43 protein-coding genes and 1 pseudogene are annotated in these 57,671 nt (G+C 72.7%); 27 read left to right on the top strand and 17 right to left on the bottom strand.

Going from position 1 to position 57,671, the window contains the following annotated elements:
* Window positions 1-195: 195 nt before the first annotated feature.
* Both CCO02nite_RS15965 and CCO02nite_RS02800 read right to left on the bottom strand, forming a co-directional pair.
* Window positions 196-684 (bottom strand): annotated as a pseudogene (locus CCO02nite_RS15965) (discoidin domain-containing protein); the annotation flags it as partial.
* 176 nt (window positions 685-860) lie between these two features.
* Window positions 861-3,536 (bottom strand): discoidin domain-containing protein, encoded by a 2,676-nt coding sequence (locus CCO02nite_RS02800; protein WP_222593121.1) that lies wholly within the window; start codon window positions 3,534-3,536, stop codon window positions 861-863.
* 379 nt (window positions 3,537-3,915) lie between these two features.
* On the opposite strand from CCO02nite_RS02800, the gene CCO02nite_RS02795 reads away from it, so the two are divergent.
* Complete coding sequence (locus tag CCO02nite_RS02795; RefSeq protein ID WP_146841534.1) at window positions 3,916-5,046, top strand: LacI family DNA-binding transcriptional regulator; 1,131 nt, start codon at window positions 3,916-3,918, stop codon at window positions 5,044-5,046.
* Between the two features lie 41 nt (window positions 5,047-5,087).
* On the opposite strand, the gene CCO02nite_RS02790 is transcribed toward CCO02nite_RS02795, so the two are convergent.
* Both CCO02nite_RS02790 and CCO02nite_RS02785 read right to left on the bottom strand, forming a co-directional pair.
* Entirely contained in the window at window positions 5,088-6,143 is a 1,056-nt protein-coding gene (locus CCO02nite_RS02790; RefSeq protein WP_146841533.1) for a LacI family DNA-binding transcriptional regulator, read from the bottom strand.
* A gap of 66 nt (window positions 6,144-6,209) precedes the next feature.
* Window positions 6,210-7,415 carry a dolichyl-phosphate-mannose--protein mannosyltransferase gene (locus CCO02nite_RS02785; RefSeq protein ID WP_146841532.1) on the bottom strand — a complete coding sequence of 402 codons (1,206 nt, stop codon included), beginning with the start codon at window positions 7,413-7,415 and terminating at the stop codon, window positions 6,210-6,212.
* A gap of 229 nt (window positions 7,416-7,644) precedes the next feature.
* Between CCO02nite_RS02785 and CCO02nite_RS02780 the strand changes: the two genes are divergently transcribed.
* Both CCO02nite_RS02780 and CCO02nite_RS02775 read left to right on the top strand, forming a co-directional pair.
* Complete coding sequence (locus tag CCO02nite_RS02780; protein ID WP_186812558.1) at window positions 7,645-9,228, top strand: serine hydrolase domain-containing protein; 1,584 nt, start codon at window positions 7,645-7,647, stop codon at window positions 9,226-9,228.
* 126 nt (window positions 9,229-9,354) lie between these two features.
* Complete coding sequence (locus tag CCO02nite_RS02775) at window positions 9,355-9,816, top strand: tRNA (cytidine(34)-2'-O)-methyltransferase (protein ID WP_146841531.1); 462 nt, start codon at window positions 9,355-9,357, stop codon at window positions 9,814-9,816.
* Between the two features lie 253 nt (window positions 9,817-10,069).
* Here the strand turns inward: CCO02nite_RS02775 and CCO02nite_RS02770 are convergent, their stop codons facing one another.
* The 3 genes from CCO02nite_RS02770 to CCO02nite_RS02760 all read right to left on the bottom strand — a co-directional run bounded on the left by CCO02nite_RS02770 (window position 10,070) and on the right by CCO02nite_RS02760 (window position 13,666).
* A complete protein-coding gene (locus CCO02nite_RS02770; protein WP_146841530.1) occupies window positions 10,070-11,536 on the bottom strand; it encodes an HNH endonuclease signature motif containing protein in 1,467 nt (488 codons plus the stop codon).
* Window positions 11,537-11,630: 94 nt separating this feature from the next.
* Complete coding sequence (locus tag CCO02nite_RS02765) at window positions 11,631-13,283, bottom strand: SWIM zinc finger family protein (protein WP_146841529.1); 1,653 nt, start codon at window positions 13,281-13,283, stop codon at window positions 11,631-11,633.
* Between the two features lie 80 nt (window positions 13,284-13,363).
* A complete protein-coding gene (locus CCO02nite_RS02760; protein WP_146841528.1) occupies window positions 13,364-13,666 on the bottom strand; it encodes a helix-turn-helix domain-containing protein in 303 nt (100 codons plus the stop codon).
* 129 nt (window positions 13,667-13,795) lie between these two features.
* Between CCO02nite_RS02760 and CCO02nite_RS02755 the strand changes: the two genes are divergently transcribed.
* The 4 genes from CCO02nite_RS02755 (at window position 13,796) to CCO02nite_RS02740 (ending at window position 22,085) form a co-directional block, all read left to right on the top strand.
* Window positions 13,796-17,854: an Eco57I restriction-modification methylase domain-containing protein gene (locus tag CCO02nite_RS02755; protein WP_146841527.1), complete on the top strand. Its 4,059-nt coding sequence runs from the start codon at window positions 13,796-13,798 to the stop codon at window positions 17,852-17,854.
* 50 nt (window positions 17,855-17,904) lie between these two features.
* Window positions 17,905-21,195: a helicase-related protein gene (locus tag CCO02nite_RS02750; RefSeq protein WP_146841526.1), complete on the top strand. Its 3,291-nt coding sequence runs from the start codon at window positions 17,905-17,907 to the stop codon at window positions 21,193-21,195.
* A gap of 62 nt (window positions 21,196-21,257) precedes the next feature.
* Window positions 21,258-21,548, top strand: a complete 291-nt coding sequence (locus CCO02nite_RS02745) for a helix-turn-helix domain-containing protein (protein ID WP_146841525.1) — start codon at window positions 21,258-21,260, stop codon at window positions 21,546-21,548.
* 183 nt (window positions 21,549-21,731) lie between these two features.
* Window positions 21,732-22,085, top strand: a complete 354-nt coding sequence (locus tag CCO02nite_RS02740; protein ID WP_146841524.1) for a type II toxin-antitoxin system TacA family antitoxin — start codon at window positions 21,732-21,734, stop codon at window positions 22,083-22,085.
* 145 nt (window positions 22,086-22,230) lie between these two features.
* Here the strand turns inward: CCO02nite_RS02740 and CCO02nite_RS02735 are convergent, their stop codons facing one another.
* Both CCO02nite_RS02735 and CCO02nite_RS02730 read right to left on the bottom strand, forming a co-directional pair.
* Window positions 22,231-22,617, bottom strand: coding sequence for a type II toxin-antitoxin system death-on-curing family toxin (locus tag CCO02nite_RS02735; RefSeq protein WP_146841523.1), 387 nt, complete (start codon window positions 22,615-22,617; stop codon window positions 22,231-22,233).
* The gene (locus CCO02nite_RS02730) at window positions 22,614-22,817 is read right to left on the bottom strand and encodes a ribbon-helix-helix protein, CopG family (protein ID WP_146841522.1); all 204 of its coding nucleotides are present in this window, start codon (window positions 22,815-22,817) and stop codon (window positions 22,614-22,616) included. Before CCO02nite_RS02730 ends, CCO02nite_RS02735 begins: the two co-directional genes overlap by 4 nt.
* A gap of 358 nt (window positions 22,818-23,175) precedes the next feature.
* Here CCO02nite_RS02730 and CCO02nite_RS02725 point away from each other — a divergent pair, with 358 nt between their 5' ends.
* The 6 genes from CCO02nite_RS02725 (at window position 23,176) to CCO02nite_RS02700 (ending at window position 29,911) form a co-directional block, all read left to right on the top strand.
* Window positions 23,176-23,667, top strand: a complete 492-nt coding sequence (locus tag CCO02nite_RS02725; RefSeq protein ID WP_146841521.1) for a type III secretion system chaperone family protein — start codon at window positions 23,176-23,178, stop codon at window positions 23,665-23,667.
* Entirely contained in the window at window positions 23,664-25,601 is a 1,938-nt protein-coding gene (locus CCO02nite_RS02720) for an HSP90 family protein (RefSeq protein ID WP_146841781.1), read from the top strand. Before CCO02nite_RS02725 ends, CCO02nite_RS02720 begins: the two co-directional genes overlap by 4 nt.
* Window positions 25,598-27,559, top strand: coding sequence for a hypothetical protein (locus CCO02nite_RS15600; RefSeq protein ID WP_186812557.1), 1,962 nt, complete (start codon window positions 25,598-25,600; stop codon window positions 27,557-27,559). The genes CCO02nite_RS02720 and CCO02nite_RS15600 overlap by 4 nt, the downstream gene beginning before the upstream one ends.
* Window positions 27,560-27,931: 372 nt before the next feature.
* Window positions 27,932-28,342, top strand: a complete 411-nt coding sequence (locus CCO02nite_RS02710; RefSeq protein WP_146841520.1) for a hypothetical protein — start codon at window positions 27,932-27,934, stop codon at window positions 28,340-28,342.
* A gap of 241 nt (window positions 28,343-28,583) precedes the next feature.
* Window positions 28,584-29,075, top strand: a complete 492-nt coding sequence (locus CCO02nite_RS02705) for a DUF6318 family protein (RefSeq protein WP_146841519.1) — start codon at window positions 28,584-28,586, stop codon at window positions 29,073-29,075.
* The gene (locus tag CCO02nite_RS02700) at window positions 29,072-29,911 is read left to right on the top strand and encodes a PKD domain-containing protein (protein WP_146841518.1); all 840 of its coding nucleotides are present in this window, start codon (window positions 29,072-29,074) and stop codon (window positions 29,909-29,911) included. Before CCO02nite_RS02705 ends, CCO02nite_RS02700 begins: the two co-directional genes overlap by 4 nt.
* A 36-nt stretch (window positions 29,912-29,947) precedes the next feature.
* On the opposite strand, the gene recQ is transcribed toward CCO02nite_RS02700, so the two are convergent.
* A complete protein-coding gene (gene recQ / locus CCO02nite_RS02695; protein ID WP_371862469.1) occupies window positions 29,948-32,044 on the bottom strand; it encodes a DNA helicase RecQ in 2,097 nt (698 codons plus the stop codon).
* Window positions 32,045-32,304: 260 nt separating this feature from the next.
* Between recQ and CCO02nite_RS02690 the strand changes: the two genes are divergently transcribed.
* From CCO02nite_RS02690 to CCO02nite_RS02675, 4 genes are all read left to right on the top strand, one after another.
* The gene (locus tag CCO02nite_RS02690; protein ID WP_146841517.1) at window positions 32,305-33,555 is read left to right on the top strand and encodes a right-handed parallel beta-helix repeat-containing protein; all 1,251 of its coding nucleotides are present in this window, start codon (window positions 32,305-32,307) and stop codon (window positions 33,553-33,555) included.
* 190 nt (window positions 33,556-33,745) lie between these two features.
* Complete coding sequence (locus tag CCO02nite_RS02685) at window positions 33,746-34,531, top strand: SDR family NAD(P)-dependent oxidoreductase (RefSeq protein ID WP_146841516.1); 786 nt, start codon at window positions 33,746-33,748, stop codon at window positions 34,529-34,531.
* A gap of 73 nt (window positions 34,532-34,604) precedes the next feature.
* Entirely contained in the window at window positions 34,605-35,213 is a 609-nt protein-coding gene (gene pyrE / locus CCO02nite_RS02680; protein WP_146841515.1) for an orotate phosphoribosyltransferase, read from the top strand.
* A 106-nt stretch (window positions 35,214-35,319) separates the two neighbouring features.
* Window positions 35,320-35,877 carry a LemA family protein gene (locus CCO02nite_RS02675; RefSeq protein ID WP_146841514.1) on the top strand — a complete coding sequence of 186 codons (558 nt, stop codon included), beginning with the start codon at window positions 35,320-35,322 and terminating at the stop codon, window positions 35,875-35,877.
* An 82-nt stretch (window positions 35,878-35,959) separates the two neighbouring features.
* On the opposite strand, the gene CCO02nite_RS02670 is transcribed toward CCO02nite_RS02675, so the two are convergent.
* Both CCO02nite_RS02670 and CCO02nite_RS02665 read right to left on the bottom strand, forming a co-directional pair.
* The gene (locus tag CCO02nite_RS02670; RefSeq protein WP_146841513.1) at window positions 35,960-36,736 is read right to left on the bottom strand and encodes an HAD-IIA family hydrolase; all 777 of its coding nucleotides are present in this window, start codon (window positions 36,734-36,736) and stop codon (window positions 35,960-35,962) included.
* Window positions 36,733-37,488, bottom strand: a complete 756-nt coding sequence (locus CCO02nite_RS02665; protein ID WP_146841512.1) for a VTT domain-containing protein — start codon at window positions 37,486-37,488, stop codon at window positions 36,733-36,735. The genes CCO02nite_RS02670 and CCO02nite_RS02665 overlap by 4 nt, the downstream gene beginning before the upstream one ends.
* A gap of 104 nt (window positions 37,489-37,592) precedes the next feature.
* Here CCO02nite_RS02665 and CCO02nite_RS02660 point away from each other — a divergent pair, with 104 nt between their 5' ends.
* On the top strand, window positions 37,593-38,225 hold the full coding sequence (locus tag CCO02nite_RS02660) for a TrmH family RNA methyltransferase (protein WP_246117301.1): 633 nt from the start codon (window positions 37,593-37,595) through the stop codon (window positions 38,223-38,225).
* Window positions 38,226-38,376: 151 nt separating this feature from the next.
* Window positions 38,377-39,399 (top strand): class II fructose-bisphosphate aldolase, encoded by a 1,023-nt coding sequence (fbaA, locus tag CCO02nite_RS02655; protein WP_146841511.1) that lies wholly within the window; start codon window positions 38,377-38,379, stop codon window positions 39,397-39,399.
* A gap of 172 nt (window positions 39,400-39,571) precedes the next feature.
* Here the strand turns inward: fbaA and CCO02nite_RS02650 are convergent, their stop codons facing one another.
* Window positions 39,572-39,988, bottom strand: coding sequence for an STAS domain-containing protein (locus tag CCO02nite_RS02650; RefSeq protein ID WP_146841510.1), 417 nt, complete (start codon window positions 39,986-39,988; stop codon window positions 39,572-39,574).
* Window positions 39,989-40,064: 76 nt separating this feature from the next.
* Here CCO02nite_RS02650 and CCO02nite_RS02645 point away from each other — a divergent pair, with 76 nt between their 5' ends.
* Entirely contained in the window at window positions 40,065-42,323 is a 2,259-nt protein-coding gene (locus tag CCO02nite_RS02645) for an ATP-binding SpoIIE family protein phosphatase (protein ID WP_307724027.1), read from the top strand.
* 42 nt (window positions 42,324-42,365) lie between these two features.
* Here the strand turns inward: CCO02nite_RS02645 and CCO02nite_RS02640 are convergent, their stop codons facing one another.
* A complete protein-coding gene (locus tag CCO02nite_RS02640) occupies window positions 42,366-42,719 on the bottom strand; it encodes an STAS domain-containing protein (RefSeq protein ID WP_146841509.1) in 354 nt (117 codons plus the stop codon).
* A gap of 199 nt (window positions 42,720-42,918) precedes the next feature.
* On the opposite strand from CCO02nite_RS02640, the gene CCO02nite_RS02635 reads away from it, so the two are divergent.
* Both CCO02nite_RS02635 and CCO02nite_RS02630 read left to right on the top strand, forming a co-directional pair.
* The gene (locus CCO02nite_RS02635) at window positions 42,919-43,347 is read left to right on the top strand and encodes a DUF3151 domain-containing protein (protein WP_146841508.1); all 429 of its coding nucleotides are present in this window, start codon (window positions 42,919-42,921) and stop codon (window positions 43,345-43,347) included.
* Window positions 43,348-43,523: 176 nt separating this feature from the next.
* Window positions 43,524-44,810 carry an adenylosuccinate synthase gene (locus tag CCO02nite_RS02630; protein WP_146841507.1) on the top strand — a complete coding sequence of 429 codons (1,287 nt, stop codon included), beginning with the start codon at window positions 43,524-43,526 and terminating at the stop codon, window positions 44,808-44,810.
* A gap of 727 nt (window positions 44,811-45,537) precedes the next feature.
* Here CCO02nite_RS02630 and CCO02nite_RS02625 read toward each other — a convergent pair.
* Complete coding sequence (locus CCO02nite_RS02625) at window positions 45,538-47,007, bottom strand: MFS transporter (protein ID WP_146841506.1); 1,470 nt, start codon at window positions 47,005-47,007, stop codon at window positions 45,538-45,540.
* Between the two features lie 121 nt (window positions 47,008-47,128).
* Here CCO02nite_RS02625 and CCO02nite_RS02620 point away from each other — a divergent pair, with 121 nt between their 5' ends.
* Entirely contained in the window at window positions 47,129-47,824 is a 696-nt protein-coding gene (locus tag CCO02nite_RS02620) for a helix-turn-helix domain-containing protein (RefSeq protein WP_246117300.1), read from the top strand.
* Window positions 47,825-47,873: 49 nt separating this feature from the next.
* Here the strand turns inward: CCO02nite_RS02620 and CCO02nite_RS02615 are convergent, their stop codons facing one another.
* Both CCO02nite_RS02615 and CCO02nite_RS02610 read right to left on the bottom strand, forming a co-directional pair.
* Window positions 47,874-51,326 (bottom strand): DUF7824 domain-containing protein, encoded by a 3,453-nt coding sequence (locus CCO02nite_RS02615; RefSeq protein WP_146841504.1) that lies wholly within the window; start codon window positions 51,324-51,326, stop codon window positions 47,874-47,876.
* Window positions 51,323-52,657: an SWIM zinc finger family protein gene (locus tag CCO02nite_RS02610; protein WP_146841503.1), complete on the bottom strand. Its 1,335-nt coding sequence runs from the start codon at window positions 52,655-52,657 to the stop codon at window positions 51,323-51,325. The genes CCO02nite_RS02615 and CCO02nite_RS02610 overlap by 4 nt, the downstream gene beginning before the upstream one ends.
* Before the next feature lie 88 nt (window positions 52,658-52,745).
* Between CCO02nite_RS02610 and purD the strand changes: the two genes are divergently transcribed.
* The 4 genes from purD (at window position 52,746) to CCO02nite_RS02590 (ending at window position 57,396) form a co-directional block, all read left to right on the top strand.
* Complete coding sequence (purD, locus tag CCO02nite_RS02605) at window positions 52,746-54,005, top strand: phosphoribosylamine--glycine ligase (RefSeq protein ID WP_146841502.1); 1,260 nt, start codon at window positions 52,746-52,748, stop codon at window positions 54,003-54,005.
* A 109-nt stretch (window positions 54,006-54,114) separates the two neighbouring features.
* Window positions 54,115-54,912: a hypothetical protein gene (locus tag CCO02nite_RS15850; protein ID WP_222593120.1), complete on the top strand. Its 798-nt coding sequence runs from the start codon at window positions 54,115-54,117 to the stop codon at window positions 54,910-54,912.
* 46 nt (window positions 54,913-54,958) lie between these two features.
* A complete protein-coding gene (locus CCO02nite_RS02595) occupies window positions 54,959-55,918 on the top strand; it encodes a phosphoribosylaminoimidazolesuccinocarboxamide synthase (RefSeq protein WP_146841501.1) in 960 nt (319 codons plus the stop codon).
* An 11-nt stretch (window positions 55,919-55,929) separates the two neighbouring features.
* The gene (locus CCO02nite_RS02590; protein WP_146841500.1) at window positions 55,930-57,396 is read left to right on the top strand and encodes an amidohydrolase; all 1,467 of its coding nucleotides are present in this window, start codon (window positions 55,930-55,932) and stop codon (window positions 57,394-57,396) included.
* Window positions 57,397-57,671 lie beyond the last annotated feature (275 nt).

The following is a 57,671-nucleotide window of genomic DNA, read 5'->3' as shown; positions in this document are numbered from 1 at the left end:
GCTGTGCGAGCGGCCCGCCTGGCCCGGGAAGACGATCGGGTCGTCCGGGAGCGTGTGGGTCGGCACGCAGTTCGCCTGGAACTCGTGGTGCGTCACGTAGGTGTCGGCACCGGGGGGCGCCGACGGCAGCGGCTTCGGGTTGTACGGCGGCAGGGTCGTCCCGCCGGCGCCGAGGATCTGCAGCTCCCACAGGGAGAAGCCGTAGCCCGTCGCGCGCGTCTGCAGGTTGATCCGCACGTAGCGGCCGGTGCCGGCCGCGTTGACGGTCTGCGTGCCGCCGGTGCCGTTGGTCACCGAGGCCAGGGTCGCGAAGCCGCTCGTCGGGCTGTTCGAGATCTGCACCTGGAAGGACTTGGCGTACGCCGCCTCCCACTGCAGCACGACCTGCGAGATCGTCGCGCTCGCGCCCAGGTCGACCTGGAGCCACTGGTTGTCCGAGAACGCGCTCGCGAACCGGGTGTTCGTCTTGCCGTCGACGGCCTTGGCGGCGACGAAGTCGGCACCTTCCGAGGACGATGCCGAGGCGGCCTTGCCGAGGGCGATGTTCGTCGGCGCCGCGTCGGCGGCCGTCGAGAGCGCCGCGACGGCGCCGACCGCGACGAGGGTTGCGGCGAGGCCCGCGGCGAGTGCCGCGGACAGCCGGGACGAGGCTCGTCTCCGCCGCTGGAGGGCGAGGATCTGCATGGGGTGACTCCTTCGTTGGAGGGATGGGCCGCGGTCACCTGCGCGGGCTGCGAGGCGGTCCGGGCGGGGCCGCAGCCCACGTCCCCGCCCGGACCGGTCGGTGGCGCACGGTCGCTGCCGTGCGCGGTCAGGCCGGCGCGGGCCCCGTCAGCGACGACCGGGGCCCGCGAGCCTTGTCAGCGGTAGACGCCCAGCTCGTACAGCGAGTAGCCGTACGCGGTGCCGCGGGTCACGCCCTGGATGCGGACGTAGCGCGCGTTGCCGTTGACGGCGTGGGTGTCGACGTTGCCGTCGCCGTCGGTCACCGTCCTGAGCGTCGACCAGGTGTTCCCGTCGTCGGACTGCTGGATCAGGTAGCCCTTGGCGAACGCGGCCTCCCAGACGAGCTGGAGCGACGTGAACGTCTGCTTGCTGCCGAGGTCGACCTGGATCCACTCGGTGTCCGTCCAGTTGGACGACCAGCGGGTGGTGTAGTCGCCGTCGACGGCCTGGGCGGGCGTGTAGTTGCCGTTCCAGGGGTCGAACGACGAGGCCGAGGCCGTCTTGCCCTTGGCGATGTTCGTGCCGTTCACGGCCGGCGGAGCAACCCGGAAGGAGACCGTCTGGACGCCGACGTTGCCCTTGCCGTCCTCGGCGAAGAGGTACGCCTTCCACACGCCGAGCGTCTGCGGCGCCGTGAAGGTGAACACGTTGCCGTTCCTCTGGTGCTCGACCCACTGCAGCCCGCCCGCGTCGTTGATCGGCTGGCTGTTGACGAACGTCACGTAGTTGATCGGGTCGCCCTGCGGGTCGCTGACCGCGGCGCGCAGGGTCACGGTCGAGCCCGCGACGATGCTCGTGCTGTTGTCGATCGACATGGACTGGAACGTCGGCGGCGTGTTGACGCCCGACTGACCGGCCGAGCCGCCGTACATCTTGGCGATCGCGTAGTACGCGAGGCGCTTGTTGCCGCCGGGGATGACGTTGAACCAGATGCCGCCGAAGTCACCCTCGAGGCCGTAGTGGAACATCGTCGCGCCCAGCGCCACGCCGCGGTGCTCACCGAGGCAGTTCCACGACTTCACGTAGCCGTTGGCGTTGTCCTGGTCCGTGCCCTGGTTCGGGATGCCGTTGACGTCCGGGTCGGCCTCCCACGAGCCCACGGGCCCGCCCTCGGTGAGGATGTAGGGCTTGGTGTAGCCGCCGCTGACCCACGTCTGCTTCGTCGAGCACACCGCGCCGTAGCTGTTCAGGCCGTAGAGGTCGAGCGCAGGGGTGTAGGCCTTGAGGTACGGCCAGGCGCCCGTCCACGCGTCCGTCGACGTGACGGGGTGGTTCGGGTCGATCGCCTTGATCTGCACCGCGACGTCGTTGACGAACTTGGCGTACGCGTTGCGGTTCTGCTCGACGCCGCCGCCCGTCGTGCCGCACGAGCCGAGGCCCAGCAGCGACTCGTTGCCGACGTCCCACATCAGGACGCCCGGGTTGTCCTTGTACGCGCGGACCTGCGTGAGGATGTCGTTCATCGAGTTGGCCTTGTAGGTCGCGTCGTTGACGTAGTCCGGGCAGCCGCCCGAGCCGGGGCCGCCGCCGGGGGCCAGCCAGAAGCCGGCGATCACGCGGATGCCGTTGGCCGCGGCCTGGTCGAACAGCGCCTTGCTGCCGGCGTCCGTGCCCCACGTGCGGATGGTGTTGACGCCCATCGCCTTGAGGTTGGCCACGTGGGCCGGGAACTCGGCGACCGACGGGCCCCACGTCATGCCCTTGACGACCCACTGCTTGCCGTTGACCTGCAGCGCCCAGTTGCCCTGGCTGCCCGCGACCTTGACCTTGCCGTCGGCGGGACCGTCGGGGACGTTCGGGTTGGTGAGGTCACCGGTCGGGGTGGTGGGGTCGGTCGGGTTCGTCGGGTCGGTCGGCGTCGTGCCGGTCGTCGAGACCTTGACCTCCCACAGCGAGAAGCCGTAGCCCGTGGCGCGCGTCTGCAGGTTGAGCCGCAGGTAGCGACCCTTGCCCGAGGCCGCGACGACCTGGTTGGCGCCGCCCGTGCCGTTGGTGACGGTCGCGATCGTCGTGAAGCCGCTCGTCGGGCTGTCCGAGACCTGGACCTGGAACGCCTTGCCGTACGCGGCCTCCCAGTTCAGGGCGACCTGGCAGACGTTCGTCGACGAGCCGAGGTCGACCTGCCACCACTGGTTGTCGCTCCACGCGCTCGACCAGCGGGTGCCGGCGTTGCCGTCAGCAGCGAGCTTCGAGGAGTCGCCGCCGCCCTCCGACGAGGAGGCCGAGGTGGTCTTGCCCGACGCGACGTCGTCGTTGTTGCAGGCGGTCGGGTTGGTGGGCGTCGTCGGGTCCGGGGTCGGCGTGGTGCCGGTGGTGCCGAAGACCTGGAGCTCCCACAGCGAGTAGCCGTAGCCGGTCGCCCTCGTCTGCCCCTGCATGCGGACGTACCGGCCGTCGCCCGAGACGGTGAGCGACTCGTTGCCGCCCGTCCCGTTGGTGCGCGTGCTCACGGTCGTCCAGCTCGTGCCGTTGTCCGAGACCTGGATGAGGTAGTTCTTGCCGTACGCGGACTCCCAGCGCAGGTCGACGCGCTCGATGTGCGCCGTCGCGCCGAGGTCGACCTGGAGCCACTCGTTGTCGGTGCGGGCGGAGGCCCAGCGGGTGCCGTTGTCGCCGTCGACCGCGAGCTTGGCGCCCAGGTAGTCGGGGCTCTCGGTGGACGAGGCGGTGACGGTCTTGCCCTGCGAGAGCAGGACCGGTGCCGCCTGGGCGGCGGCGGGCAGGATCAGTCCGGCTGCGGCAAGCGCGCCGGCCGCAGCCAGGGCCAGCAGGCCCCGGGAGCGGGATCGGGGGAGGGCGGTGATGGACACAGGTGTCTCCTCGTCGGCCAGGTCCGTCCGTACGGGAGGCCCGGGGCGCGTCGCCTGCGACGCGGCGGTCCCGTCCGTGTGGGCCGGGGCGTGTCGTGTTGGTGTTGTCGCGCATCGCGTCGGGTCGATCACGACGTCGTGATCGCGTTCCGACGCGTTCTCCAGATGGGCTGAGGTTCTGGGAAAGCGCTCTACCGCCATGGGCTGGTGACGGGCCGTGCATCTTGTGGGGTGGAGTGATGCTGAGCCGGGAAACCGGCCGTAGGTCCCGATTTCACCCGCTCCGAGCCGCCACGTCAAGCGGTAGGCGTGTCCGTATGAGTCCAATCGGGTGACCGGATGCGGGAAAGCGCGATCCCGAAGGGGTTACGATCGCTGCATGGACGAGGACGTGCCGACCGGGACGGTCGAGGAGCTGCGTGAGAGCAGCCGGCTCGACGGCCCTGTGCTCGACCCGGCCCGGCCGGGACTCGACGACAACCCGGCGCCAGGAGCGCCCACGCTCGACGACGTCGCCCGGGTCGCCGGCGTCTCGCGCGCGACGGTCTCGCGCGTCGTCAACGGCAAGCGTCGGGTGGCGCCGCACCTGCAGGACGTCGTGCGGGCCGCCATCAGCAGCGTGGGGTACGTGCCCAACCTCGCCGCGCGATCGCTCGTGACGCGCCGGACCGGCTCGGTCGTCGTCGTCGTCTCCGGTGTGGAGGACCGCGGCTCGGACTCGCTGGCGATCGACTTCGCCGACCCGTTCTTCGGACGCGTCGTCGGCGGGATGCTGCGCGCGCTGCGGCCGCGCGGGGTCGACCCGGTCCTCATGCTCGCCGAGTCGGAGGCCGACCGCTCGCGCGTGCTGTCCGCGCTGCGCAACGGCAACGCGGACGGGGCGATGCTCGTCTCGACGCACGCCGACGACCCGCTGCCGGCCCTCATGGTCGAGGCCGGGATGCCCGCGGTCCGCTTCGCGCGCCCGAGCCAGCCGCTGCCCATCAGCTACGTCGACGTCGCCAACTCCGACGGCGGCCGGCTCGCCGCCGACCACCTCGTGCGACGCGGTGCTCGCGACGTCGTCGCGATCTCGGGGCCGCTCGACGTGCCGGCCGCGCGGGACCGGCTGGCCGGGTTCGAGGACGCGATGGCGCGCCACGGGCTCCCGTACGTCCCGACGCGCGCCGGCAACTTCACCTACGCGAGCGGCGTCGAGGCGATGCACGAGCTGCTCGACGAGCACCCCGACCTCGACGGCGTGTTCGCATCCAACGACCTGATGGCGCTCGGCGCGATCGCCGTGCTGCACGAGCGCGGTCGTCGGATCCCGCAGGACGTCGGCGTCGTCGGGTTCGACGACAGCTCGGTCGGCGCGCTCGCGCGGCCGGGTCTGACGACCGTGCGGCAGCCGATCGAGGAGATGGCGGCCGAGATGGCGCGGATACTGCTCGACGTCCTCGCCGACCCGGGTCGGCGCGAGACCTCCGTGATCTTCGAGCCGACCCTCGTGGTGCGCGGCACCACGTGACCAGCCGTCAGTCGACGCAAACCGTCAGTCGACGCGAGCCGTCAGGCGAGGTCCGGCGGCGGGGCGGTGCTCTCGCGGACGACCAGCTCGATCGCGAGGTCGATGCGCGGGTTGGCGAGCGTGCGGCCGTGCGCCAGGTCGAGCACCATGCGTGCGGCGGTGGCGGCCATCTCCTGCAGCGGCTGGCGCACCGTCGTCAGGCGCGGGGTGATCCACTCGGTCACCGGCACGTCGTCGTACCCGACGATCGAGAGGTCCTGCGGGATGCGCAGGCCGAGGTCCGCGGCGGCCCGCATCACGCCGAGCGCCTGGAAGTCGGAGCCGGCGAAGATCGCGGTCGGCCGGTCGGGCCGGTCCAGCAGGTCCATGCCGTGGGCGTAGCCGCCGTTGACGAAGAAGTCGCCGTAGCGGATGAGGTCCGGGTCGACGGGGTAGCCCGCCTCCTCGAGCGCGGAGCGGTAGCCGTCGATGCGCGCCCGGCTGCACAGCACGTCGCTCGGGCCGCTGACCACCGCGATCCGGGTGTGACCGAGCCCGACGAGGTGGCGCGTGGCGGCCAGGCCGCCCGCCCAGTTGGCGGAGCCGACGACCGGCACGCCCGGCGGCTGGCCGCCCGCCGTGTCGACCACGACGAACGGGATCGCGCGCGCCTCGAGCTGGCCGCGCTGCGCGAGGTCGAGGTCGGTCTGGACCAGGATCACGCCCGCGGGGCGGCGCGAGAGCACGTCGTCGAGCCACTCCTGGCGCGGGCGGTGCGACCCGCCGAGCTCGGTCAGGACGACGCCGAGGCGGGCCGCGCCGGCGACCTCCTCGACGCCCTTCATGATCTGCACGGCCCACGCGTTGTCGAGCTCGTGGAAGACCAGCTCGATCAGGCCCTGGCTGCTGGGCGCGCGACGGCGGCGGTAGCCGTAGCGCTCGATGACCGCTTCGACGCGGGCGCGGGTCGCGGCCGCGACGTCCGGGCGGCCGTTGAGGACCTTCGAGACGGTCGGCACTGACACCTTCGCCTCGGTGGCTATCTGCGCGATCGTCGGGCGGTCCACGCCGTGGGCGCGACCCGTCAGGGCGTCCTCGTCGGGCTCGGTCGTCGTCATTGCGGTGGCCTTTCGCAAGTTTCGAGACGACGGTACACCGCGGATCGGGCGGGACGTGCGGGCGCGTCAGGACAGCTCGAGGACCGTCCACCAGTCGTTGTCGTCGCGCCCCGCGAACCCTGTGACCTCCTGGCGGCCGAACGTGAGCGCCGGGTCCGAGCGCAGGTGGGAGTGCAGCGCGACGCCCGTCGAGACGTGCACGAGCCGCACGCGCGCGCCCGCGGTCCAGCCGATCGCACCGGCCTTGCCGGTCGTTCCGGTCGCACCGTCGACCTCGACGCGCCAGGCCGACCCGAGGGGTGCCGTCTCGCCCGGGACCGCCGACACCTCCTGCTGGCCCGTCAACGGGGACCGAACGTCGCGCGTGCTCGTGAGCCACGATCGCGTCGACGTCGAGCGCAGGTGCACCGCGTCGCCGTGGCGAACCGGCGCTCCCTCGTCGGGACCCGAGACGACCCAGCGCGTCATCGAACCCGCGACGGGGACACCCGTGACCTCACGCCCGCCCGACGAGCCCGCGCCCGCCCAGCGCTGCGTCGAGGAGCGCAGCACGCGTCCCGTGCGCACGTGGGCGAGCGTCACCACGCTGCCCGCGCGGACCGCGGCGGCTGGGTCGGCGGGGCTCGTCGTGCGGATCACCGGCTTGCGGCGGCGGTAGGACTGCACGAAGAAGCCGCGCCAGAGCGGGCCGTTCGACGCCTGCCAGGCGCCGTCGGCGGTCGGGGTGAGCGTGACCTCGGCGCCCGGCGAGTTGCTGTCGCAGATGAGCAGCGTGGTCCCCGCCGCGGTGCGTTCGTAGCCGTACGCGACGACCTGGTGGTTGGTGCCGACGGCGCGCACGTCGTGCGCCACGACGAGGCCGAGCGGGACGGGCGTGCCCGCATCGATCGCGCGCAGGATCTTCGGGAGCTCGTCCTGGTGGGTCTGCTTGTGCACGCCGTCGACGACGAGCACGTCGCCGTCGGGCAGCGCGGACCAGGTGAAGAACTGCAGCGCCGAGAGGACCTTGAACGAGTCGAAGAGCCTGGTGCGCACCGCGTCGGCGACGAGGTGGCCGTCGGGCGGCACGCGCTCCGGCGCGAAGTGCGCGCGCGGGAGGTAGGGCGCCGGGACACCCGCGAAGAAGTGGTCGAGCGACAGGTAGGCCATGCCGCCGCAACGGCCGCGGGTCGTGATCGGCTTGCCGCCGGGCAGGATCGTCGTCTCGTCGACGAACGCGTTCGGGAAGGCGAACCCGTGCACCGCGGGGTCGAAGCCGGTCGATCGGATCATCGCGCGCCTCCCTCGTCGGGCGGGATCGTCGTGCCCACTTGTCAGGAGACACCCGCGGGCGGTCCGGATACCAGCCCTTGCGGACGGCTGGTGTCGCTGGGCTGGTTCGTCGGCAGGCCCCCCGCCCATCTGCCAGGAGACACCCGCCGGCCGTCCGGATACCAGACCCTGTGGATGACGGTCCGAACGGCCCGCGCCCGTGTCGGTGCGCGGTGGCAGCATCTGCGCCATGGCCCTCGACCTGGACGACCGCACACCCGACCTCTCCCGCGCATCCGATGTCGGCGCACGACGGCTGCCGCGCAGCACGCCGGAGCAGCAGGGCGTCGATCCCGGCGGTGTCGCGCGGCTCGTGCGGGCGCTCGCCTCCGAGGCGCCCGAGCTGCACTCGCTGATGCTCGTCCGCCACGGGTTCGTCGTGGCCGAGGCGTGGGCGGCGCCGTTCTCGTCGGACCGGACGCACCTGCTGTACTCGCTGAGCAAGACGTTCACGGCGAGCGCCGTGGGGTTCGCACGCGCGGAAGGGCTGCTCGACCTCGACGACCTGCTCGTGGAGCTGCTCGCGCGACTCACGCCGGGGCACGTCTCCGACGAGGCCCTCGGCGGGCTCGACGCAGGCGCGCGGGCCCTGCTCGGGCGTCTGCGCGTGCGGGACCTGCTCACGATGACGTCCGGGCACGACGCGGACCCGTCCGAGGCCGTGTTCGCGGGCGAGGACTGGCTCGCCGGGTTCCTCGCGCAGCCGCTCGCGCACGAGCCGGGCACGCACTTCGTCTACAACACGGCCGCGACGTACGTGCTGGCCGAGCTCGTGCAGCGGGCCGCGGGCGTGGGGCTCGTCGAGTACCTGCGGCTGCGGCTGTACGAGCCGCTGGGCATCGTCGGGGTGACGTGGGAGCTGTCGCCGACGGGGTACGAGGTCGGTGGGTTCGGCATGTCCGCGACGACCGAGGACCTCGCCGTGCTCGGTGAGCTGTTCCTGCGCGACGGGGTCTGGGCCGGCCGGCAGGTGCTGCCCGAGGGGTGGGCCGCGCTCGCGTCGGCCGCACAGGTGCCGAGCGGGTGGGGCGGACCGGCCGAGGACGACAGCGACAGCGACTGGTCGCAGGGCTACGGCTTCCAGATGTGGCGGTCCCGGCACGGCGGGTACCGCGGCGACGGGGCGTTCGGGCAGTACTGCCTGGTGCTGCCGGAGCAGGACGCGGTCGTCGCGATCACCGCGTCCGTGCCGGACATGGGCGCCCAGCTCGCGATCGTCTGGGAGCACCTGCTGCCGGCGTTCGCGCCGGACGAGCTGCCCGACGACCCCGCGGGCCGCGCCGCGCTCGCGGCCGCCGTCGACGGGCTGCGACTCGACCCGCCGCAGGGACCCGCCTCCTCGGCGGTGGGCGACGCGGCAGCCGGACGACGTGTGGCGTTCGCCGCCAACCCGGCCGGGCTCCGGTCGGTCGTGCTGCGGCCGGGCGTCACCGACGAGCTGGAGCTCACGTTCGACGAGGGCGTCGTCGCGCTGGTCGCGGGCCACGGCGAGGCCGTGAACCAGCCCGTCCCGATGCCCGCGCACGGGAACGCGCCGGTGCTGCAGGCCGACCCCGTGCACGGGCGTACCGGGATCGGTTGGCAGGACGCCGCCGTGAGTGCCATCTGGCCGGAGCCCGACCTCTACCGGATCACCGTTCGCCTGCTCGGCATGCCGCACACCCTGACGATCGACGCGCGCTGGTCCGGCTCGTCGGTGACCGTGACCGGCGGGTTCGACCTGTGGATGGGCGACGGTCGGCTTCCGACTCTCATCGGGACGATCGAAGGCTGAGCCCCGTCGCCGGCACCTCGCTGGGCTGAACCTCGCCGGCTGGGCCTCGCCGGTTTGACGCCGCCGGCTGGAGGTCGTCGGTGGGCGCTCGTGGGCGACGCTCGGGGCGGCTGGGAGGATGGGCGGGTGCTGCACGTCGTCTTCTTCGAGCCCCGGATCCCCGGCAACACCGGCAACGCGATCCGGATGGTCTCCGGTACCGGAGCGACGCTGCACCTCGTCGAGCCGCTGGGCTTCGACCTGACCGAGGCGAAGCTCCGGCGGGCCGGGCTCGACTACCACGACCTCGCCCACGTCGTCGTGCACGCGTCGATCGACGCATTGCTGACCGCGCTGCCCGGCCGCGTGCACGCCTTCACCACCCAGGCGACGCGACGCTACGACGACGTCGCCTGGTCCGACGAGGATGTGCTGCTGTTCGGCCCCGAGCCCACCGGCCTGCCCGCCGAGGTGCTGGCGAATCCGCGCATCGTCGAGCAGGTGCGCATCCCGATGCTCCCGGGCCGGCGTTCGATGAACCTGTCCAACGCCGCCGCCGTCGCGACCTACGAAGCCTGGCGCCAGCTCGGCTTCCCCGGCGGGGTGTGAACCGGCGCAGGTGAGCCGGCGGGTGTGACTCGGCGGCGTGACCGGCGGGCGTGACTCGACGGTGTGAGCGGCGGCGTGAGCGGGCGAGGGTGAGTCGGCGGGCGTGAGTCGGCGGGCGTGACTCGGCGGCGTGAGCGGCGGCGTGAGCGGGCGAGGGTGAGTCGGTGGGCGTGAGTCGGAGAGGGTGAGTCGGCGGGCGCGAGCGGGCGCGACTCGTCCTCCTCCCGCGTGCGCCGCGGCGGCGCGGCGCGCGTCATGACCCGCGGTCGAGCGGTTGGCCGGTCGCGGTGGTGAAGCGCCATCCGCCCGATCTTCGGCTCTCGATGCGCAGGCGCAGTCGATGGACGACGTCGTGGTGGTGGTAGCAGAGCAGGATCCCGGCGTTGGCGTCGGTGCGGCCGCCCTCGCTCCAGGGCGTGACGTGGTGGAGCTCGCCGAGAGCCGCGGGCGCGCCGCAGTCCGGGTACCGGCAGGACTGGTCCCGTGCGACGATCGCGCGTCGCCGCGCGGCCGTGAACCGACGCTCGGCCCGGCCGACATCGATCAGCTCGGACGCCGGCCCGAAGATGAGCCGACCCACAGCGCCGTCGCAGGCGAGGCGCCTCAGGACGTGCCCGGGGACCGGTCCGCCGCCGACGACCTCCGCGACGGCGAAGCGTTCCTCGTCGGACACCGCCCGCAGGCGCCAGGGCGCGGCGCCCGGGTCCGTCTCGCTCTCGTCGCGTGGGTCGCCCCGCAGGTCGTCGCGAAGGTCGCTGCGCCGCAGGTCAGGCCCGTCGGCGGCCATGTCGTCGAGTGCGCCGTCGTCGTCGACGAGGCGTCTGAACGTGTCGTGGTCGACGACGCAGGACAGGTGCGGGCGCACCCGCCCGCCGGCGCCGGTGCCGGCCAGGCCGTGGTCGAGCGCGAGGCGCGACAGGTCGGCCAACGCCTGCGCCCGACGCTGCGTCGTCGTCCGGCGCTCCCCGGGCGCAGGCGTTCCCATGAGCGAGTCGAGCGCCGTGCGCAGGCTCGCGCCGTGCTCGGTGGTCAGGAACCCGCGCAGCTGCACGCCGTGCGTGGTCGGCGACAGCGTGAGGCACTCGCGGTCGACGGCGCTGCGGTAGCCGCGTTCGTCGGACTCGGGGTCTGCGGCGGCCGCCCAGCGGCGCACGAGACGCGTGAACGTCTCGGGTGCGAGCTCGCGCGCGTGCTTCACGAGGAACCCCTCGCCGCAGGCCTCCGCCGGCTGGGCCAGCGCCTCTCGTCGGGCCTTCGTGGTGGGGCCGAGCCGGGCGAGCGTGAGCGCGTTGTCCAGGGGCACCTCGCCGCCCACCGCACCCGCGCCCGTCTCGGGCAGGTCGGTCGCGATGGCACGTCCCAGTCGCACGATCCCCTGCGCGCGGGCCCAGGGCACGCGGGCGGCGACCGCGAGCCAGGTGGTGATGGACCGCGCACCGCGCAGCGCCCACCAGCCCTCGGCCTCGACGACGGGCAGCAGGCTCGCGGCGATCGCGATGAGCCGCCCCGCCGCGGCGACCAGCGCGACCACCGCGTCGGTCGCCGCGCGCCCGTCGACGCGCGTGCCTGCGTCCGGCACCAGGCCCGCGAGCGCGTCGATCGCCGTCTCCAGCGCCAGCACCTGGGGCAGCGGCGCGCCGGCCGCCTCGTCGTGCACCGCGGACAGCGACGGGCGCGGCTCCCCGCCCTCGGGTGTCACCCCGTCCGCCATCGCGCTCATGCCCGCCCCCTCGTCGACGTGTTCGAACAAGTGTACGAACAACCACTGACATGACGGAGCGGGCCTGTGGACGGGCGGGGACGATCGACGCGCGTCAGCCCCTGCGCACGGACCGGTCCCGCGCGATCAGGCCGTCGCTCACGAACCGGTCGATGCACGTCGGACGACGACGGTTCGCCTCGACGACCTCCGTCATGAACGCGACGAACTCGTCGGACCGCCCGGCAGCCCCCGCGGCGGACCGCATCGCGACCAGCAGCCGGGAGGCGATCGCGTACGAATGCGCGCCGGTCGTCCGGAGCGTGTCGGTGACCATCGTCCGGTAGTACGGCAGCGTCTGCTCCGGATGCGTCCGCGCGCGGCGCTCGCACAGCTCGGGCCACCGGTACCGCGCGGCGTCGGCGTCCGCGACGGCGAGCTCCCACGCCTCGTCGTCGCGCCCGTCACCCAGCAGCACCGACAGCAGACCGGCGGGGTCGTGCTCGGCGAGCACCTGCTCGGAGGCCTCGCGGAGCCCGTCCCACGTGCCGGCGTCGCGGGCCTGCGCACGCAGCGCCTCGAACGTGATCGCGCTCGGCATGCGGCGCAGGTGCGCGGCGCGGAGGTTGACGGCCTCGCCGGGGTCACCGGCCGCGACCGCCCCCGCGACGACTCGGTCGACGAGCCGGCCGTGGTGCGGCCCCGGATCGAGCGCGAGGCCGCGGCGCGCATGCGCGAGCGCTTCGTCCGCGAAGCCCGCCTCGTCGAGACCCTGGCTCACCCGCAGCGCCGCGTACTGCCCCGGCAGGTCGCGACCGAACGCGCGCACGATCTCGTCGGCGTCGCGATCGAGCACGGCGAGCCGCTCGCGCGCGTGCTGCACCGCGTACTCGTGTCGGCCGTGGGCCGCCTCCGTCCCGACGAGCGCGCGGTACTCGGCCACGCCCTCGGCGCCGAGCGCGGCCGCGTACCGGTCGACGTCCGGGTCGAAGAAGTCCTGAGTCCCGTCGAACCGGAAGCGGAACAGCCACGTCGCCAGCCGTCGCCGGTCCTTCGCCGTGGCCGCCACGCCGCCGCCGTTCGCCACCGTCTCGTGGACGGTGAGCAGTCGCTCGATGAGCATGCCGTGGCCGCCCGCGGAGTCGTCGCTGCGCAAGGTCGCCCGCACGACGAGCGTGAGCGCCCGCTCCACCGCCTTGAGCAGCTCGGGCGTCCGGGAGCGCTCCGCCAGCTCCTCGATCGTGCCGACGATCCCGTCCGCCTCGTCGGCGTATCGGTTGGCCGCGCCGTACTCGTAGAACGTGCGGCGCGGCGTGAGCACCGCGTTGATCTCCGCCGTCAGCCGCCCGACGTCCGCACTGCTCGACACGTACTCGCGTGCCAGCAGGTCGGCGACCTGCGGGAACTCGTCGCGCGCCAGGTGCAGCAACGCGCGCGTGGCGGCCGGGTCCAGCGCGTCGAGCCATCGGGTGACCTCGTCGGCACCCGTCGCGGCGTCGTCGTCCGGGAACGTCGTCTCCTGCTCGAGCACGACGAGCACGGCGGCGACGTGCTTGCACAGCGCACCCGTCGCCCCGACCGGGCAGTCGCACGCGTAGTCGTCGAGCTCGGGCTGGACGCGGACCCGGTACAGGTCGCTGCCCTGGACGTCGGCGTCCGTCACGCCGCGGCGGGTGCGCAGGATCGTGACCCGCCCGCTGCGCGCGTAGGCCCGCCCGCGCGAGGCGGTCGTGGCGTCCCAGGCGGCGATGTCGTCGATCGTCAGCACGCGCCCATCCTGCCGCCCGACCGGGCCAGGTTGCTGCCAGGAGAGTGGGATCACCAGCAGGGGCGAACGCCCGCTCCAGGTCAGTGAGTCGTCTGGTCGTACTCGACCGGAGTGCCTCCGTCACGGAACACGTCGACCACGAGGTCGGGCACTGTCGTCGCGTAGACGTCGGCGAGGGCGACCAGCGTGGACAACCGAGGGTTCGCGGGCGTGTTCTTCGCCCGGTCCGAGAGGCCCGACTCGAGCAGCTGGTAGTGGTTGCGGTTGATGCCCGCCGCATGAGCCACCTGCTCCTGCGTGAGGCCCGAAACGGCACGTAACCGACGAAGCTCCTCAGCGAGTGCCCGCGCGAGGGCTCGCTCGAGCTGCGGTTCGCCGGACACACCGCAACCCTCGCCGTGCAGACACGGCACGTCAGCCTTGTATGCACGGGATGAGCAGGCATAACGTGCGGAGCGCACGCCGTGTATGCACGGGTGCCCGCGAAGTGCTCACCAAGGGGGATGGCTCCGGTGTCGTCGAGCGACTCGTTCCTGGCGGACTTTCGACGAAGGACCTGGGACCTGACGGACGTCGTGGTGCCCGACGGGCTGACACCGCTCGGCTACTACGGCACGGCGAGCTCGACGAAACTTGAGGTCGCCGTCGCGCGAGCCGACCACAAGCCGAACCAGCCTGAGGCCCGCGCGTTGTGGCGCGCTCGTCAGCGCGGCCGGGCGACTGGTGTCCTGCTCGTGATCCTCTACCCGGCCACCGATGGCTGGCACGCGACGGTCGTCGGGCTGCGCGACGACGCCGTCGGACCCGACGCCGAGCTCAGTGTCGTGGAGCGCCGGGTCGCTCAGGCCCTCGATGCCGAGGCCGAGCGCGAGGCGACCGAGCTGCTCGAGTCGTTGTTCACGACGCGCGACGAGGCGGTCCCCGGCCTCGTGAACAAGGGTCTGTTCGCCTCGCACGCACTCGAGGTCAACGTTCCGCAGCGTGCGGACTGGGCGCAGGCGGCTGCGGCGGGTGCGGGCGTCGGATCCGCACGCGGCGAGGACATGCTCAAAGCTCTCGGCTGGTCGATCCAGGTTGCCGGGGCCGACCTGCTCCTGCGCCCGGCGGGCCGTGACCGCGAGCGCGCGGTAGCCGTCCTCCTCGAGGGCGAGGAGGTCTTCGACCGGCCCACGCTGCGCTACGGCCTCGGGACGTCGCCCGTCGAACATGGAATCGAGGTAGCCCGCGCGCGTGAGGTTCCGTGGGTGCTCGTCGTGCGCGGGTCCGTCGTTCGGCTGTACGCGTCCGATCCGGACAAGGGTGTGACGCGCACCGGCGCCGCCTCGTACACCCAGCTCGATCTGGGTGCGCTCAGCGGCGAGCACCTCGCATACGCGGGGCTGCTCCTCACGCCGTCCGCACTCGAGGCCGACGGGACCGCGGACCAGATCCTCAAGGACTCCCGCGAGCACGCGACCAGCCTCGGAGAGCGGCTGCGGGACCGTGTATACAAGGACGTCGTCCCGAAGCTGGCCGAGACGATCGCGAGCAGGCTCGGTTCGCTCACCGAGCAGGGCCTGAACGACGCGTACCACCACACGCTCGTCGTGCTGTTCCGCCTGCTGTTCGTCGCATACGCGGAGGACCGCACCCTCCTGCCGTACGGCACCAACACCGTGTATACCCGTGACGCGCTCAAGACCCGGGCCAGGACCTGGGCCGACGACGTGCGCGACAACCCCAAGCCGCACTTCGACGAGCACGCCACCGACATCTGGGACGACCTGCAGGCGATCTGGAAGGCCGTCTACGGCGGCCACACCGAGTGGGGCGTGCCGGAGTACGGCGGGTCGCTGTTCCGCGACGACTCCCCGTCCGGTCAGGCGATCGCCCGCTTGCGGCTCACGAACGCCGAGATCGGCCCGGCGCTCGTGGCGATGCTCGTCGACACCGGGCGCGACGGCACCTATGGGCCGGTCGACTTCCAGGCGCTGTCGGTGCGCGAGTTCGGCACCATCTACGAGGGTCTGCTCGAGTCGTCGCTCTCGCTCGCGCCGGTCGACCTCGCGGTGGACCCCAAGACCCTCGCCTACGTCCCGGCTAAGCCCGGCGACGACGTGGTCGCGCACGCCGGGTCCGTCTACTTCCACAATGCCTCGGGCGCCCGCAAGGCCACCGGGTCGTACTTCACCAAGGAGTTCGCGGTCGAGCACCTGCTCGAGACCGCGCTCGATCCCACCGTCGCCGAACACCTTGCACGGGTCGCCGAGCTCGTCGCGTCTGGCCGCGAGTCCGACGCCGCCGAGGCTCTGTTCGACTTCCGCGTCGCGGACATCGCGATGGGTTCGGGGCACTTCCTCGTCGCTGCCGTCGACCACGTGGCCCGCGCCATGAACGGCTTCCTCGACAGCAACCCGATGCCCGCAGTGACGGACGAGCTGGACCGGCTGCGGTCCGCCGCGATCGCGAAGCTCGCCGACGTGGGTGTCACCGGCGCCGCTGCGCCGGAGATCACGCACGAGGCGCTGCTACGGCGCCAGGTCGCGCGCCGGTGCATCTACGGCGTCGACGTCAACGAGATCGCCGTGGAGCTGGCGCGGCTCGCGCTGTGGATTCAGACATTCGTCCCCGGCCTCCCGATGTCGTCACTCGACCACGGCCTGGTGCACGGCAACTCCCTGACGGGCATCGGCACGATCGAGGAGGCGCTCGACGAGCTCGAGCCCGACCGACGCACGGGTTCGGGAATCCAGAGTCTGTTCGCGGACGAGGTGCTGACCGCTATCGCTGCGACCGACGAGCCACTCAAGCGCGCGGCCCGCATCTCGGAGGTCTCGGTCGCCGAGACCCTGCAGGCCGAAGCGCTCCAGCAGGAGGCCCGCGAGAAGGTGGCGCCTGTCGCCTCGGTGTTCGACGCGATCGTGGGTGCACGACTCGGCCTCCTCGACCTGCGCCTGCTCTCCGCGACGGGTTGGTCAGCGCTGGAGGCGGCGGGCGCGCGCCCGGCGATCCGGCTCGAGATCGACCGGCTCCGGCCGGTCCACTTCCCGATCGCCTTCCCGGAGGCGTTCCGCCCTGGCCGCGAGCGCCCCGGGTTCGATGTGATCCTTGGCAACCCGCCGTGGGAGAAGGTCAAGGTCGAGGAACACGGTTGGTGGGGGCTGAGGTTCCCGGGCCTCCGATCCATGTCGCAGAAGGACAAGAACGCCGCGATCCCCAGGTATCGACGCGAGCGTCCAGACCTCCTCGTCGAGTACGAGGCGGACGTCGCGGCGGCCGAGGCGCTGCGGGATCTCCTCAAGGCTGGACCGTACGACCTGGGATCCGGTGACACCGACCTCTACAAGGTGTTCTGCTGGCGTGACTGGGCCTTGCTTCGCGAGTTCGGGCGTGCGGGAGTTGTCTTTCCACGAGGGGCGCTGTCAGGGTCTGGGACGGCGTCGTGGCGATCGGACGTCCTGCGAAGGGGAGCATTCGACGACGTCTGCTTCGTGACGAACTCCCGCCAGTGGGTGTTCGACGAGGTGCACCCCCAATACACCGTCGGCCTGACGACCCTCCGCCGGGGCGGGTCGAATGAGGTCAGGTTCAACGGGCCGTTCCACTCGCTCGCCGAGTTCGAGGCCGGCCACCGTGACTCGCTGACGGTCGCCGGGGACGAGTTCGCGGGTTGGTCCGCCGGTGCGGCGTTCCCGCTCCTCCCGACGAACGCCGCAGCTGGCGTGTTCCGCACCATGCGGTCCCACCCTCGCTTCGATGCACGCGACGGCTTCGAGTTCCGCCCGGTCCGTGAGCTGGACGCCACCGGTGACAAGTCGCGGCTCGACTTCGATCTAGCCCGCACCGACGGGCGGACGCCCGTGCTTGCTGGAGCGTCGTTCAACTTGTGGGATCCGGACTTCGGTGAGCCATATGCCACAGCGGACGCCGGCGAGCTTGAGCGACACCTTCTGAAGAAGCGCGAACGCCAATTTCGCACATCGTCCTCCGCCTTCTACGGCCTCGACCCGACGGACGAGCTTCCGCTCCACCGCGCACGCATCGCGTTCCGCGACGTGGCTCGCTCCACTGACAGTCGCACGGTCCTCGTCGCGCTCCTGCCGCCCGAGGTGTCGTTCACTCACAAGGCGCCTTACTTGCTGCGTCGTGTTGGCGAGAGCCGGCATGAAGCGCTCGTCCTGGGCGTGCTGAGCAGTCTGGTGCTCGACTGGTATGCCCGTCGATACGTAGAGATCACGCTCTCGTTCGAGATCCTCAACACCTTCCCGGTGCCTCGCCCGGGGAGCGATGACCCGCGTGCTCGCCGCGTGATCGAACTCGCCGGACGGCTCGCTGCTGTTGACGGGCGGTTCGAGTCCTGGGCGGCCGAGGTGGGTGTGCCGATCGGTTCGGCGAACGAGCCGAGCTTGAAGGATGACCTGGTCGCGGAGCTGGATGCCGTGGTCGCGCATCTGTACGGGCTGTCGCGCGAGGATCTGACGCTGATCTTCGAGACGTTCCACCGGGGCTGGGACTATGCGCCTCGGTTGGCGGCCGTACTCGTCCACTTCGACCGCTGGACCGAACGGCTCGCAGTCGAGGGCGCCCGGTGACCGCGTACCCCGAGTTCGCGACCAACCGGCCAGCCCCGGCGGGGACGGGGGTGAGTGGGGAGACGGTCGCCGACGCGATCGGCGTGCTCCTGCACGGTCACGCAGACAAGCTCAAGGAACCACCGCCGCTTGACATCGCGACGGCGTACTTCAATCTTGGCGGGTTCGGGCTGCTCGCCGAGGCGCTCGATCGGGTGGGACCGGTGCGGCTGCTGCTGGGCAGTGAGCCGTCTGACTTCGACGTGCGGGCCACGATCACGCCGCGCTCGGTGCGGGAGGCGCACAAGGGCGACCCTCGGGTCGCCGACGCAGTCCAGCAGCACGCGCAGGCGCTGGCCGAGGACCGCGACCTCGTCGGATTCGGGCGTGAGGCAGACACAGCGTCCGAGCACCTGATCAGCTGGCTGCGCCGCGGCGACGTGCGCGTTCGTCGTCTGACGCGAGGTTTCCTGCATGGCAAGGCGTTCATCCTGCGCGACGCGGGGCCGGCGGCGCTCGCGGGCTCGTCGAACCTGACCTACGCGGGCCTAGCGCGCAACGCGGAGCTGAACCTCGGGGTGTACCAGCCCAGCACCGTCGAGCGGGTCCACGAGTGGTTCGAGGAGCAGTGGGACGCCGCTGACGACTTCGACCTCGCAGCGCTCTACGAGGCTCGCCGCGTCCCACACGACCCGTGGCATGTGTTCCTGCGGATGCTGCACGCGCTCTACGGCGACGGCGTCGAGACGGAGCTGTTGACCGCGAACGAGCTGGGGCTCGCCGACTTCCAGGTCGACGGCGTGTGGCGCGCGGAGCGCATCCTGGAGAAGCGGCGCGGCGTGATCGTCGCGGACGAGGTCGGGCTCGGCAAGACGTTCATCGCCGGTGAGCTCATCCGCAAGGCGGCGATCGAGCGCCGGCAGAAGGTGCTCGTCGTCTGCCCCGCGACACTGCGCGACGCCACGTGGGTGGGCTTCCTCAAGGCGCACACCGTCCCCGCGGACGTCGTCAGCTACGAGGAGCTGGTCCGCGACCTGCCGCGTGCCGGCGAGCAAGGCGTCCGGGTTCAGCGCCTCGACCAGTACGCGATGGTCGTCGTCGACGAGGCGCACAACCTGCGCAACGCGGTCACCCTTCGCGGCGAGGCGATGCGCGAGCTGCTCGGCGGGGCCGTGCCCAAGGACCTCCTCCTCCTGACCGCGACCCCGGTCAACAACAGCCTGCGCGACCTGCAGACGCTCGTCGGCTACATCAACCCCAGCGACACCGCGTTCGCCGACGCAGGCGTGCGGTCGGTGAAGGACTACTTCGACGTCGCGATGGCGCTCGACCCCGACGAGCTCTCCGGCCAGCACCTGTTCGAGCTGCTCGACGCGATCGCGGTGCGCCGCACCCGGCGGTTCATCAAGACCCAGTACCCGCACGCGACCGTCAACGGCAAGCAGATCGTGTTCCCGCAGGCCCGTGTGCTGCGCGTGGACTACGACCTCGAAGGTGTGCTGCCCGGGTTCTTCGACGACTTCGCGCACGCGCTCGGCGCGGACCGGGACGAGATCGGCGTCAGCCGCGGGCTGGACCCGGACGTCCTGACCATGGCGCGCTATGTCCCGTCGCGCTTCCAGGGCGAGGGCGAGGAGCAGTACCAGGTGCAGAACGCCGGGCTGCTGCAGTCCACGCTGCTCAAGCGGTTCGAGTCTTCCGCGGTCGCCTTCACCAGCACGCTTCGCGCCATGATCGCCTCGCACGACAGCTTCCTGGCGGCGCTCGACGACGGCTGGGTGCTGCGCGGCGACGCCCTGCGCGCCTGGGCGGCGAGCGACACCGACGACGTCGACGACGTGGTTCGCGGCCTCGACGACGAGGCGCGTGCCCAGTCCGAGCCCGCGACCAGTTACGACGCTGTGGCGCTGCGCGCCGCTGTCTCGTCGGACCGCGACCTGCTGGCACGACTCGCGGACCGGACGGACGCGGTCGACGCCGCAGACGACCCCAAGATCGACGCCTTGGTCGAGGAGCTCGCGGCGATCGCCGCGGCAGCCCGCGAGGAGGGGCTGTCCGTCGAGCAGGTACGCGATCGCCGCAAGGTGCTCGTGTTCACCTACTTCGCCGACACCGCGGAGCACGTTTTCGCATGCCTGAACGCACGGATCAAGTCCGACGAGCGGCTCGCGGACTACCGCGGCCGGATCGTCCAGGCAACCGGGCGGGACAAGAAGGAGCGGCAGAAGGCGATCGTCGGGTTCGCCCCCAAGACCGCGGGCGCCGGCACCGAGGACGACCTGTTCGACATCGCCGTGGCGACGGACGTGCTCGCCGAGGGTGTCAACCTCCAGCAGGCCGGGCACATCATCAACTACGACCTGCCGTGGAACCCGATGCGCCTCGTGCAGCGGCACGGACGCGTGGACCGCATCGGCTCGGAGCACCGCCACATCCACCTGCGGTGCTTCTTCCCGGACGCCCAGCTCGAGGCGTTGCTCGAGCTCGAGGCGCGACTCCAGCGCAAGATCGCGCAGGCCAACGCCGCGTTCGGTACGTCGGCCGTGCTGCCGGGCGCCGAGGAGGTCGACCGGGTCATCTCCGAGACGCTCGACGAGATCCGGCGGCTGCGCGCCGAAGAGACGGGGCTGTTCGACGACGAGTCCGGCGCCGCTGCCTCGTCGGAGGAGTTCCAACGCCGGCTCGCCAACGCGATGCGCACGCCGTCCACCCGTTCCGCGGTGCTCGGCCTGCCGCGTGGTGCAGGGTCGGGGATCGTGCGCGGCGCCGAGCCGGGTGTCGTGTTCTGCGTAACCGTGGCCGACGACCCGAGGCCGCGCTTCCGGTACGTCCCGCTGGAGCGCGACGGGTCGTCGGGTAGGTACGTCCCGCAGCGCGTCGACGGTGCGCCGCTCGTCGTCGACCGACTGCTGGCATGCCTCAACAGAGCCGATCCGCGCGCGCCCGGCGTCGAGGCCGTCCTGCCCGAGGACCTGCACGAAGGCGTGCTGGACGTCTGGCCCACGGTGCAGCAGCACGTGTTCGACGACTGGATGCGCCAGACGGACCCGGCCACGGTTCAGCCCGTCATCCCGAAGGTGATGCGTGGCGCGGCGGAACTGGTGCGGCGTCACGGCCTCGCGCTGGCGAACGCGCAGGACGTGCTCGTCGACCGGCTGAGCCAGCAGGTCGAGGTGCGCATCCAACGAGATGTCCGTGCCGTGCTGCGCGAGTTCGAGAACGACCCGGAGTCCGCCGTGCGTGAGCTCGCCACGCTCGCCGACCTCCTTCGCCTGCAACGCCCGCAGCCCGTGGTCCCACTGCCGGAGATCGAGCTGGACGACGTGCGCGTCCTGGCGTGGATGGCCGTCGTGGCGGAGTGACCCGGTGCCCGGTGGCGCGCGCAGCCGACGTACACCACCTGCGCGCCCATAGGATAAAACCTATGGAGAACGAGAGTGCGGAACTGATCGCCCGGCGCGCCGACACCCTGATCGAGGACCATGCCGCCCTGCGCGCCACGCTCGTCAGACTGCGCAGGGAGCACGGGTTGTCACAGGCTGTCGTTGCGGAACGGATGGGCGTGAGCCAGCCAACGGTTGCCGGGTTCGAGCGCGACGACGCGAACCCGACGCTCTCGACTCTGCGTCGCTACGCGCTCGCCGTCGGCGCCAAGACTCGCACCGTGGTCATCGACGACTGCGCCGAGGCGCGTGGGGCGTCGTCGCGGTCGTGACCGTCGCGGCACTCACGACCTCCGGTCCCAGGGTTGGGGCCGACTCCAGAGCTGCGCCCCGTCGCTGTGGCCGACGCCCGACGGTGGGGTTCGACGAGGGTGTTCGCTCGCGCCGCGCGGCCGGCAGTGGCAACCTGACGAAGGCTACGGTTGTACAGACCAAGTACGTACGAGGAGTGAGCGATGGCTACCGCAACGAAGACCTCGCGCCTCAACCTGCGTGTGGCACCGGAGTCGCTCGATGTATTGCGGCGCGCCGCGGCGGAGCAGCAGCAGGACCTGACGTCGTTCATCCTCGGCGCCGCGCTCGACCGCGCCCGCGAGACGCTGCTCGAGGTCCAGGTCATCACGCTCACAGCTGAGGAACGTCGCCGCCTCGACGAGGCCTTCGACCGCGAGCCTCGCGTGGTGTCGGCGCTGGCCGAGCTCGTCGCGTGGGCCAAGTCGCTCGAGGTCGAAGATCCATCCGGCCTCGGCCGGCGGACGTACAGCTGGCCGCCACCGGGCAAGCTCGTCAGTGCAGTGGATGAGGACTGAGCGCCAGCGTCTGCGGCGACGTCGACACGTCGGTGATCACGATGCGCGCCCCGTACGTCTGGGTCGCGCCTGCACCGGTCACGGTGTCCTCCATCATCATGAACGAACGAAGCGTAGTGATGTTCGTATCGTTCGAAGACGCCGATTATGCATCCGCCTCCGCGGCGTGCGCCCGCAGCCAGGTCTCGACCTCGATGAGCGACAGGTGCTCGTCGCCGCCGACGGTGCGCATGAAGTGGTCGACCTCGTCCGCGCTCGCGACGAGCCGATGGCCGTTCACGCGGTACATCGCGGCCACCAGAGTCCATGCAAGGCGCTTGTTCCCGTCGAGCAAGGGATGCGAGCGGCTGATCGAGTCGAGCAGCGCCGCCGCCTTCGCGTGCAGGCCGACATACGCCTCGACGCCCCACACCACCTGCCCCGGCCGCGAGAGCGCCGACGCGAGCAGGCCGACGTCCCGGACCTGCCAGCCATGGCGCCGGCACAGCGCAACCGCAATCTCGGTCGTCGGGAGGACGACGAGGTCGCTCACCTCGAGAGGCGGTCGAGCGCCTCGGCGTCGTCGACCTCGACCTGCGCGATGGCGACCTCGTACGCCGCGGTGACCGCGTGCCGCTCGGCGGTCTCGCGGATGGCGAGCGCGACGGCGTCGTTGAGCGAGCGGTGCGTCACGGCGGCGAGCTGACGGAGCTTGGCCTCGTCGTCCTCGCTCAGGCGGAGCGTCATGGGCATGGTCGCCTCCTGGTATCAGATCGATACCACCCTACGCCCGTCAGCCCCGACGACGACGCGTGGTGCGTCCCGTCCACGGTCACGGTTCTCCTCCAGAGCAACAGCCTTCACGACGAGCGTGCCCGCCCACCGAATCCGCGCGGCGCGCGCTCGACCGGCCCCGCCCGTCGCTCTGAGCCGTGCACCAGACTTGCTGCAAGCTGCTGCAGAACTTGGAGCAGCCGTCAGGTGGCACGCAGCTCGATCTCACCCAGACGGCGGCGTGGCGTGTGGGTGGAATTGTCTAGGATCGTCACCCGACGCCGGACCGCCCGTGCGGGCGGCCTGCACGGACGGCACCGAACTCACAGGGGAGACCATGGGCTTCTTCACCAAGGACACGACGGCACCGGAGGCAGGAGCGCTCGAGCCGCTGAGCCGCGACCGGCTCACGGCGGTGCTCGACGCACGCGAGCTGCAGTACGGCATCGACGACGACGGCGACGTCGGCGGCTACTGGGACGGCCACCTCTTCTACTTCTTCCTCATGGGCGGTGAGGGCGAGTACCTGCAGACGCGCGGTCGGTGGAACCGCGAGGTGGGCATCGAGCGGCTCGCGGAGCTGACCGCGCTGGTCAACACGTGGAATGCCGAGAAGCTGTGGCCCAAGGCGTACGTGCGGGCGGAGGACGCCACCGTCGGCGTGTACGCAGAGCACACGGTCGACTACGAGCCCGGCGTGACGGACGCGCAGATCGACCAGCACCTCGCGTGCGGCATCACGACGACGCTGCGACTCTTCGAGAACCTCGACGAGCACTTCCCCGACGAGGCAGCCGAGGCGAAGGCCAAGCTCGAGGTCGAGGACTGAACGCCACCGACGACGGCGCTGCGCGGGGCCAGGCCTTCCAGGTCGACCTGCGCGGCATCGTCGACCTGCTGGCGCGGCACCTGTACTCGGGGCCGCGCGTGTACGTGCGCGAGCTGCTGCAGAACGGTGTCGACGCGATCACCGCGCGCCGGGCGCTCGACCCGGACGCGCCCGCGCGGGTGCGCCTGCGGCCGGGTCCGGACGGTTCGCTCGAGGTCACGGACACGGGGATCGGGCTGACCTTCGCGCAGGCGCAGGAGCTGCTCGCGACGGTCGGCCGCTCGTCGAAGCGCGACCTCGACCTGGGGCTGGGCCGCGAGGAGTTCCTCGGGCAGTTCGGCATCGGGCTGCTCTCGGCGTTCATGGTGGCGGACGAGATCGAGCTGGTCTCGCGCTCGGCCGCGGATCCGCTGGCGCCGCCGGTGCGGTGGGTCGGGCACGCTGACGGCCGCTACGACCTCGAGGTGCTGGCGGACGACGACGTGCCGGTCGGCAGCACAGTGCGCCTGCGCGCGCGCCGCGACGCCGAGCACTGGCTTGCGGCCGAGACGGTGGTGGCGCTCGCGGAGGAGTTCGGCGGGCTGCTGCCGGTGGACGTGGCTGTCCAGGTGCCGTTGCCGGGCGGCGAGGGTTCGGGGACCGCGTGGCGCCGGGTGTCCGAGCCGACGTTGCCGTGGCACAGGACCTTTCCCGACGAGGGTGCGCGCGAGAGCGCGCTCGCGGCACACTGCGAGCGCGCGCTCGGCTTCACGCCGCTCGCGAGCATCGAGCTGGACGTGCCGGTCGCGGGCCTCAGCGGAGTCGCGTTCGTCCTGCCGACGGCGGTACCCGCGGGCGCGGGCCGCAAGCACCGCGTGTACGTCAAGCGCATGCTGCTCGGGTCGCACGTCGACGACCTGCTCCCGGAGTGGGCGTTCTTCGTGCGCTGCGTGGTCGACACGAGCGTGCTGCGACCCACCGCCTCGCGTGAGCAGCTCTACGTCGACGACGCGCTGCTCGCGACCCAGGAGGCGCTCGCGGCGCAGGTGCGCGAGTGGACGATCCGCACGCTGTCGTCGTCGTCGTCGGTCCGCAGCCGCGAGCTCGTCGGGACGCACCATCTCGCGTTGCGCTCGCTCGCGGTGGTGGACGACGAGGTGCTCGACCTCGTCGCGAAGGTGCTGCCGTTCGAGACGACGGACGGCGCGGTGACGCTCGCGGACGTGCGCGACGCGCACGGTGAGGTGCTCTACACGAGCCGCGTGGAGGACTTCCGACGGGTCGCGCCGGTCGCGCGCGCCCAGGGGATCACTGTCGTCAACGCCGGCTACGTGTACGACGACGACCTGCTCGCACGCCTCGCACGCCGCCCGGGCTGGCGGGTCCGCGAGCTCCGTGCGCAGGACGTCGCGCAGGTGCTCGCGCCGCTCGAGCCGTTGCGCGAGCTCGAGGTGCTCGACCAGCTGCAGGCGGCTGCCGCCGTGGTGCGGCCGCTGGACTGCGACCTCGTCGTGCGCTCGTTCGAGCCCGCCGAGGTCCCGGCTGTCCTGCTGGAGGACCGCGACGGGCAGTACCGCGGCGAGGTGCGCCGCACGGTCGCCGCAGAACCTGACCTGTGGGGAGGCATCCTCGCGGGGTTCGCCGACGGGTCCGACGAGCCGGCCCGCAGGCTCGTCGTCAACGATGCCAACCCGACCGTGCGGCTGCTGCTGACCGCGCGGCCGGACGACCCGGTGCTCGCCGCGGGCATCCGCAGCCTGTACGTGACCGCGGTGCTGCTCGCTGGGGAGCCCCTGCGCGCCCGCGAGGCGGCCGTGATGAACGACGCGATGGCCGCGTTGCTCGCCGCCGGCCTGTCCGGCCGGACCCCGATCGACCTCTCGCCCGACGAACCAGCTCCCGACGAACCGGCTCCCGACGAACCGGCGCGCGACGAGACCCAGGAGGACGTGTGACCCGGTCGCTGGACGAGGCCAACCGTGAGATCTCGCAGGTGCAGCGCATGCCGTACGGGCTCGCGCGCACGCAGGCGGCGGAGCAGCAGGTGCGGCTGGTCGAGGCCGAGGGACCCGACGGTGCGCGCTCATTCGCGCTGCTCGCGCTCGTCGACTCGCTGGTGTGGGGCGGCGAGGTGGATCGCGCGTACCTGCCGTTCACCAAGGCGGTGCGCTGGTACGACGAGCACCCCGAGCACGTCGACGCGACCGACACCCACGCGCTGTTCTGGTCGTTCAAGTGGATGGTCGGGCACCTGTCGGACTTCCCGAGCGTGCCGTCCGCGCAGATCGAGGCGACCCTCGAGGACATGGAGCGCCGGTACGCGGTCGCGGGCCTAGGCCGCGATGCCGTCGCGTACGAACGGTTCTCGTGGTCTTGTACACGTGGCGCGCCGGACGTGCAGGACCGCTACGACGAGTGGGTCCGCACCCCGCGCGACGACTTCTCGCAGTGCGAGGCGTGCGACCCCGCCGACCGCGCGTTCTACCTGGTGGAGAGCGGTCGGCGCGACGAGGGGGTGCGCCTGCTCGAGACGACGATCGCCGCCGGCAAGACCTGCGCGACCGAGCCGGCGGACATGCTCTCCCTCCTGGCGCTCGCGTACCTCGACGAGGGGCGCGCGGCGGACGCGGTCAGCGCGCACCGCCGGGCCGTTGCGGCGCTGGCGTCGACCCAGTCGGACATGGCGGGTGCCCGCGGACGGCGGTTCGTGCTGCTCGCGCGCGGCGGCCAACCGGAGCGGGCGCTGCGTGCGGTCGCGGACGACGCCGCACTGCTGCTGACCACCGCGACGCCGGCGGCCCGGTTCGAGTTCCTGCACAGTGTCGTCGAGGGGACCGCCGCGCTGCTTCCCAAGCACGCGGCGACGCCCGTGCAGGTGGGCGAACTGCAGGTTGGAGGCGTGCCCGTCTCCGACGTCGCCGGGCTGCACGCGTGGGCTGCAGCCGAGGCCGCGACGCTCGCGGCCCAGTTCGACGCCCGCAACGGCACCGACCGCTACGCGCGGCGGCTCGCCGCAGCGCGGGCCGCCCGTCCCGCCGCCGTCGTCCTGGACCTCGCCGTGATCCCCGCCGGCGGTCCGTCTGCCGCGTCGGCCGTGCGCGCCCCCTCGTCGGGCGCGTCGCCGTCAGGTGTGCCCGACGAGGGGGCGACCGAACCCCCGGACGCGCGCGCGGACCGGCTCTGGCGCGCGGGCGAGCTCGGCGCGGCGGCCACCGCGTGGCTCGAGGCTGCCGACCTCGCCGAGGCCGAGGGTCGGCTCGCCGACGCGGGGATCGCAGCCGCGGAGGCGGCACGCTGCGCCCAACAGCTCGGCGACGACGACGGCGCGGCGGCGACCTACCCCTCCGCGGTCGCGCGACTGCGCGCCGGCGGAGTCGCGCCGCAGGACCTCGCCGCGGTCGTCGTCGCGTGGGCGCCGTCGGCGGTCGCCACGGGCACCGGCGACCGCGTCCTGCTCGTCGCCGACGAGCTCGTCGCCGACCTCGAGCGTGCCGCCGACGAGTCCGCCGCGGCCGCCGACGGCGCCGCGGGTGTCCAGCTCGCGGAGCGCGTTGCCGCCGCGCGTCGTCGCGCCGGTGCCGACCTGCACGACACCGCCGCGCGCGTGCTCGCCTCGCTCGGCCCGCAGCACGCCGAGGCCGCAGCCGCCCGCGCCGCACGGGCCGGTGAGGCCTACGCCGGAGCGGGCGCGACCGCCGACGCCGCGCACGCGTTCTGGCTCGCCGGACGTCTGCATGCCTCGCTCGGCCGTGTCGACGACGCGGTGTGGAACCTCGAGTCGGCAGTCGAAGGCTTCGGCATCGCCCGTCAGCGCGGACCCCGCGGCGAGGCGGCGTCGACGCTGGTCGAGGTCCTGCGCGCCGCGGGCCGCGACGCCGAAGCCGACACCCTCCTGCGCACCCTCACCCAATAAGCCCGCACGACTGCCGTCCCGGTGGCCCACTCCTGCGCCCCGGTTGTCCACAGATCCGGGGCTCGCCGTCCACGCGCATCGCTGGATCTCACTACCTTCGCCCAGATGAACCGACTTCTCGTCGTGGCGACCACCGTCGTGGTCGCTCTTGTCCTTGGCGGATGCGCGGGCGCGGTCGGGAGCTCTCGTCCGACGCCCGCGGTCGTGGCGACGACGGCGGCGTCGAGTCGTCCGACAGCCTCCGCGGCCCCTCGCAAGCCCAAGTACGCACCGGCGGGGCCTGAGCCGACGACGACGCCGTCGCCCGTGCCGGTGGCATTCGACCGGACCGTCCCACCTCCGGCACCCGAGGCGTTGTCCAGCCCGGCGACCGTGGACAACGCGGAAGTCGTCGCCGGCTACTTCATGACGCTGTTCCCGTACATCGATGCCACCAGGGACTTCGCCGAGTGGCGGAGGTTGTCCGGGGCGAGCTGCGGATACTGCGCCAACGCAGTGGAGCTGATCCGCGACGACACTCCGCCGCCTGGCAGCTCGAGCATCGGGGGAGAGCTCACGATCCACTCCGCGTGGGGCAAGACGTATCGCGACGGCTACTACGTCAAGCTCCAGGCCGAGGAGCAGGAGTCGTGGCGCATCGCGGCGGACGGGGCGGTTCTCGAGTACTTCCGTGGCCCTCACATCGTCAGCATCGAGATGCTGCTCTCCCACCATGCGGGCGGATGGCAGGTCGACGGCGTGAGCGTCGACAAGGTCGCGACGGTGACGTCGGACGGTCGATAGTGCTCACCCAGCGCCCTGGCGGCTTACCGAACGAAGCCGGTGCCGTCCACAGATCTGAGACGGATCCTGACGGAGCCTGCCCGATTTGTGTACCTTCACGGACATGTTGAACAGGGGGCTGCTCGCGGCGGCGATGGTGGCTGCACTCGCACTCGGACTCACCTCATGCACTCGTGAGCAGGAGGTAAGTGCCGAGCCCACGTCGACCCGCGCATCGGAGGTATCTACGGCCCCGGCGCCTATGACCACGGCCTCGGCGACACCGGCTCCGACCCCGGACGGCTTCGATGCTTCGGTAGCGCCCGTTCCGCCGGACGCGCTCGGTGGCCCGGCAACGAAGGCGGCGGCGGCGGATGTCGCCCGGTACTTCCTCTCACTCTTTCCCTACGTGTTCGCTACGGGCGACCTACAGGCGTGGAAGTCATTGAGCGGCGCTTCGTGCAAGTACTGCGCGAATGTCGTCTCGATGGTGGATGAGATGTTCGCCGACGGGAACCACAGCGTCGGCGGCGAGTTCGAGTTCGCGAGCGTCGAGGGCGACGACTACAAGGAGGGTGAGTTCGCCGTGCTCCTCCGTTTCAGAGAGTCACCGTCACAGACGGTTTCGTCGACCGGCGTCGTCGTCGAGGACTTCCCTGACACGAAGCTCGAGTCTGCCGAGGTGCATGTGGTCTGGGACGGCTCGGGCTGGGCCGTCGACGGGGTCGTGGTCGACCTGCTGGATCGGCAGTGAGGGCGCGCATCGTCCCGATCGTCGCGACGGTCGTCTTCGCGGTCACCCTCTTGTCGCCGGGCGCCGGCGCTGTCGAGGGTTGGCTTCCCGGCGATGACACAGCACGCGTTGTGACCTTCGAGCGAAATGAAGAGTATCGGGACTACCTCCACAACGATCCGGGACCGGGCGCGCGCGTCGTCGAATTCGATCGCACTTTGTCCTGCTACTTTCCCCCTGCATATTCTCAAGGCTGCCCACCGATCGACCCTGGACGCCCTCCGATGTCGCTCGTGTGCGAAGACGGTGAGCCACTGCAGCCGTTGTGGCGGCGGGTGCGCTTCGATAGCTCGTCGGACTGGGGCGATTGGGACCTCCGTCTGAACTGGACGTGCCCCGAGGACGTGTTGCCGCCCTTCCTCGAGCGAGATCTTCGCGTACTGACCATCGAGCCGCTGGCGGTGAATCAGCAGCCCGCCGGTGGTGACGTGCTCGTGCGGAAGCCGCTGATCGTGTTCGCGGAGCCGGCGGTGCGGGAGTACCACGTCGTGCTGTTCGGGGAGTACGGGGTCGACGTACGGGTGACGCCAGTGGAGTACACGTGGGACTTCGGTGACGGGACGACGTTGACGACCGCGGATCCGGGGAGCCCGTACCCGGACTTCGACGTCACGCACCTGTACTCGTCGCTGGGGACGCGGACGGTGTCGTTGACGACGACGTGGACCGGCGAGTACCGGGTGGACGCGGACCCGCTGCACAAGTGGCGTCAGGTCGACGGGACGGCGACGACGACGGCGACCGGTGAGCAGTTCGAGGTCGTCGAGCGGCGCTCGCACTTGATCCCGGGCACCTAGCCCCGACGGCTTGCGGACCGTCGAGGACGGCCGGCGCTACTCCGCGACCGTCTCCAGGACGCCGGCGCCGTAGCGGTCGAGCTTGGTGGCGCCGATGCCGCTGATGGTGCCGAGCGACTCGAGGGTCGACGGGCGGCGCTGGGCGATCTCGCGCAGCGTGGCGTCGTGGAACACGACGTAGGCCGGGACTCCCTGTTCCTTGGCCGCACCGGCGCGCCACTCGCGCAGCCGCTCGAAGAGCGCCGCATCGTCGTCATCGAGGTCGACCGCGGCCTTGGGCGTGCTCGAGCCGCCGGAGGAGGACGCGCGGCGGGTGCGGGTCCGTTCCGGTTCGCGACGCATCGCGACGGTGCGCTCACCGCGCAGCACCTCGCCGGACGCGTCCGTGAGCTGCAGGGTGCCGTAGCCCTCGGTGTCGACGGCGAGCAGCTCCGCGGCGACGAGCTGGCGGACCACACCACGCCACTCGCCGTCGGAGAGCTCCTCCCCGATCCCGAACGTCGACAGGTCGTCGTGCCGGAGCTGCGCGACCCGCGGCGTGCGCTTGCCGCGCAGCACGTCGACGACGTGCCCGACGCCGTAGCGCTGCCCACGCTGGGCCATGCGGGCGACGGTCGAGAGCAGCTTCTGCGCCGCGACCGTGCCGTCCCAGGTGGTCGGGGGGACCAGGCAGGTGTCGCAGTTGCCGCACGCCTGCGAGGCCTGGCCGAAGTAGTTGAGCAGCTGCACCCGCCGGCACGACACGGTCTCGCACAGCGCGAGCATCGCGTCGAGGTGCTGCGTGAGCCGACGACGGTGCGTGGCGTCGCCCTCGGAGGTGTCGATGAGCCGCCGCTGCTGGACGACGTCCGCGAGGCCGTAGGCCATCCACGCGGTCGACGGCAGGCCGTCGCGGCCGGCGCGGCCGGTCTCCTGGTAGTAGCCCTCGACGGACTTGGGCAGGTCGAGGTGGGCGACGAACCGCACGTCGGGCTTGTCGATCCCCATGCCGAACGCGATGGTCGCGACCATCACGACACCGTCCTCGCGCAGGAACCGTGCCTGGTTGTGCGCGCGCACCCCGCGGTCGAGACCCGCGTGGTACGGCATGGCGTCGATGCCCTGGGTGACCAGCCACGCGGCGGTCTGCTCGACCGACGCCCGCGAGAGGCAGTACACGATCCCCGCCTCGCCCGGGTGCTCGGTGCGCAGCACGTCGAGCAGCTGCGCGCGCGGGTTGTCTTTCGGGGCGATCCGGTACTGGATGTTCGGCCGGTCGAAGCTCGCCACGAAGTGCCGGGCGTCCTCGAGCTGCAGCCGCTCGGCGATCTCGCGGTGCGTCGCGGCGGTCGCGGTGGCCGTCAGTGCGATGCGCGGCACGCCGGGCCACCGCTCGTGGAGCATCGACAGGCGCAGGTAGTCGGGCCGGAAGTCGTGCCCCCACTGCGACACGCAGTGCGCCTCGTCGATCGCGAACAGCGCGACGTGCCCGCGCGTGAGGAGGTCCACCGTATCCGGCACGTTGAGCCGCTCGGGCGCCAGGTAGAGCAGGTCGAGCTCACCGGCCAGGAACGCGTCCTCGACCTCGCGGCGCTGGAACGCCTGCTGCGTCGAGTTGAGGAACCCGGCACGCACACCGAGCGCGGACAGCGCGTCGACCTGGTCCTGCATGAGCGCGATCAGCGGGGAGACGACGACGCCCGTGCCCTCGCGCACCAGCGCGGGCACCTGGTAGCACAGCGACTTGCCGCCGCCGGTCGGCATCAGCACCAGGGCGTCCCCGCCCGCCACGACCGTCGAGATGATCTCCGACTGCTCGCCGCGGAACTCGTCGTACCCCCACACCCGGCGCAGCACCTCGAGGGGCGCCTCCGACGTGCCGGGGGTCGGACGTCCGGCCGGACCCGACGAACGCGCAGTACCCGACGAACGCGCGGTACCCGACGAACGCGCGGTACCCGACGAGCCCCGCCTCGCACCCGACGAGCCGCGCGAGACGCTCGCGGCGACGGCTGCGGCCAGCTCCGACGAGCCCTCGTCGTGCGGGACGCCGTGCCAGTCCGCCGTATCGGGTGGGGCGTCGTCGTAGAACGGGTCGAACGGCGGCTCGTCGGGCCACGGCTCGCCCGGCGCAAGGTCGTCGTCCGGAAGCACGCGCCCACCCTACGAGGCTCCACCCACAGCGCGGACCGGCCGTGCACAGCCACTGGGCCGTGACCGGTCATGAGCGGTCGTGACCGGTAGTGGCGCACGGGTGATCGTGCGCGATCTCGTCGTGACGCACTCAAGTCCTGCGCCGGTCGTGTCGTTCTCAGGAGTGGGCCGGGCCGCGGGCCGGGTGATACTCGTTCGTCACCGCGCACCGGACGGGCCCGACGAAGAGGCGAACCCGGCTCGTCCCGTCAGGAGGAAGCATGCACCGCTCGACCGACCGGCCGACCCTTCGTCGCCGCCTGATCGCCTTCGGCGCGCTCCTCGCGCTCGCGGTGACGACGGGCGTGACCGCGACGAGCGCCTCGGCCGCGAGCAGCTCGGTCTACTTCGGTGTCGGCTCCAAGAGCATCGCCACCCCGGGTGACGGCGGCCGCGTGCTGTACGTGTCGACGACCGGTGCGGACCAATACACCTACGAGGTGTCGTGGGGGAAGAAGACCGTCAACCGCTACGAGTGCCTGAGGCTCAAGTCGACCGACCGCGCGACCTGCCCGCCGGCCTCGTCCGGCGCACCGCTGCGGACCATCCAGGCGGGCGTGCGCTCGGCCCAGCCCGGCGACGTCATCGTCGTGCGCGGTGGGACCTACAGCGAGGCCGTCGGCTGGGGCGCGGTCGCAGCGACGAAGTCCCTCCCGATCGTCCTGCAGAGCCATCCGAAGGAGCGGGTCGACGTGCGCGGCACGCTCTCGCTCGAGCTGGCCAGCTACTGGACGGTGCGCGGGTTCCACTTCCTCTACAACTCGAAGATCCAGACCGGCCAGGCGATCGTCTACCTGCAGGGCGGCACGGGCTGGACCTTCACGAACAACGAGGTCGCCGGCTCGACGGGCGTCGCGAACGTCATGGTCCTGCCCGGCACGCGGACCGGTTCGGTCGCGGCGCGCAAGGCCGCGGGTCCGCACGACTACAAGATCGCGCTCAACTGCATCCGGGACAACCGCGGCGACGACACGCACGGCATGGACCACAACATCTACGTCATGGCGGGGATCTACTCGAGCGGTGGGTTCATCGAACGCAACCTCCTCGCGGGCGCGCCCCGCGGCTCGCAGATCAAGGCGGCCGGCCCGTACCAGAGCGCCTCGAGCGACAGCCCGCACGGTCTGACCATCAGCCGCAACACGATGCTCGGCGGCGCCTCAGGCGTCACCGTCGGGCTCGCGGCGCAGTACGTCCGGATCAACCAGAACCTCGTCGCGAACCCCGCTGGATCCCAGCAGTGGGACGGCGGCGTCAAGATCTGGGAGCTGCAGCGGCAGGACCTGACCTCGGTGAAGCAGAACCTGTTCGCCGGGTACAAGGCCCCTGTCTACGGCGCGAGCTCGGCGCTCGTGACGTCCGGCAACGTCTCCTCCGGCACCATCGCGTACGAGGGTTCGATCGCGAACTGCACCGCGAAGGCCAAGGACCTGCGCGTGCGTTCCACGTACGGCCAGCTCTCCGGCCTGTAGTCCCGACGATCCCGCCCGACGATCCCGCCCGACGAACCAGCCCGACGAACCAGCCCGACGAACCAGCCCGACGAACCGGCCCGACGAACCGGCCCGACGAACCCGCTCGCCGCCGCGGCGCGGCGAGGTCGGTGCGGCGAGTCGGCGACGTGGCGTGCGCGGCCGGCCCGCCGCTTCGTAGGCTGGCGGCATGGGCACCGCACTGATCACCGGCGCCAGCGCTGGACTCGGACTCGAGTTCGCCTGGCAGCTGGCCACGGCCAAGCACGACGTCGTCCTCGTCGCGCGTTCGCAGGATCGTCTGGACCGGCTGGCCGACCAGCTCCGAGCCGCGGCCGGGGTCCACGCCGAGGTGCTGGTGGCAGACCTGTCCGACCGGCGCGACGTCGAGCGGGTCGCCGATCGGCTGCGCGACCAGGAGCGGCCGGTCGGGCTCCTGGTGAACAACGCCGGCCTAGGCCTGAACCAGCGGTTCGTCGGCGGCGACCTCGCGGCCGAGGAGGCGGCGCTCGACGTGATGGTGCGCGCCGTCCTGGTGCTCTCGAACGCCGCGGCGGGCGCGATGGTCGAGCGCGGGCGCGGCGCGATCCTCAACGTCGCGTCGATCGCGGCGCTGCTGGCGTCGGGCACCTACTCCGCGCACAAGGCGTGGGTGCGCACGTTCACGGAGGGCCTGGCCGTCGAGCTCAAGGGCACCGGCGTGACCGCGACCGCGCTGTGCCCCGGCTTCGTGCACACCGAGTTCCACGAGCGCGGCCGGATCGACGTGAGCACCTATCCCGAGGTCGCGTGGCTGCATGCGGAGGACGTCGTCGCCACGGCCCTCGCCGACGTGCGGCGCGGCACGGTCATCTCGACGCCGAGCATCCGCTACCGGGCGATCGCCGCCGCGGCCCGCCTCGCCCCGCGCGGAGCGGTCCGTGCGGTCGGCCGCTACCGCCGCGCGATCGAGTCCCCGGACACCCCCGCCGAGTAACCCACCGGCCGCTGACCCCGCAGCGTGCGAGGAATCGGCCACGGATCGTGACCATTTCCTCGCACGATCGCGGATGTCCGGTCGGGGGCAGGGAGGTAGCCTTCCCGGCGTGACTGACCTTGGCGCCTCGCCCCGTGACCAGCTGATCGCCCTCGTCCAGGAGCTCGCCGTCGTGCACGGCCGGGTCACCCTCTCGTCGGGACTCGAGGCCGAGTACTACGTGGACCTGCGCCGCGCGACGTTGCACCACCGCGCCGCACCGCTGATCGGGCACCTCATGCTCGACATGCTCGAGGAGGCCGGGCTGGGCACCGCGGAGGTCGACTCGGTCGGCGGGCTCACGCTCGGCGCGGACCCGGTCGCCACCGCCATGCTGCACGCCGCCGCGAGCCGGGGCCAGGACCTCGACGCGTTCGTCGTGCGCAAGGCCGTCAAGGCGCACGGCATGCAGCGTCAGATCGAGGGCCCGGACATCGCGGGCCGACGGGTCGTCGTGCTCGAGGACACCTCGACGACCGGCGGTTCGCCGATCGCTGCGGTCGAGGCCGCGCGGGAGGCCGGCGCCGACGTGCGCGGCGTCGCGGTCATCGTCGACCGCGCGACGGGTGCGCAGGCCAAGATCGAGGCGCTCGGCGTGCCGTACTTCGCGCTGCTCAGCCTGGCGGACCTCGACCTGGCGTGACGGCGGACTGCAGGCGCCATGACGTCAGCGTGACGGTGACGACGGCCGCACCGCGGCCCGCGTCGACTGGCTACGCTGCTGGCAACCCCACGGAAGGACACCGCCCGTGATCTTCGCCGTCATCGTCGTCGTACTGATCGTCGTCGTCGGGCTGTGGGCCGTCTCGCAGTACAACGGCCTGGTCAAGCTGCGCAACCTCGTGCAGGAGGCGTGGCGGCAGATCGATGTCGAGCTGCACCGTCGGCACGACCTGATCCCGAACCTCGTCGAGACCGTCAAGGGCTACGCCGCGCACGAGCGGGGCGTGTTCGACGAGGTCACGCAGGCGCGCGCCGCGGCCGCGGGTGCGGGCTCGTCGCCCGCCGAGCAGGCGCAGCAGGAGAACGTGCTCACGCAGGCGCTGGGACGGCTGTTCGCCGTCGCGGAGAACTACCCGGTGCTGCGCGCGAGCGAGAACTTCCAGCAGCTCCAGGCCGAGCTGACTGCCACGGAGGACCGGATCGCGGCGTCGCGCCGCTACTACAACGCGAACGTGCGGACCCTGAACACCAAGGTCGAGTCGTTCCCGGCGAACGTGATCGCCGGGATGTTCCACTTCGAGCGGGCCGAGTACTTCGAGGTCGCGGACCCGCAGGTCCGCCAGGCGCCCGACGTCCAGTTCTGACGAACGGCCCCGACGAACGGCCCCGACGAACGGTCCCGACGAACAAGGCCCCGACGAACGGCCCCGACGAACGGGACGGGCGTCAGCCCACGCGCTCGACGAGGTCGACGACCGAGTCGAGGATCTCCGAGGGGCGGAACGGGAACCGCTCGACGTCCTCGCGGCGCGTCGAGCCGGACAGCACCAGGAACGTGCGCAGCCCGGCCTCGATCCCGGCGACGACGTCGGTGTCCATCCGGTCACCGACCATCGCGGTGTACTCGGAGTGCGCGTCGATCCGGTTCAGCGCGGAGCGGATCATCACGGGGTTGGGCTTCCCGACGAAGTACGGCGCCCGGCCGGTGGCCGTGCGGATCATCGCGGCGACGGCGCCGGTCGCGGGCAGGTCGCCGTCGGCGGACGGGCCGGTCACGTCGGGGTTCGTCGCGATGAACCGCGCACCCCGCTGGATGAGCCGGACCGCCTGGGTGATGGCGTCGAACGAGTAGGTCCGGGTCTCGCCGAGCACGACGAAGTCGGGGTCCTGCGCCGTGATCGTGCAGCCCACCTCGTCGAGCGCGGCCAGGAGGCCGTCCTCGCCGATCACGTACGCGGACCCGCCGGGCATCTGGTCGCGCAGGAACTGGGCGGTAGCCAGCGCGGACGTCCAGATCGCCTCGGGCGGCAGGTCGATGCCCATCGCGCGCAGCCGGGCGGACAGCACGTCGGTGGTGAACATCGAGTTGTTGGTCAGCACGAGGTAGCGCCGTCCCGCGGCGTGCAGCGCGTCGACGAACGCCGCGGCGCCCGGCAGCGCGACATCCTCGTGAATGAGGACCCCGTCCATGTCGGTGAGCCAGGCCTTGATGCGTCGGGTCACTCGAACGCCTTCCGCTCGATGTCGCGCCGCTCGGACTCCTCGTCGTACCGCTCGTCGCGGCCGTCCTCGCCGGTGGGTCGCTGGCGGCGCGAGCGCCACAGCTCGATGCCGATGGGGATGACCGAGATCAGCACGACGAGCACGAGCAGCGACTCGATGTTGTTCTTGATGAACGGCACGTTGCCCAGCGCGTAGCCGAGCATCGTCACCCCGACGCCCCACAGCAGCGCGCCGATCGCGTTGTACGTGACGAAGTGCCGGTAGCGCATCTTGCCGATGCCGGCCGCGACCGGGGCGTACGTGCGGACGATCGGCACGAACCTCGCGACGATGATCGTCCGGCCGCCGTAGCGGTCGAAGTAGCCGTAGGTCTGATCGATGTACGACTGCTTGAAGAATCGCGAGTCGGGCTTGTTGAAGACCCGTGGCCCGAGCCTGCGCCCGATGAGGAAGCCCGTCTGGTCCCCGAGGAACGCGGCGAGGAACATGAGCCCGCACAGCGCCCAGATGGAGATGTCGACCGGGAACGCCGACTGCGCGACGAGCGCGCCGGCGGTGAACAGGAGCGAGTCGCCGGGCAGGATCGGGAACAGCAACCCGGTCTCGACGAAGATGATCGCGACGATGCCGACCAGGACGGCCGCTCCGAAGCGCTGGATCAGGTGGTCGGGGTCGAGGATGTCCGGGCCGAGGGACACCAAAGGTGCCTGCACGAGCTCCGGCAGGACGGCCGCCGCGGTCGTCGAGAGCATGGGGTCAAGCGTACGGGGCGCGCTGCGGGCCACCCGTGCCCGGCCTGTGCTTCCGCTGTGCGCGTGCGGTGCGGCCCGGCCCTCGCATCGTTACGGTGGGCTGCGTGGAGGAGTCGAGCGTCGGAGTGCCGCCGTGGCCCGGCGGGCAGAGCGCCTGGCCCGACGACCCGCGTCTGGACCCCGAGCTGCTGGCGCACGGTGATCGGCGCAACGTCGCGGACCGCTACCGGTACTGGAGCCTCGAGGCGATCGTCGCCGACCTCGACACGCGCCGGCACACCTTCCACGTCGCGATCGAGAACTGGCAGCACGACCTGAACATCGGCTCGGTGGTGCGCACCGCCAACGCGTTCCTCGCCGCCGAGGTGCACATCGTCGGGCGGCGCCGCTGGAACCGGCGCGGCGCGATGGTGACCGACCGCTACCAGCACGTGCGCCACCACGCCGACGTGGCGGGCCTCATCGACTGGGCGAACGCCGGTGACCTGCCGGTCCTCGGCGTCGACAACCTGCCGGGCTCCGTCCCGCTCGAGGGCTACCCGCTGCCGCGGGCGTGCGTCCTGCTGTTCGGCCAGGAGTCCGTGGGCCTGTCCGACGAGGCGCGCTCGGCGGCCGTCGACGTCCTCCACATCGCGCAGTTCGGTTCGACGAGGTCGATCAACGCGGGCGCCGCCGCGGCGATCGCGATGCACGCGTGGGTGACCCAGCACGCGACGGCGTCCGCCCGCCGCCCGTGACCTCAGACCCCGGCGGCGAACCGGGCGCGAAGCCCGTCCGGCACGCGGGGACGGGCTGTCCATGGGCAGGACGTCCCGACCACGGGATCGTCGGGTAGTGGCAAACTCGGAAGTGACACCACCCCCATCCAGCCACAGGAGTCGTGAGCGCATGGCCATCGCCACCCCCGAGGTGTACGCCGAGATGATCGACCGGGCGAAGGCGGGCAAGTTCGCCTACCCGGCCGTCAACATCACGTCGTCGCAGACCGTCACCGCCGCCATCCAGGGCTTCGCCGAGGCCGAGTCGGACGGCATCATCCAGGTCTCCGTCGGCGGTGCCGAGTACGCGTCCGGCTCGACGATCAAGAACCGGGTCGCCGGTTCGCTCGCGCTCGCGGCCTACGCGACCGAGGTCGCCAAGCACTACGGCGTGACGATCGCGCTGCACACCGACCACTGCGTCGCCAAGAACCTCGACTCGTGGGTGCGCCCGCTGCTCGCGCTCGAGGCCGAGCAGGTCAAGCGCGGCGAGAACCCGACGTTCCAGTCGCACATGTTCGACGGCTCGGACATCCCGCTCGCGGAGAACCTCGTGATCGCCGCCGAGCTCCTCGAGCTCTCGCAGGCGGCGCGCACGATCCTCGAGATCGAGGTCGGCGTCGTCGGTGGCGAGGAGGACGGTCACGTGGCCGCGATCAACGACAAGCTCTACACCACGGCCGAGGACGGCCTGGCCACGGTCGCGGCGCTCGGCACCGGCGAGAAGGGCCGCTACCTGACGGCCCTCACGTTCGGCAACGTGCACGGCGTCTACAAGCCCGGTGCGGTCAAGCTGCGTCCGTCGATCCTCGCGGACATCCAGCAGGCCGTCGGCGCGCAGGTCGGCAAGGAGTCGCCGTTCGACCTCGTGTTCCACGGCGGTTCGGGCTCGACGGCCGAGGAGATCGCCGAGGCGGTCGACAACGGCGTCATCAAGATGAACATCGACACCGACACGCAGTACGCGTTCACGCGTCCCGTCGTCTCGCACATGTTCACCAACTACGACGGCGTCCTGAAGGTCGACGGCGAGGTCGGCAACAAGAAGGCCTACGACCCGCGTGCGTGGGGCAAGCTCGCCGAGGCGGGCATGGCCGCGCGCATCGTCGAGGCGTGCCAGCAGCTGCGTTCGGCGGGTACCAAGCTCGGCTGAGCACCTTGTAGCCGCGAGCGTGCACTCCGGCCCCGACGGGGCTCGAGTGCACGCTCGCGGTGTCTGGCGGGCCGGGTCTCAGCTCGCGCGCATCGTCGGCTGCACGGTGCACCGGCAGGTAACGCTCACGGCGCACCGGCAGGTGTCGCTCACGGTGCCCGAGGGGCTGACGTCAGTCGTCGAGCGGCGTGTCCGGGCCTACCGGCTGGAACCGGCGGTCCTCGTCCACGACGTCGAGCATCTCGCCGATCCGCGTGACCTCGAGCAGGAAGCGCACGGTGGGCGGCACGCGCAGCAGCGTCACGCGATGCTGCGAACGCACCGAGAGGCGCGCGAGGAACGCGACGCCCGACGAGTCCATGAACGTGACGTGGTGCGCGTCGACCTCGATCGGGAGGCCCGCGTCCTCGGCCTCGATGGTCGCCTCGTTGAGCTCGGCCGCGAGCTCGGCGTCGATCTCGCCGGAGAGCACGATGCGCGTGGTCCGTGCGCCGACGATCACGTGGATGGAACCGCTGTCGCCCTCCACGGGTGCGGGCGCCGCCGGTTCGGCCGACTCGTCGCCTTTGGTGCTGTTAGCGTCGCGCACGGTGCTCCTTCTCGAGAAGGGGGGACACCAGTCGCGACATCCGCCCGTTCGGCACGCTAGACGATCGGAGGTGGTGGTGGTCAACACCCAGGAGCCACCGATTCTCCCGTCGCTGCCCGACGAGCGTTCGCACACGCGTCCGGAGCAGGGCTCCGCAGACAGATCCGACGAGCTGTCCGACGGACGGCCCGACGGTCTCGTCGCGATCCCTGACGCTCCGGCGGTGCCCGTCCTGGGCGTCGACGCCGAGGTGCTCGCCAACGCGCTGTCGGCGACGCTCGTGCCGATGGCGCTGCTCGACGCGAACGAGCCGCACCTCGTCGTCTGGGTGAACGCCGCGTTCGAGGCACTGACGGGCTACGACGCGGCCGGCGCCCGCGCCCGCCAGTGGGACGCCCGTGCGCAGGAGGCCCGGGACGAGCTGTTCGGCGCGCGCACGGAGCTGGATGCGGGCCGGTCCACAGCGGTCTCGTTCACGCTGCACCGCCACGACGGCACGACGTTCCCGTGCCGGGTCTACCTGTCGCCGATGTCCGCCGCCGACGGTGTGACGCACTGGGTGGCCGTGATGCAGGACCTCACGGACCAGATCTCGCACGACCGCGAGCAGGAGGAGATGGTCGAGGCGGAGCGGCGCGAGAAGCGCAGCCTCGGGCTGATCATGCAGGTCTCGGACCTGATGATGGACGTCAACGACCCGGCGACACCGCTCTCCGAGATCGCCGCGCTGCTGCGACGCACCGTCGTCGGCTGGGCGCAGTTCTACGTCAACGACCACGGTCTGCGCACCGCCGACTCGCTCGACGAGGCGCGTCCGCCGTCGGGCAAGGGCCGACGGCACGGCGCGCCCCGCCGCCCGGACGGCGGGGACGAGCCCATGCCCCGGGCCGACGAGATGCAGCGGCTGCTCGACGGCGACGCCGACCGGCCGGTCGAGCTCGACCTGGCGACCGAGCACCCGCCGGGGAGCGCGTCGCACTGGATCGTCCGCGAGGCCGGTCGCCGGCTCGAGGACGCCGCGACGGGTGCGCGCAGCGTCGTCGTGTACCCCGTGCCCGGCCGGCGCCGGGTGATCGGCGTGCTCGTCGTCGTGCCCAGGTACGGCGCGGGGCTCGACGGGCTGGAGCCCTCGACCCGGACCGTGCTCGAGCTGACCGCCCGACGGGTGGGCCTCGTGCTCGACAACGCGCGGCTGTACGACCGCGAGCACCGCCTCGCGGAGACGCTGCAGCGCGCGATGCTGCCGCAGCAGGCCGAGGTCCGCGGCCTGGACGTGTGGACGTACTACGCGCCGAACTCGGAGAACGCGCAGGTCGGCGGGGACTGGTACGACGTGCTCCAGATCTCGCCGGACGTCGTGGGCGTAGTCATCGGCGACGTCGTCGGCCACGACGTCGAGGCCGCCGCGGCGATGGGTCAGCTGCGCTCGGTCGTGCGGTCGTACGCGTACGACCTGACGCGGCCGGGGCCCGTGCTGCAGCGCGTCGACCAGCTCGTCGCGGGGCTGGGCATCCCGCGTGCGGCGGCACTCGTGCTGTCCACGCTGACGCGCTCGGACGGCCGGTGGCGCCTCGAGTACTCGCGCGCCGGGCACCTGCCCGCGCTGCACGCACGCGGCGGCGTCGTGCAGCAGCTGCTCGGGTCGGGCGGGCCGCTCATCGGGTTCGGCGGGCAGGACCGCGCGACCGACGCGCTCGACCTCGAGCCCGGCGACGTGCTCGTCTACTACACCGACGGCCTCGTCGAGCGCCGCGACCGCAGCCTGCGTGACGGGCTGGCGAGCCTGACGAGGGTCGTCGAAGGGGTCACCGCGCGCGATTCCGCCGGCATCGGCGAGGAGCTGCTCTCGCGGCTCGCGGACCACCCCGAGGACGACGTCGCGGTCGTCGTCGTGCGCGTACCCGAACCCGAGGACCATGTGGCACCGGGCCGCAGCCCTCGTCGTCGTCGCTGGTCGCTGCCCGCCGAGCCCGCGTCCGTGGGACGCGCACGGCACGCCGTCGTGCGCACCTGCCAGGCGTGGGAGATGCCCGACGCCGCCAACGCCGAACTGGTCGTCTCGGAGCTCGTCGCGAACGCCGTGATGCACGGCTTCGGGCACGTCTCCCTACAGCTCTACGACACCGGCGACGGGCTGCGGATCGAGGTCGAGGACGGCAACCCCGCGCCGCCGGTCACCACCGACGGGCACCCGGGCCGCGTCGGCGGGTTCGGTATGCGGATCGTCGAGCGGCTCGCGGACTGGGGGTGGCGTCAGTCGAGCCGCGGCAAGGTCGTGTGGGCCAAGGTGCGACCGGGTGCGCTGCCGCCGGGGCGGGACCCGGCCGACGACTGAGCGGCGTCCCGGAGGATCGGGCGCCTCGAAGGATCGGGCGGCTCAGACGATCGAGGGCTCCTCGACCGCGTCCGGGACGTCGTCGCAGCGGTGGTCCCGGTCGATCCGGAACAGCTCGAGGGCACCGCAGACCTCGAGCACGAACAGGTCGCGCGCGTCGGCACCCCGCAGCACGGCCGCGCCGCCGCGGTTGCGCGACGAGTCCGCGAGCGAGATCAGGAACGCCGCGCCGGTCGAGTCCATGAACGTCACGCGGCACATGTCGATCACGACGAGTTGGCGACGCAGCCCGGTCACGCGCGCGGTGACCTCGGGGAACTGGTCACGCTCGGCCAGGTCGAGGTCGCCGGAGACGACGAGCGTGGTGCTCGTCGGCGACGCCGAGATGTCGATCATGGTCCTCACCGCGTTCGTGGGCGAGCCTGTCCGCCGGATCGGTGGCGCGGCGGCCGGGAGTCGCGGTCGACTGTAGTTCCGCCCGTGAGGGTCTGCATCCGCAGCCGTTCGATGCCACCACGGACGCAGTCGGACGGGCGTCCAACATGATCGCACGCGCACGTTCGTCGCGCGCGAGGAACGCGGGCAGGATGGCCCCATGAGCCACGCGAACCTGCTCGACGGCCCCGAACCGACCCTCCTGCCCGCAGACGGCCCCGACGGCGACGCCCGGACCGCGCTCGCGAGCGGCTCGACGGCCCGCGACGCCGTGCTCGTCGCACCGGCGTCGTCGATCGTGTGGGCGCTGCTCGCGGAGTCGGCGCTGCGGGACGCGGGTGACCCGGTCGCGGCCTACGCCTACGCACGCACGGGCTACCACCGCGGTCTCGACGCGCTGCGCCGCGCGGGCTGGCGCGGGCGCGGCCCGATCCCCGTCGAGCACGTCCCGAACCAGGGCTTCCTGCGTGCGCTGCTCGCGCTCGCCGAGGCCGCCGACGCGATCGGCGAGCAGGAGGAGGCCGAGCGCTGCGAGCAGTTCCTCACGGACTCCGGGACGTCGGTCGCGCAGGTCTCGGCGCTGCGTTGAGGCGGCGGCACTGCTCGTCGGGCCCGCTCGCGGGACGGCCGGAGGACGGACGGGACATGACCTGGTCTTGAGGGTTCGGTAGCCTCTCGGAGGTACAGGGTCGCTGCCGCCCGTGCCGAGAGCCCGCCCGTCGCTGGTGGGCCGCACCGACGAAGGCAGCCAGGAGTGGTGATCAGATGCCTGCCGTGGTGGTGCTCGGAGTCCAGTGGGGTGACGAGGGCAAGGGCAAGGCGACCGACCAGCTCGGCTCGCGCATCGACTACGTCGTGAAGTTCAACGGCGGCAACAACGCCGGCCACACGGTCGTCGTCGGCGGCGAGAAGTACGCGCTGCACCTACTGCCGTCGGGCATCCTGTCGCCCGGTGTGGTCCCGGTGATCGGCAACGGCGTCGTCGTCGACATCGAGGTCCTGTTCCGCGAGATCGACGCGCTCGAGGCGCGCGGGGTCGACACGTCCCGGCTGCGTGTCTCGTCGGCCGCGCACGTCATCGCGCCCTACAACCGCACGCTCGACAAGGTCACCGAGCGGTTCCTGGGCTCGCGGCGCATCGGCACCACCGGCCGCGGCATCGGCCCGACGTACGCGGACAAGATCAACCGTGTCGGCATCCGCGTGCAGGACCTGTTCGACGAGGGCATCCTGCGGCAGAAGGTCGAGGGCGCGCTCGACCAGAAGAACCACCTCCTGGTCAAGGTCTACAACCGCCGCGCGATCACCGTCGACGAGACCGTCGAGGACCTGCTGCGCTTCTCCGAGCGGCTGCGCCCGTTCGTCGGGGACACGCCCCTGGAGCTCAACCGCGCGCTCGACGAGGGCAAGACGCTCGTCTTCGAGGCCGGTCAGGCGACCATGCTGGACGTCGACCACGGCACCTACCCGTTCGTGACGTCGTCGTCCGCGACCGCGGGTGGCGCGTGCACGGGCTCGGGCGTGGGTCCGACGAGGATCGACCGCGTGGTCGGTGTCGCGAAGGCCTACACCACGCGCGTGGGCGAGGGGCCGTTCCCCACCGAGCTGCTCGACGAGGACGGCGAGTGGCTGCGCACGACCGGCGGCGAGTTCGGCACCACCACCGGGCGCCCTCGTCGGACCGGCTGGTACGACTCCGTGGTCTCGCGCTACTCGTCGCGCGTCAACGGCATGACCGACATCGTCCTGACGAAGCTCGACGTGCTGACCGGTCGCGACCGCATCCCCGTGTGCGTCGCGTACGACGTCGGTGGCCGGCGCTTCGACGAGATGCCCGACGACCAGAGCGACTTCCACCACGCCAAGCCGGTCTACGAGCATCTCGACGGCTGGACCGAGGACATCACGGGCTGCCGTGAGTTCGACGACCTGCCCGCCGCCGCGCAGCGCTACCTGCTGCACCTGGAGGCGATCTCCGGCACCCGGATCAGCGCCATCGGCGTCGGCCCGGGCCGCGAGGAGACCATCGTCCGCCACGACCTCCTCGCCTGACCCACCCCCTCCACGGCAACCCGCCCAGACCCCCGGGCGCCCACAGCCCCCGGAGCGCCTGCGGACTGCTCCGGCGCGGGCCTGCGCGTCGGCGGTGGTCCGTTGCGTCGCCCACGGACCCCCGCAGCGCCCACGGACACCCGCAGCGTCTGCGGACCGCTCCGGCGCGGGGTCCGTGGACGTTCGCGGTGTCCGTGGACGCTGGGTGGGTCCGTAGCCGCCGTGGACTGCTCCGGCGCGGGCCGTGCGTCGCCGGTGGTCCGTCGCGTCGTCTGCGGACAGCCGGAGCGTCCACGGACAGCCGGGGCGTCTGCGGACCGCTCCGGCGCGGGGTCCGTGGGCGTTCGCGGTGTCCGTGGACGTTGGGTGGGTCCGTAGCCGCCGTGGACTGCTCCAGCGCGGGCCCGTGCGTCGCCGGTGGTCCGTCGCGTCGTCTGCGGACACCCGCAGCACCCACGGACACCCGGAGCGTCTACGGACCGCTGCGGCGCGGGGTCCGTGGACGTTCGCGGTGTCCGTGGACGCTGGGTGGGCGCGTAGCCACCGTGGACTGCTCCGGTGCGGGCCCATGCGTCGGCGACGGTCCGTTGCGTCGTCTGCGGACAGCCGGAGCGTCCACGGACACCCGCAGCGTCTACGGACCGCTCCGGCGCGGGGTCCGTGGGCGTTCGCGGTGTCCGTGGACGGTGGGTGGGTCCGTAGCCGCCGTGGACTGCTCCGGTGGGGGTCAGGGGGAGTCGGGGTTGGCTTGTTCGGCTGCCTCGACCGTGCTCTTGTGGACCGTGAGCGTGGGGTAGATCGCGGCGGCGGCGGTGAGGATCGCTGCGCCGACGAGCACGGCGGCGATGCCCCACTGCTCGGCGCACACACCGGCGACGAGCGCCCCGACGGGCATCAGGCCGTAGGCGAGCGTGCGGCCGGCACCTGCCGCACGGCCGAGCAGAGCGCGGGGCACGACGCGCTGCCGCAGCGACTGCGAGATCGTGTTGCCGATCGTGTTGGTGAACCCGACGAGGAACAGCACGACCCCGAGCGCCGGCACCGTGGGCACCAGGACCGGCACGAGCAGCAGCGGCCCGACGACGAGCCAGCAGCCGTACATCACGACGAGCTCGGGCAGCGCGCGCACGAGGCGCTCGGTGAGCAGGCTGCCAAGGACGGCGCCGACCGCGAGGATCGTCGCGAGCAACGGGTAGTGCTCGGGCTGCATGCCCATCCGCGACCCGGGCCCGATCACCCACAGCACGAACACCGCCATGTAGCCGGTGCTCGCCATGTTCATCACCGAACCGGCGATGACGAACGGCCGCTGCACGGGATGGTGCACGACGTAGCTGACGCCCTCGCGGACGTCGGCGATCGCGGCGGTGGGCTCGGTGCGCTCGGCGCGGTAGTGGCCGCGGATGCCGCGCACCAGCACGAGCACGGCCGCGACGGCCAGCGCGGCCGGGATGCCGAGCACCCACGCGGCGCCGAGCGCGAGCAGCGCGCCCGCGACCGGGCTCCCGACGAAGGTGTTGGTCACCTGCTGCACCGCGAGCACGCGCCCGTTGGCGGCCTGCAGGCGGCTGCGCGGCACGAGGTCGGGGACGATCGAGCTCTGCGCGAGGTCGGCGAAGACCTCCGTCACGCCGTACAGCAGCACGAGCACGACGAGCACGGGCATGGACAGCCGGCCGCTCGCGACCAACGCCGCGCCGGCCGCCAGGAGCACCGCGCGGCCGAGCAGCGCGACGATCTGCGTGCGCCGACGGTCGGTGCGGTCGACCACCACGCCGCCGACGAGACCGAGCACGAGCCACGGCAGCCAGGTGGCCGCCGTGAGCAGCGCGATCTGCGCGGGTGAGCGGGTGAGCGTGAGGGCGACGAGCGGCGCACCCATCTGGACGATGCCGTCGCCGAGGTTGGCCAGGCCGGTCACGGTGAGCAGGGCCGTGAAGCGGCTGCCGAGCGGCTCGGCCACCGGAGTACCGGCGCTGGTGCCGGCGCTCTCCGTGCCGGCCGTGCGCGTGCCGACGGTCTGGGCGCCGGCCGGCTGCGCGCCCGCGGCTTGCGTGCCGGCCGGCTGCGCGCCGGCGGTCTGCGTGCCCGTCGACTGCGGGTCGGGCGTGCCCGGAGCGATGTCCTTCACGTCACGCGGCTCCTTCACGTCGCTCGCCAGGCCCGCGCCGCTCGACGTGTGCGTGGTGGTGGTCATGGCGTCTCCCGATACGATCAACTCGGATGCAGAGGATCCGATGCAAAGAAACCTCTGCAAAGGAACGAGTGCAAAGGTATCTCTGCATATGTCGGAGCGCAACCCCCCGGTCGATCTGGCTGTGCCCACCGCCGCGCTGACGGCGGCGCCAGGCGCGCTGCCCGACGCCGTGCCCGCCGCGGTGCCCGAGGTCGCGCTCGACGACGGGCCGGCCGCGGCCGCGGCCGCGCGGACCGAGCGGGACCTGCCCAACCCGCTCTCCGGGGAGGCGCTGAAGGCGTTCGCGCACCCGCTGCGGATCGCGATGTACCGCTACCTCACCGCGCACGGCTCGGGGACGGCCAGCCAGATCGCGCGGCACCTCGGGGAGAGCACGGGGCAGACGAGTTACCACCTGCGCCAGCTCGAGCGCCACGGGCTCATCGAAGACGACCCGCAGGCGCCCACCGGAGGGCGCGAGCGGTGGTGGCGGCCGGTCGGCTTCAGCATCGACCGGCGCAACCTCGAAGACCCGGCGTCGCGGCTCGCGGTGGACACGGCGCTGCGCGCGGTGATCCAGGAGCGTGCCGAGACGCTGCAGGTGTGGTTCGACACCATCGACGACGAAGCGCCGTGGGACGACGGCGCCCTGCACACCGCGTCCTCGTCGGACCTGACGCTCGAGGAGGCGAGCGCGCTCGGCGAGGAGCTGCAGCACCTGCTCGACCGCCACACCGAGGCTGCCAAGGCCCGCAAGGCCGCGGGCGAGACCGAAGGGCGGCGCCGGGTCCGCGTCTACCTCGACGTGTTCCCGCTCCCGCTCGGCGACCAGGGCTGATCCCCGCGCGACGACTCGCCCGGCAGTTCTCGTCCCGGGCGTTCCCGGGTCAGCCGCTCAGGACGGCCTCGGCCAGTGCGCGCGCCTTCGTCGGGACGGTCGCCGAGCCTCGCCGGGTGGTCAGGGCAGCGAGCCCGGGCCAGGCGGCCGACCCGGCGGGGATCAGGCCGCGGGCGGCGGCCTCGCGCAGGGTCGGGGCGAGCACGAGCGCGACGTCCAGCACACGGTTGAGCCAGCGTGGCGGGGCACCCTCGACGCCGGCGGCGTGCCGCACGGACTCGACGAGGACGGGCCACAGCACGGGAAGCGTCGTCGGCGCGAGCTCGAGAGTCTTGACCATCCGCGCGGGGCTCACGTCCGGGTGGGGGAGCAGCGCGCGCATGGCGGCGGTCACCGAGGCGGAGCCGATCAGCCCCTCGTCGACGATCGACCTGACGTAGTAGGTGGGCGCGTCGTCGTGACACAGGCTCGCCAGCACGACGGCGACCATCGAGGTCGTCAGCGGCGGGGTCGTCAGCGGCGGGATCGTGCCGCGCTCGAGCGGCCCGTCGGTCCCGCCACGCCAGTTGCGCTGCGGCGCGACGACGAGCCGGCCCTCGTCGGCGTCCCAGTGGAGCCACACGTTCGGTGCGGTGGTGCCGGCGGCCACGGCGGCAGGGGAGGCCGCGGCGCACTGGCCCTCGGCCTCGAGGTCGTAGAACGAGGACTTGACCACCCGGTAGGGACCGTCGGCTGCCGGTGACGAGCGCACCGCCGCCGGACGCGGCCCTGCGGACCCCGGCGGGAGCGTGATGTCGACCGCGAGCAGCTTGCTGCGTGTGGCGGCGTCGAGCCACTGGGCCGTGATCGTCGCGCCGTCGTCGACCGCGGGCAGGGTGCCGGCATCGGCGGGCCAGATGTCGTCGAACGGCGTCACAGCGCGAACGGGTCCCGCCGGTGCGACCGGCCCGGTGCCCGGTGCGGTCGCCTCGGGGAGGAGACCGACGAGCGCGCGCGCAGCGGTGACGGCGCGCGACGACCCCGGTCGGGCGGCCAGCGCGCGGGCTCCCGGCACGTCGGTCGTCCCCGACGGTGCTGACCCGGCGGTGACGGCCGCGAGGACCTCGGGCACGAGCGTGACCATCGTCTCGACGCACTCGGCCGTCCCGGCAGCGAGCCGCGACCCCTCGAGCGACGCTCGCACGAGGTCGTCGAGGAGCGGCCAGACCACGGACAGCAGCCCTTCGGCGGCGAGCTCCCCGCACGCGCGGGCCAGCGCCGCGAGGTTTGTCGGATGCTGTGTCCAGTCCAGCAGCCGGACCTCCGCGACCCCGGGCCGCAGCAGCCCGCGCTCCCACGCCTCGAGCACGGCCGTGGTGCCGTCGGGTGCCGCGACGGCGTGGAACCGACGCTGCGCACCGAGCAGGTTGACCGCGAGCCCGGGGGTCAGTGGCGCCGCGCGCCGGGCGAGCTGCCGCAGCACGAGCCCTGCCCCGGCAGACTCGGAGGCGCCCTCGGCCGCCATCGTGCTGTCACCCCACGTCGGGAACGTTGCGAGGTCGGGCGAGTCCGTGCCGTCGTCGCCGCCGAGCCGTGGCGGGAACGCGGCGAGCGAGCCGGGCAGCACGAGCGGCGCGGGCTCCCAGTACCGCCAGCCGTCGCTGACCTGCAGCGGCGGCTCGACGATCGGGTCGGTCAGGTACTGCGCGGCGACGGGGCCGGCGGTGAACGACGCCGGCGCCCCTGACTGCAGCACCACGGGCACGTCGAGCGCCGCGAGCGCCGCGAGCACCTCGGGCGTGGCGAGCGCGGGGTCGCAGCGGGTCAGGGCGAGGTACAGGTCGGCCTCGATCACCCGCGCGTCCTGCTCCGCGTACTCGCGCAGGCGCCCGACGAGGTCCGCGGGGTCGATCCGCAGGTCCACCCAGGTCGGCGTCGAGAGCAGCGCGGGCACCTCGCCGAGCCGCTGGAACACCGCCCCCTCGCGCGCGTCCAGGGGCGCCCACACGAGGTGCTGCGCACCTCCGCGACCGGTGGGTCGCAGTCGGTCGAGCAGGGGGTTCGGCTTGCCCGACACCCACTCCGCGACGGTGCGCAGGCCGCCCACCCAGGTCGGCCGCACACCCGCGAGGGCGGTGCGTGCCGACTCCCGGTCCGTGCGGGCGACGGCGTTCGCCAGGGCCAGGAACCGTTCGGTCTCGACGTCGAAGGCGTCGTCGGGACGCCCGACGAGCGTCGCGGCCGCCTCCGTGAGCGCACGGGCGGTGGGCTCCTCCAGGACGAACCGGGGCACGTCCCACACGGGCGGCGTGGCGCGCCACAGACCGACCACCGCAGGCTCGTCGGACCCGTTCGTGCCGGACGCGACCGTGCCGGACGCACCCGCGTCGAACGCACCCGCGCCATGCCCGCCCGAGCCCGGCCCGTCCGTCAGGCCCCACGCCTCGACCAGCCCCTGCGCGGCGCGCGCGAGGGCACGGTCGGGGTTCGACACGAGCGGGACGACGAGCGGCGCGACCGCCTCGGTGACGTCCGATGAAGGCCGCGCGTGACGGGCCGCCGCGTCCAGCACGCTGCGCTGCGCCTTCCGGGTACGGACGGGCAGCGTGACCGCGAGAACGTCGCCCAGCACGTCGTCGGGCACGGTCGCGATCAGGCGCGGGGCGAGGGCCTCGACCACGGGGGCGTCGCCGTGCGCGAGGACCGTGACGAGCGCGTCGCCCCGTGCCGCGAGCTCGTCGTCGGTCACGGCGAGCGGGCCGGTGAGCACCTCGGTCCAGATCTTGCGGTCCCCCGGGCGCGGCGCGGCGTCGAGCGCGACGAGCACGAGGTCCAGGGCTTCCTCGCGCGCCACGAGCCCCCGGTCGACGGCCACGGCGACGACCGACCCGAACGGCCCCGTCGCGGGGACACCGGAGCCGACGCCCGCCCGCACGTGCTCGGGCAGCCGGCGGAGCACCACCTCGGGCGCGCACAGACCACGCGCGCTGGGGAAGACGTGCGACTCGCCGGTCAGGACCGCGAGCGCGTACGCGGACCAGTCCTTGAGGTACTCGAGCTCGGCGGGCACCGGCAGGTCGTGCACGTCGACGAGTCGGACGGCGGGACCGGAGTTGACGGTCGAGTCGTGCTCCCAGGGCCGGCGGCCGGCCCGGCACGCGGCGGCGACGAACTGCTGCGCGAACGCGGGGCCGCGCGCCGCGAGGATCCGGGTGGCGGTCTCGTCGTCGAGGTCCTGGCTGCCCGGCAGGACCGACTCCGCCCGCCGCGCGTCGACCCCGACGCGGATCGCGAAGACCGCGAGCACGTGCCGGTCGACGTCGACCCACGGGACCCAGCCGTACGCCCCGTCGGGGCCGGGCCCGTACTCGCCCCAGTCGCCGGACGCCAGCCCGTCGCGCGCGACCCGCTGCTGCTCGGGCGTGCCCAGCGGGCGGGTCTCGGCGTCGGCGAGCGTCGCGTCCCGCCAGCCCAGCGCGGTGAAGACGTCGATCGCCGCAGCGAGCTTCGTGGACACGGTCATGCGATCTCCTCGTGGGTGACGAGCCGGACGGCGAGCATGTGCGCGCACGGGCCGCGGCCGGTGCCGTGGCGCAGGAACCACGTGCACGTGCAGCGGTCGCCGCTCACCAGGTGGTCGGGCCCGCCCGAGCGGCTGCGCACGTGCCAGCCCTCGGGCGCGCGGGACAGCGCCCCGTCCGCGACGAGCCGCCGGGCGGTGACCAGGCGGGGGTTGTCCTTCTCGACGCGCTCCGGGTCGTGCGGGAGCTCGCGGTGGAACCACGCCGCGTCGCGCAGGTCCCAACCCACGCGGCCGTCGGCGGCGAGCACCGCGAGCGCATCCCGCACGCGCGGCTCGTCGAGTGCGGCCTCGCGGGTCAGCCGAGGCACGTCGATCACCGGCTCGAACGCGAGCAGGGCGCTGACCAGGTCGGCGTCCTCGGCGACGGTCGCCGACGCCAGCCGGCCGAGCAGCGCACCCTCGCCCGAGTGGCCGCGCCACGCCTCGTCCGTGAGCCCCAGCACGAGGCGTCCGCCGGGCACCGTGAGCTCGACGACCACGGGGCCGGGCTCGGCGCGGCCGTACACCGCGATGCCCGTCAGGTGCGGGAGCAGGCGCTTCGCGGCGCTCAGCCGGTGCAGACCGGCGACGAGCACGCCCCCGCTCGTCGGCCTCGTGGCGACCCGCACCCCGGTGCCGGACGGGACCAACCAGCCGTTGCGCGGGCTGCTCGTCGCGGCGGGCAGACCCGCGACGAACGCCTTGGCACCCGCTGCACCCATCTCGAACGCGAGCGGCAGGCCGTGGTGCAGCTCCGCGGCGTTGCCGAGCGCGCGCACCCACCGCGGGGGCATCTCGACCGGTCGCTCGACCACCGCGCCCTCGACCTGCGACACGGTGAGCCCGTCGGTGCCGACGTCGAGGTGCAGCAGCCGGTCCCGCCCGATGCGGGACAGCGCCGCACGGGTCGCGAGCCCGATGTCCACGTTCGTCGTCCCGTGCGACATCTCGCCGGAGTCGAACGCGTCCGCCAGGAGGTCGAGACGCGCGTACACGCTGTTGCACGACGAGAAGCACTCGGCGCGCAGCCGGTCCCCGTGCGCCGTGAGGACCGGGTCCCGCATCGTCGACGGCGTGAACTGGAAGTACCGCGTCGCTGTGACGTCGGCGAGGGTCAGCAACCCGCGCGCGAGCACCTGCGGGTGCGCCGCGAAGCCGTGGAAGAAGCTCGGGTCGTCGACGAGGCCGCTCGGTGTCAGCGCCGGCGCGAGCCCGAGCGCGAGCCGGTCACCGGTGCTGTCACCAGGCACCTCGTCGAGCCGCGAGGCCTGCGCGAACAGGCGATTCGTCATCCGCGGAGTGTAGGGGCGGCCGCAGACACCCACGCGAACCGCCCATGGCGGTGCTGTGCGGGACGCCCGCGCGGGTACGCTCGCGGCCGTGAAGATCCTCGTCGTCGGCACCGGTGCGCGTGAGCACGCGCTCGTCCGGGCGCTGTCTCTCGACCCGGTCGTGACCGAGCTGCACGCGGCCCCCGGCAACCCCGGCATCGGCGCGCTCGCGACGCTGCACGCGGTCGACCAGCTCGACGGCGAGGCGGTGGCGCGGCTGGCGACGACGCTCGCGGTCGACCTCGTCGTCGTCGGACCCGAGGCGCCGCTCGTCGCGGGTGTCGCGGACGCGGTGCGCGCGGCGGGAGTGCCGGTGTTCGGGCCCTCGGCGCAGGCCGCGCGGCTCGAGGGGTCGAAGGCGTTCGCCAAGGAGGTCATGGCCGCCGCGGGCGTGCCCACCGCCGAGCCGCGCGTCGCGAGCACGGTCGCGCAGGCGGTCGCCGCGATCGACGAGCTGGGCGCTCCGCACGTCGTCAAGGACGACGGGCTCGCGGCGGGCAAGGGCGTCGTGGTGACCGACGACCGCACCGAGGCGATCGACCACGCCACCGCGTGCCTGGTCAAGGGCGGGCAGGTCGTCGTCGAGGAGTACCTCGACGGTCCCGAGATCTCGCTGTTCGTGCTGTGCGACGGCACGGATGTGGTCCCGCTGGTTCCCGCACAGGACTTCAAGCGCGCGCTCGACGACGACGAGGGACCGAACACCGGCGGCATGGGCGCGTACTCGCCGCTGCCGTGGGCGCCGGCGGGGCTCGTCGACGAGGTGCTCGAGCGTGTCGCACGGCCGACCGTCGCGGAGATGGCGCGTCGGGGCACACCGTTCGCCGGGGTGCTCTACTGCGGCCTCGCGCTGACCAGCAAGGGGCTGCGCGTCGTGGAGTTCAACGCGCGCTTCGGTGACCCCGAGACGCAGGTCGTGCTCGCGCGCCTGGCCACGCCGCTCGCGGGTGTGCTGCTCGCGGCGGCCGAGGGCCGGCTCGGCGACCTGCCGCCGCTGCAGTGGCGGCAGGACGCGGCCGTGACGGTCGTCGTCGCGTCCGACGGCTACCCGGCCGCACCGCGCACGGGCGACGAGATCGGCGGGCTCGACGCCGCCGAGGACGTGCCGGACGTCCACGTCCTGCACGCCGGCACCGCGACCGACGACGCCGGCCGGCTCGTCAGTGCCGGCGGGCGGGTGCTGTCCGTCGTCGGGACCGGCGCGACGCTGTCGCAGGCGCGTGAGGCGGCCTACGCCGGCGTCGCGCACGTCGAGCTGCGGGCGAGCCACCACCGCGGCGACATCGCGCTCGCCGTCACGCGCGACTGACCTGCCACTACGCCGAACGGGCGTCGTACGGTCCGCGCGCGAGGGTCCTGTCAAGATCGAGCGCCCGTCGGCCGATGCGTCGGGTGATCACCCGCCGACGAGGAGTCCCATGCGCTTCAACCCGCCCCCGAACTGGCCCGCTGCCCCGGAGGGCTGGGAGCCCGCCCCCGGTTGGGTGCCCGACCCGAGCTGGCCGGCGCCGCCCGAGGGTTGGCAGCTCTGGCTGCCGGACGAGACGCCGACGACCGTCGGCGCCACGCCCGCGCCCTCCTCGGCGCAGCCCGTCGCGGCGGACCCGTTCCTCGCGGGCTACGGGACGCCGACGCCGAGCTACGGGGCGGCGATCCCGGTCTATGGGGCGGCGACCCCGGGTTACGGTCCGCCGCCCATGAGCGCCGGCTTCGGGTCCGCCGACCCGGCGAACGACGAGATCGCGGCGCTGCGCAAGAACGCGGCGCGCGCGTTCCTCTTCGGCGTCGGTGCCGTCGTCGTGGCATCGGTCGTCACGCTCGCGTCGGTGGGGAGCAGCCACGGCGTGATCATGTACGGCGCGCTGGCCTTCGGTGCGCTGTCGATCTTCCGCGGGATCAAGTCCTACAACGCGTCGCGCAGGCTCGGCGGCGCGGCGATCGGTGGCGGCGTCAAGGCGCTCGCGGTCCTCGGCCTGGTGGCGTGCCTCGTGCTCGGCGCGGCGACCATCGGCAAGGTCGTCGAGACCAAGAGCCTGACGGCGAGCGTCGGATCGTGCTGGAAGGTCGACGGCGCCGACGCCGTGCTCGTGTCGTGCTCGTCGGACCACGCCTACCGGGCGTCCGCGGTCGTCTCGTCGGAGACGGACTGCCCCGACACCGCGACCGCGTGGGTCGAGGGCGACGCCGGCAAGGTCGTGTGCCTCGACGAGGAGTGAGGCCTGACGACGAGTGACGGCCGGGCAGCGGACGGACCGCGCTGAGATGCTGCGTGACCCGGGCGTCGGCGCGGGCCACACTGTCCCGGTGACTCTCGACGCTGCTGCGCTGCCCGGCTGGACGCACACGTACTCCGGCAAGGTTCGTGACCTGTACGTTCCCGACGAGACGCCCGCGGGGACCGCGATCAGCGCCGCGCACGGTGACGTGGTCCTCGTGGTCGCGAGCGACCGCGTCTCGGCGTACGACCACGTGCTCACGCCCGGGATCCCGGACAAGGGCGTCGTGCTCACGCAGCTGTCGCTGTGGTGGTTCGCGCAGCTCGCCGACCTGGTCCCGTCGCACGTGGTGTCGACCGACGTGCCGGCGGCCGTCGCGGGCCGCGCGATGGTCTGCCGGCGGCTCGAGATGTTCCCCGTCGAGTGCGTCGCGCGCGGCTACCTCACCGGCTCGGGCCTGGCCGAGTACCGCGCGTCGGGCGAGGTCACCGGCATCCCGCTGCCGACCGGGCTCGTCGACGGGTCGCGGCTGCCCGAGCCGATCTTCACGCCCGCGACGAAGGCGGAGCTCGGCGAGCACGACGAGAACGTGCCCTTCTCGAGGGTCGCCGCGACGATCGGTGACGGCGCGGCGGCCACGCTGCGGGACCTCACGCTGGCGGTCTACGCCCGGGCCGAGGGGATCGCGCGCGAGCGCGGCGTGATCCTGGCCGACACGAAGCTCGAGTTCGGCACGGACCCGACGACGGGCGCGGTCACCCTCGGTGACGAGGTCCTCACCCCCGACTCGTCGCGGTTCTGGCCCGCGGCGCAGTGGGAGCCCGGGCACGCGCAGCCGAGCTTCGACAAGCAGTTCGTCCGCGACTGGCTGACCTCGCCGGACTCGGGCTGGGACCGCGCGTCCGACACCCCGCCGCCGGCACTGCCCGCGGACGTCGTCGAGCGCACCCGCGCTCGCTACCTCGACGCGTTCGAGCGGCTCACCGGCGCGCCGCTGGCGCTCTGAGCCCGACGACGATGACACCCGCACCGGTCCTGCTGCGCGCGGTCCGGCGCCTCGGGTCCGACGAGCCGGTCGACCTGCTGGTGCGGGACGGGCGCATCGCGGCGATCGGCCCGGACCTGCCGGCGCCGGCCGACGTCGAGGTGCTCGACTACGACGGGCGGTTCGTCATGTCCGGGCTGTGGGACCAGCACGTGCACCTCACGCAGTGGGCGTTGGCTCGGCAGCGGCTCGACGTGTCCGGTGCGCGGTCCGCGGCGCAGGCGGTCCGGCTCGTCGCGCAGCGCCTCGCGGCCGGTGCCCCGGCGGGCGGCGCGGTCCTCGTCGGGCAGGGCTTTCGGGACGGGTTGTGGCCCGACGAACCGACCGTCGCGGCGCTCGACGCCGTCGCCGGCGACGTCCCGGTCGTCCTCGTCTCGGGCGACCTGCACTGCGCGTGGGCGTCCAGCGCCGGGCTGCGTCATCTGGGCGCGCGGCGCGTCGACGGGTTGCTGCGCGAGGGCGACTGGCTCCCGCTGCAGGGCGGGGTGGACCGGCTGCCCGACGAGGCTGCGGACGCACTCGTGACGGACGCGCTGCGCGCCGCGGCGGCGCGTGGCGTCGTCGGCGTCGTCGACTTCGAGATCGCCGACAACCTCGCGGTGTGGCGGCGCCGGGCGGCCGCGGGCGCCCCGCCCGTGCGCGTGCGCGCCGGCGTCTGGCAGCCGTACCTCGACCGCGTCCTGCGCGAGGAGCTGCACACGGGCGACGCGGCCGTGCCCGGCGGCCTGGTCGAGCAGGGGCCGCTCAAGGTGATCGTCGACGGCTCGCTGAACACCCGCACCGCGTGGTGCGACGACCCGTACCCCGGCACGTCCGACCACGGCGTTCTCTCCGTCCCGTCGACCGAGCTCGAGCCGCTGCTCGCGCACGTGCACCGCCACGGGCTCCGGGCCGCCGTCCACGCGATCGGCGACGCCGCCGTGCGGCTCGTGCTCGACGCGTTCGAGGCCACCGGCACCCGTGGCTCGATGGAGCACGCCCAGCTCGTCGGGGACCGCGACCTCGCGCGGTTCGCCTCCCTCGGCGTCGTCGCGAGCGTCCAGCCGCAGCACCTCGTCGACGACCGGCACGTCGCCGACCGGCACTGGGCCGGCCGCACCGGGCGTGCCTTCCCGTACGGCGCGCTCGTGCGCTCGGGCGCGTCCCTCGCCCTGGGCTCCGACGCCCCCGTCGCGCCCCTGGATCCCTGGCTCGCGATCGACGCGGCCGTCCACCGCGCCGCCCCCGGCGACGAGCCCTGGCACCCCGAGCAGTCCCTCGACATCCGCACCGCGCTCGCGTCGTCGGTGGACGGCCACCCCCTCGCGCTGGCGCCCGGCGCCCCCGCGGACCTGGTCCTCCTCGACGACGACCCCCTCACCCTGGCCCGCACCCCCGGCGCCCTCTCCGACATCCGCATCCACACCACCTACCTCGCCGGCCACCCCACCTCCCCCTGACCCCCGTGGGCGCCGGTCGCCCCCCCTTTCCGTCGATGCAGGGATCGATGCAGGACCCAGCGGCCGCACCCGCCGAGTCCTGCATCGATCTGTGCACTGATGCTCGGGTGGCTGCGGGTGGTGGTCGGGGTGGCGCGGTCCACTCGCTGCCCGAGGTGGAGCGTCCTGGGGGAAGTCGCGTCGGCGTCGGTGTTGGTGGCTGCGGGGCTGGGTGGGCCGGTGATGGGGGGTGGGTGGACTTGCCGTCGTGTGGCGACGGAATCTCCACCCGCCCA

The sequence above is a fragment of the Cellulomonas composti genome (assembly GCF_007990245.1).
Classification (GTDB): domain Bacteria; phylum Actinomycetota; class Actinomycetes; order Actinomycetales; family Cellulomonadaceae; genus Cellulomonas; species Cellulomonas composti.
This window is presented reverse-complemented; position numbering and strand designations above follow the sequence as displayed.

Excerpts from the sequence above, each read along its gene's own strand:
- CCO02nite_RS02795 (WP_146841534.1), top strand. The coding sequence starts at position 3,916 with ATGGACGAGGACGTGCCGACCGGGACGGTCGAGGAGCTGCGTGAGAGC.
- CCO02nite_RS02790 (WP_146841533.1), bottom strand. The coding sequence starts at position 6,143 with ATGACGACGACCGAGCCCGACGAGGACGCCCTGACGGGTCGCGCCCAC.
- CCO02nite_RS02785 (WP_146841532.1), bottom strand. The coding sequence starts at position 7,415 with ATGATCCGATCGACCGGCTTCGACCCCGCGGTGCACGGGTTCGCCTTC.
- CCO02nite_RS02780 (WP_186812558.1), top strand. The coding sequence starts at position 7,645 with ATGGCCCTCGACCTGGACGACCGCACACCCGACCTCTCCCGCGCATCC.
- CCO02nite_RS02770 (WP_146841530.1), bottom strand. The coding sequence starts at position 11,536 with ATGAGCGCGATGGCGGACGGGGTGACACCCGAGGGCGGGGAGCCGCGC.
- CCO02nite_RS02745 (WP_146841525.1), top strand. The coding sequence starts at position 21,258 with ATGGAGAACGAGAGTGCGGAACTGATCGCCCGGCGCGCCGACACCCTG.
- CCO02nite_RS02740 (WP_146841524.1), top strand. The coding sequence starts at position 21,732 with ATGGCTACCGCAACGAAGACCTCGCGCCTCAACCTGCGTGTGGCACCG.
- CCO02nite_RS02730 (WP_146841522.1), bottom strand. The coding sequence starts at position 22,817 with ATGCCCATGACGCTCCGCCTGAGCGAGGACGACGAGGCCAAGCTCCGT.
- CCO02nite_RS02725 (WP_146841521.1), top strand. The coding sequence starts at position 23,176 with ATGGGCTTCTTCACCAAGGACACGACGGCACCGGAGGCAGGAGCGCTC.
- CCO02nite_RS02705 (WP_146841519.1), top strand. The coding sequence starts at position 28,584 with ATGACCACGGCCTCGGCGACACCGGCTCCGACCCCGGACGGCTTCGAT.
- CCO02nite_RS02690 (WP_146841517.1), top strand. The coding sequence starts at position 32,305 with ATGCACCGCTCGACCGACCGGCCGACCCTTCGTCGCCGCCTGATCGCC.
- CCO02nite_RS02685 (WP_146841516.1), top strand. The coding sequence starts at position 33,746 with ATGGGCACCGCACTGATCACCGGCGCCAGCGCTGGACTCGGACTCGAG.
- pyrE (WP_146841515.1), top strand. The coding sequence starts at position 34,605 with ATGTCCGGTCGGGGGCAGGGAGGTAGCCTTCCCGGCGTGACTGACCTT.
- CCO02nite_RS02665 (WP_146841512.1), bottom strand. The coding sequence starts at position 37,488 with ATGCTCTCGACGACCGCGGCGGCCGTCCTGCCGGAGCTCGTGCAGGCA.
- fbaA (WP_146841511.1), top strand. The coding sequence starts at position 38,377 with ATGGCCATCGCCACCCCCGAGGTGTACGCCGAGATGATCGACCGGGCG.
- CCO02nite_RS02640 (WP_146841509.1), bottom strand. The coding sequence starts at position 42,719 with ATGATCGACATCTCGGCGTCGCCGACGAGCACCACGCTCGTCGTCTCC.
- CCO02nite_RS02635 (WP_146841508.1), top strand. The coding sequence starts at position 42,919 with ATGAGCCACGCGAACCTGCTCGACGGCCCCGAACCGACCCTCCTGCCC.
- CCO02nite_RS02630 (WP_146841507.1), top strand. The coding sequence starts at position 43,524 with ATGCCTGCCGTGGTGGTGCTCGGAGTCCAGTGGGGTGACGAGGGCAAG.
- CCO02nite_RS02625 (WP_146841506.1), bottom strand. The coding sequence starts at position 47,007 with ATGACCACCACCACGCACACGTCGAGCGGCGCGGGCCTGGCGAGCGAC.
- CCO02nite_RS02615 (WP_146841504.1), bottom strand. The coding sequence starts at position 51,326 with ATGACCGTGTCCACGAAGCTCGCTGCGGCGATCGACGTCTTCACCGCG.
- CCO02nite_RS02610 (WP_146841503.1), bottom strand. The coding sequence starts at position 52,657 with ATGACGAATCGCCTGTTCGCGCAGGCCTCGCGGCTCGACGAGGTGCCT.
- CCO02nite_RS15850 (WP_222593120.1), top strand. The coding sequence starts at position 54,115 with ATGCGCTTCAACCCGCCCCCGAACTGGCCCGCTGCCCCGGAGGGCTGG.
- CCO02nite_RS02595 (WP_146841501.1), top strand. The coding sequence starts at position 54,959 with ATGCTGCGTGACCCGGGCGTCGGCGCGGGCCACACTGTCCCGGTGACT.
- CCO02nite_RS02590 (WP_146841500.1), top strand. The coding sequence starts at position 55,930 with ATGACACCCGCACCGGTCCTGCTGCGCGCGGTCCGGCGCCTCGGGTCC.